This is a genomic window from Roseibium sp. RKSG952 (genome assembly GCF_009711355.1).
Genome location: NZ_SMMF01000927.1, coordinates 1 through 57,671, shown reverse-complemented (window position 1 = coordinate 57,671; position 57,671 = coordinate 1). Strand labels below are relative to the sequence as shown.

Here is a 57,671-nt window from a genome sequence, read left to right as displayed (position 1 = left end):
TGCGCGGCCGCATCCCCAGCATTGTAAAGCCGGCACGACTTCAGCGACAGACAGCCGCAGCCGATGCAGCTGTCCAGCTTGTCCCGAAGGCGGGTCATGCGGTCGATCCTGGCATCCAGATGCGTCCGGAACGTCTTGCTGATTCGCGTCCAGTCCGATTTGTCCGGCGCGCGTCCCTCCGGAAGCTGCGCCAGTTGCCCGGCGATTTCCGTGATTGTGAAGCCGAATTCCTGCGCGACCAGAACAAAGGACAAACGCCGGATATCGGCTCTCAGAAACCGGCGCTGTCCGCCCGAATTGCGAAACGGTGACACCAGCCCCTTGGATTCGTAGAACCGGATGGCCGACACCGACAGACCGGTCCGGTCGGCAAGTTCGCCGATCGACAACAAATCATTGCCTTTCCTGACCTGAAGATTTTTTTCGCGCACCATCTCTTGACCTCAACTTAGGTTGAGGAATTATATCCAGTGTCCCGAGGCAAAAAAGCCTTGTTTTTCAATTTCAAACGGAAAGGGACAGATCATGGCCAGCGCATTTCTCGAGCATGTCAACGTCACGGTAAAGGATCCGGAGGCAACCGCACAAAACTTTGTCGACTGGTTTGGCTGGCATGTCCGCTGGCACGGCCCGGCAAAGGACAACGGCGTGACTTTCCATGTCGGCAGCGATACCAGTTACATCGCACTCTACTCTAAGGGTGGAAACCACAAGGCTGATCACGCAACCTATGTCACGCAAGGCGGCCTGAACCATCTGGCAGTAGTGGTTGACGATCTGGATGCCACTGAAAAACGTGTTCTGGCATCGGGTTTCAAGACCCATAGCCATTCCGACTACGAACCCGGCAAGCGGTTCTACTTTTACGAGGAAAACGGCATCGAGGTTGAAGTTGTCAGCTACAGCCACTGACGATCAACCGGGGCGGTCATCGAAACCGCCCCTCTCTCCTATGGCTGAGACAGGATGCCTTCAGGCCGGTAGAAGGCGACCGCATTGTCATAAAGCGCCATCCGGCCCATGTTGTCACCGAGCGCGTCCCAGATCAGCTTGATATCGGCCGGCTTGAATGGCTGCTTGGCCCGTGTCGACGGCAAATCGCTGCCGAACATCAGCGACTCAGGGTTGACACTTGCAATCGCCTTCAGCGTTTTCGGAATATCCATGGAGCCAAGCCGTCCGAAACCGCTTGCCTTGATCCTCGCGCCCTGTTCCGCAAGCCGCTGAAGCACCGGCAACGCTTCGGGTCCCATTCCCAGATGATCGATCACCAGCTGCGGAACGTTTTCAAGCTCCTTTTCCATGTCGACGAGGGTCTTGGCCGATGCATAGACCTCAAGGCTCCATCCGGCTGTGTCCCATATACGCGACCCGAGGGCCGCCAGCGTTCCGGTGTCAGGCTTGCCTTCGCGAAAGATGTTGACCCGTGCCCCCTTCACCCCGGCCTTGTCCAGCTTGAGGATGTCCTGATCGGTCGCATCAGGGGCAAGCTGGATGACACCGACATAATTCGACCCAAGCTCGGCCAGCCCGTCGAGCATGTATTGCTGACGGTCACCCTGAAAGGAGGCTGCCACCAGCGCGCCGCCGGCGAAGTTCAAGCCCTCGATCTTGTTCTGGTAATCGGACACCGAAAAAGGCTGCGGCGTGAAGCCGTCATTTGCGCTGAGCGGATATTCCGGATCGAAGATATGAAAATGCGCATCGAAGATCGGTCCGTAATCACCGTCGGCAGCAGCAACACCAGGCTTGGCAATTGCGCTTGCAGTCAGCAGCGCGGCGGTTCCGATCAGAAGCTGGCGGCGGTTCGGGGAAGTCGGAGCGGTTCGGGTCATCTGCGGTCCCTGATCTAACTTCAAAAACGGAGCGGTTCGGCCCAAACGATGGACCAACTCCGCTCCGATTGGAAGTCTATATCCCGGACGCCGTCAATTCCTGACCCGCAGCCCCCACCATCCGCCGAAATAGTTGCAGGCTCGACCGGCAGACTGGACGACTGCCCGCACAGCCCGGATTTATCATAACCGGGGACAATTGAGCGCAAACAAAACCACGGGAACGGACAGGGCAACATAGAGCCAAAGATCGCGAAAATTGAACATGGAGTACTGCTGTTTTCGACCTTGCGACAAGGCCAGCATCGTTTCCCTGCCGGAACGCCGGTGCCAATCATATGCCTTCGGGCACCGGGAGTACTTGTTGCACTTCAACTGAAATAACGCGCAATACGGCGGCTACAGATCCAATACACCGCTCAACCGCTTGCCCCCACTGTCGAACCGTGACTGAGCCCAAAAAATTGAAATGATCAAGCCGTGTGAAGGGCGCAAAAACGGCACCAAACAAACTCACTCTACGTTAGATATTTCTTGACCATTGACCGTCCTGATGACTGAATTGCCTTCGGCATGTTGTTTCGATTTCGATGCTGAGAATACTACTTTTGAAAATGGGAGATGGAAGTGACAAACAAATTCGCTCGTCTTGCAATATTTTACCTGATGCTTGTTCCTGCATCGCTCGCCCATGCTGATACTTCCGCAACAAGCGCAGGATTTTATGACAAGAATTTCTACACCAAAATTCCGTGGACTGTGTCCCAAAAGGAGAAATTCGACGCGCTCCTGGAACACAACCTCAAAACACCGGACACGGAGTTGCACAGAGACAAAACGGCTCTTCTCGTAATTGATACACAAAACGACTGGGGAACTGCGAAAGGTTCCGCTCCGGAGACAGATATCGAGATTGTCGTGCCGAAAATCGCCGAGCAGGTAAAAACCTGGCGGGAAACCGGGTCGCTGATTGTCCATATTGTGCGCATGTATTACGCAGACGGCAGCGATGCGGACATGTCGCGCAAATGGCAGATGGAACAAGGTCAGTTTACCATGGCCGTGCCGGGAAGCTGGGGCTCCCAGCTTGTCGCCTCGACAACACCTGGCCCGGTGGAACTAGACTACAAGACGCTGCTGGACCTCGGAGTTCAGCAAATCGGTCCGAACGAATACGTGATCTACAAACCTCACTACAACGGCTTCGACCGCAGCAGCCTCAACGACTTCTTGAAGTCGAAAGACATCGATAGTGTGGTTTTCATCGGCATGACATTTCCGAACTGCGTGAGGGGTACGCAGTATGGCGCTACAGACCATCATTACCGGGTCGCAGCCGTTCCCGAAGCGATTACTCAAGTTTATCCTGGTGGCCTCGTGGCAATGCAACGGCAAGGTGTTCAACTGATGTCGATGGGCGACTTCAAAGAATTTGCCACCCAAATCTCCGACACTGCCGTGCCTCAGTAGCGGCAAGATCCATATGAATTGTTTCGACTGGCCAGACGGGGTGGGTTCATGAGCGAAGCGCAACACAATGTAAGTTGTTCAATCTGAAGCGCTTTTTCTGAGGGAAAGCCTCTCAAGGCATAACACGCCTTGAGAGGCTTTCTTGCGATCCAGGCGGAAAGGATTAAGTGTCAAGGGCCTGTAGGCCGTCAAGCGGTTTCCCGCCTCCTGACACGCATTCCCTTACGGCGAACCATACCGTTGCCTTGTTGCACTTCACGGCTGAATCCACAGCATGCCGGTTCAGCGCCGGAAGCCTGACAATCGATACGAGGCATCGTTCGATTAGCTCAAAGCGAACCGAACCGGCGGCAAATTGCAAGGCTGTCCGACCTGCCCGGTTACCTTGGCGCCATACGGATGGCGCCGTCGAGGCGGATCGTCTCGCCGTTCAGCATGTCGTTCTCGCAGATCGACTTGACCAGCTTGGCGTATTCAGCGGCTTTGCCGAGACGGGAGGGGAACGGAACCTGCTGGCCCAGCGAGGCCTGCACGTCCTCCGACAGCCCGAGCAGCATCGGCGTTTCAAAGATACCTGGCGCGATCGTCATCACGCGGATACCCGACTTGGCGAGATCCCGGGCAACCGGCAACGTCATCCCCGCAATCCCCGCCTTGGAAGCCGCATAGGCAACCTGTCCGACCTGGCCGTCAAAGGCCGCAACAGAGGCGGTCGAGACGATCACCCCGCGTGCGCCATCGCCATTGACCGGCTCCAGCTCAGCCATTGATGTGGAGGACAGGGTGACGCAGCGGAAGGAGCCGACAAGATTGACTGCAATCACCTTTTCGAACATGTCCATCGGGTGGTGGGCACCGCGCGATGTGGTCTTTGCGACCGGTGCGATCCCTGCACAATTGACCAGAATCCGTTCCGCGCCATGTACGGCACGGGCCGTCTCAAAGCCGGCTTCGACGCTTTCCTGCGACGTCACGTCGACTTGGACAAACAGGCCGCCGATTTCCTCCGCAACCTTCTGGCCTTCTTCAACACTCCGGTCGAACAAGGCGACCTTGACGCCTTCTGCGGCCAGCATGCGCGCCGTTGCCGCCCCAAGCCCGGACGCTCCGCCCGTCACCACAGCGGAGACCGTGTTGTCCAGCTGCATATACACCTCCTGATTTAGGCTTTAACCGTCTGTATTTTTATCTTTTTTGATCTCTTATTGACGAAAGCGTCAACGTGACGACGACACTATCGAAATGGTGGTGAAGATCAAGTGAGGATGAGGAAATATAGCGGTTTTTAGCTATAAAGACGCCCAATCGTCAGGTGCCGAGCCGTCTTCGGAAGGGGTAAACATCCGCCGGGTCCGGATCAGGCCAGTACCGCCAGATCCAGCGGCCGCCTGATCCCGGTGACCGGGCGTTGGGAGCGTATTTCGGCAGGTGTCCCGACATACCCCTGTTTGAGCGCCAGATCCCAGGTGCCGGCATCGGTAAGGCCACGGCAGGCTTCCGTCTTGTTGGCATCTTCAAGCTTGGCCGCCCGGTTGACCGCATCGCCGATCACCGTGAATTCCAGCCGGGTTCTGGACCCGACGACGCCGACAGTCACAGGCCCTGCGGCAACGGCCACCCCGACCCGGAAAGGCCCCGGCCACCCCGCGTCCGTCATGGCGCCGCTGTCACCCGCAAAGGTCTCGATCAGGCCGCGCGCGGCCCGAAGCGCATCGGCAGCAAAGGTTTCGGACGGTTCCACCGCGCCGAATGTCGCCAGCACCCCGTCACCCAGAAACTTGTCGACCCGCCCGCCATGGCTTTGCACCACCTCGACAGCCTGGTTCTGGTAGGCGGCCAGAACCGCCATGACCGCTTCCGGAGCCATTGTTGCGGAGGTTCTGGTAAAACCGCGCACGTCAATGAACAGGATCGCCGCATCGCGCACCGTTCCTTCGCCCGCTTCCAGCATTCGGTCTGCATCGGTGATCGATGCAGCCACTTCAGGCGCGAAGAACCGCCTGAGGTCACTTGCCGCCGCATTGTCACGGATCGAGGCAAACAGCATCGATCGCCCCCGATAAAGTGCTACCGACAGAATGACTGTCACGGTGAGGATCACGATGGTCTTGTCGAGCTCGGCCCCGACCAGAATGGTATTCCCGGTCAGATATTCGACATAGTTGCGCGTGACCCGCATCCGCTCCATGTCCGAAATCACCGCATAGGCGACCAGTCCGACCCAACCTGCAACGGCTACCAGACCAGTGGTCAGGACAAAACGCGGATCAAACCGGAGCGCCCGCAATCCGATGAAGATGAAGACATACATCAGCGTCGGCGCCTTGAGATAAAAGGTCGGGTGCTGATCATACTGAATGTGGAAGGAAAAGATCAGCCCGACCAGAAGCGCGATGTCGACCATGATCGAGATCAGCAGATACCATTCCGGCAACTCCGTGCGGTGGGACAGCACCAGCCGGGCCAGCGTGAAGAGGAAATACAGCCCGAGGGCGATCGGAACGAAATTGAAGCCTTCCGAGCCTTCGGCGCGTGGCGCGATCATGTAAAGCCCTGCGAAGAACAGCACAATCGCGAGCTGGATCCAGCTGATCAGGCGCTCCGACACGTTTTCGCGCCGGCGGATCTCGCTCAAAACCCGCGCCGGAATGCCGGTCTGCGGCGGCCCGCCCCGCAAGATGTACCGCACCGTCTCACCAATACCGGCCATGCACCACCTGACCCTCGCTCATTCGCCCCCCGAACTGCACAACGGCGCTGCCCGCCGGCACCCATGTCTTTGCCCCCTGCGCTAAGCTGGACAAAGCGGCTGCGGCTGGCAAGCCCCTCCCCGGCAATGTGAATTCCCGTGAAGACAGCCCATGGGCAAAGTCGGGCGTTGCAAAACGCTCAGGGACGCAGGATCATGCCCTCGCTGGCAACGAGGGTCCCGGGATGGAGTGACGCGGCGGCCATGCCGATTTCGTCGAGTTCATCATCGGACCGGCGCGGATCGTGGTGAAAAAGAACCGGGACCTTGACGCCACCCGCGACGGCCAGTTCCACGCCCTTTTGCCACGTGGAATGCCCCCACCCGCGGTAATTGGCGTATTCCTCGTCTGTAAACATGGCATCATAGATCATGATGTCTGCATTGCGCACGAAGTCCGGCAGTGCGGCGTCGGTCTCCGGATCGCCATGCTCGTGATCGGTGATGATGCAAATCACCTTGCCGTCGAATTCGAAGCGATAGCCGCAGGCCCCGCCCGGATGGTTGAGGCGCATGGTCCGGATCACGAGCCCGTCATCGCGCGGGATCACATCGCCCGTCTGAAATGTCTTGTAGGACAGGCTCTTGAGCGATTTGGCCGCCAGCGGAAAGATCGGTGGCGACATGATCCGGCTGACAATGTCGTCGAGATTGGTGCTGTCGTCCTGAAAGTGCCCGGCCCAGGCAGTGACCTCAAAGTCCGGATAAAACACAGGCTTGAAAAAGGGCAGCCCGCAAATGTGGTCCAGATGCGTGTGGGTGAACAGAAGGTCGAACTTGATCGGCTTGAACTTGCAGATTTCCATGCCGAAATTGCGCGCCCCGGACCCGCAGTCGATCATCACCAGCGCGTCACCGGCACGCAATTCAAAACAGGTCGTTTCGCCGCCATAGCGCAAGGTCGACGCCCCCGGCGTCGGTGTGGACCCGCGCGCGCCCCAAACGCGCATGTAGAACGGCTTCGCCACCATCTCTCCTTCAGCTCGCTCCATTGGCGGACCGGCTCGCGGCAAGTGCCTGGGTGGTTTTTTCCAACCTCAAGGCGAGCGTCCGCATGACTTCGAGCGACATGTCCGGGAATTCTTTCAAGAGCTTCAGGAAATCATCCTTGCGAACGGTCAGCACATCCAGGTCTCCGGCGGCAATCAGCGTTGCCGTACGCGGGACATCGCACAAAATTGCAATCTCGCCAACAATTGAATGCTCGCCGACCTCGGCGACCTTGCGCTCCCCTTCCGGCGCATGAACCAGAACATCCGCAACACCTTGCAGGATGATGAAAGCGCAGTCCCCTTCCTCGCCCTGACTGCACAACCGCTCGCCCTGCTTGTACTCCATCCGGTCGCTGATAAATGCCAGCAACCGAAGCTTGGTTTCGTCGATACCGTGAAACAGCGGGATCCGCCGCAGCACCTCGACTTCCGTTTCAAGCGACACTTAACCCTCCCATTTCGATCCTACCGGCCGTTTCCGCAAAAACCGCCTGACCGATGCCGTGCGCCGGAACAATTTCCCCATTTGTCCGGCTCAGGCATCCTGATGTCCTTCCGATGCGATCCGCCCTTGATCCAGGACGACTTGATGATCGAACTCCCCGGCAATGGCCTTGTTGGATGTTCCGAAGATAAAGGTCCTGCCGCCCAGAATTTCGCGAAGGGCCGTCCGTGCCTGTTTATCTTCATCCGTCAATCCGCCAGCGATATCATCCAGAATAGTCACCTTGGCATTTTTAAGTAATGCACGCACGACCGCAAGGCGTCTTCTTTGGCTGGCCGACAGTCGTGACCCGGCCACACCGACATGATAGCCGAACCCTGCAAAAATCACCGGCTCCCGCAAGCCCGTTTCCTCCACCACAGAGCGGATCACCGCATCAATGCCCTGACGCGCATCCCGCCGGTCGACCCTTGCACGGCCAAACAGAAGATTGTCCTCGATTGTGAGTGGCGGGAGATAGACATCCGGATCAATGGCGATGAACTCTTCGCTGCGATTCACGACTTTTTCGTGGAATTCATGCCGCGAGGCGACGATTTCCTCCTTGAGCTCGTCCGTCATGACGCCCAGGCGGTGTTTGGCCGGGACAAGTTTCAGCGCCAGCCCGATCAGCTTTGCCCTGTCGTTTTCACTCAAGGACGGTTTCTGGCCAGGCGATTTTGCAATTCGCACGATCCGGTCGAACTCCGGCAATTCATCCTGGGTGATGAAGGAATAGGTGCCAAGCAGGCCGCTGTCCCCGGAGATGTTGGCGAAGAGTTCCACCATCGTTTGGGCTATGCTGACCCCGATGTCCTTCAGCTTCTCGCCCGATCCGGTCTGCTTCAGGAAGGCGGACACGGCCGGCAAGTCGGCCACCTGATCCATGGTAATGGCAGGGTCGGAAGGCACCGCGAAAAACAGGTTTTCAGCGAGCGTGGCACTCGAATTGAACCGGCTTCGATCCCAAAGCTCGACCAGACCGGCCAGTTTCTCGTCCTCCGCGAGACGGACCGCGAGCTGGCGGCGGACACCCAAGATCCGCTCGGCAAAACCGTCATCCATCTTGGGATCAAACCGGGACTGCAGCCCCAACCGGTAAATGTCGGCATCCAGCCCAACAGCGGTCAGGAGTTTGAGCGCAGCACCATCAAGGTCTTTCGAGCTCTGGACACCCACGGCCTCGAAATCCTCCCACTCGGCTTCCAGATCATAAGTCGGATTCTGGGTTTCGGCCGCCTCCCGAAGGTTGCGCTCGTAGTCTTTGAGCCGGTTTCCACTCCGCTCGGGCAAAATGACGGGACGATGGCGCAAACCGTAAAACAGGTTGTCGCGGATCGTGCCGGTCCAGATATGCACCGCCCCCCCGACATAGGCGATTTCGCGGCCAAGCGTGGCCGCCGGGAGCTTGTCCAGATCCTGCCCGCCAATTTCCACCTTGCCGGTTTGCGCGCTGAGAAGCCCGGCCGCCAGCTGCAACACTTCCGTGCGCCCCGACCCGTCCGGACCGACTATGGCGCAGGTCTCGCCCTTCGCGATCGTCAGGGACACATCGAACACTTCCTGCCCGGCCGCCCCGCCGGAAAAACTGACATCCGAGAGCTTGAGATCGCCGTCAAGACCGGCCTTCTCGTCAGAGGTCAGGCGATCGACCGGATAAATGTCGGGCGGATCGAAGTTCTCGACCACTGTCTGGTACTTCACACCGACATCCGCCGTCATCTGATAGTAGGCCAGCAGCTCCTTCCACGGACCCGCCAGATCCTTGTAGGCGGCGATCACCGCAAGCAGCGCGCCGATGCTCAAATCCCCCTGAATGACCAGATACCCGCCGATCAGATAAAAGAAGAAAGGCGTCAACTGGTTCATGAAGTTGTTCAGGAACTTGATGAAATATTTCCAGTTGTAGATCTTGTAGCGGATCTTGAAATTTTCGTAGAGCCGGTCTGCCACATCGGCGGAGTGCCAGGCCGAGGTGTCATTGGCGTGGATTTCAGGAATGCCGTTGATGCTCTCCCCGACCTTGTCGGCAATCACCCGCACGTTCTTGACCCGCTTGCGCGACAAAATCACCACCTGCCGCTGCAGTTTGGGGATGATGTAGGCCTGCATCGGGTAAGAGCTGATTGCCGCCAGACCCAGCCACGGATCCTGCATGAAAATGAAGCCGAGCTGCACGACCAGCATCCCGCCCTGATAGGCAGGCAATGCAAACGCCTCACCGATAAACCCGCCGACATCCTCGACTTCCGAAGTGATCATCGGAATGATCTCGCCGGAACTGACTTTCCTGAAGTGGGGAAGACGGAACCGTAAAACCCGTTGGAACAGCTCGAACCGCAGACGGCGCAGCATGCGTTCACCCAGGCGGCCCTTGTAGATGTTAATGTAAAGCTTCAGGCCGTTTGAAACGACCACAAGCCCCAGAAACGACAAGCACAACACAAACAGATAGGCAATCTGATCAAATTCGAACCCCAAAAATGCGCGCGGGAAGCCTGACCCCTGAACGGCGTCGTTCACGATCAGTTTGGGCAGCTCCAGGAGGATATAGGTGATCGGGTAGGAAATGACCGTGATCATCAGGATGAAAATCTGCTGCCGGGCGCTGAATTTCCAGATGAATTTGAAAAGGCTTTTTTGCATTGGGATTCCGGATTGCCCCAGATGAACGGAAAATCATCAAAATGTGAGCATGCATATTAGCTTGTCAGATGCGATGTGCCAGAACGGAATGTCAAGCAATTGTGCAATACGTGCCAAGCCAACCGAAAATCGTATTAAATTTGCCACTATTCCCAAGGGGTGCACAGGCTAGTCGCATGTTGATGGGTGACAAGTGACGTTTTCTTGGGCCATAAAGCAGGTGAGGCCGACTGCGCAGTCACGGGGAAACATGCGTTCCACTTCACCGAAAATCCTGATCTACAGCCATGATTCATTCGGGCTGGGACACCTGAGACGTTGCAGAGCAATTGCGCATTCTCTCGTTGGAACCTTTGACACACTGTCGGTGATGATCCTCTCCGGGTCGCCGATTATCGGCAGTTTCGAATTCCGCTCGCGAGTCGACTTCGTCCGGATCCCCGGCGTGATCAAGTTGCGCGATGGTGAATACACGCCCCTCTCGCTGCATCTCAATATCGACCACACGCTGGAAATCCGAGCCTCGATCATCGAGCACACGGCCAAGGTTTTCGAGCCGGATGTGTTTATCGTCGACAAGGAACCGCTTGGCTTGCGCGGCGAAGTCCTGCAGACGCTGGAAGCGCTCAAGGAAACAGACACCCGCCTTGTGCTCGGCCTGCGTGACGTGATGGACGATCCGGACGTGCTGCGCGAGGAATGGGACCGTAAAAACGTCTATCCCGCCTTGCAGGAACTCTATGACGAGATCTGGGTCTACGGGCCGGAGGGAATCTGCGATCCTCTGGATGGCCTGGAACTGGGCGAAGGCGTTCGTGAAAAACTGCGTTACACGGGGTATTTGCGGCGCGACCTGCCGGACAATCTCAAACATCAGCCGTTTTCCAGCCCTTTCGGCGAAGAGCCCTACATCCTTGTCACGCCAGGAGGCGGTGGCGATGGCGTGGAAATGGTCGACTGGGTAATCCGCGCCTATGAAGCGCGTAACAGGCCGCTGTTCCCGGCGCTTGTGATCCTGGGGCCGTTCATGCCCGCGGCAGCGGTCCAGGACTTCACTGACCGGGCCGAGCACCTGCGCGACGTCGAAATCATCCGCTTCACGCCCCAGATCGAACCATATCTTGCCAATGCCACTGCCATTGTCGGCATGGGCGGATACAACACGTTTTGCGAGATCCTGTCCTTTGACAAGCCAACCTTGATGGTGCCGCGGATCATACCGCGCCGGGAACAGGCCATCCGGGCCGACCGGGCGGAAAAAAGCGGCTTGTTGCGGGTGCTTCCGATCGACAATTATCCCGACACCTCTCTCATGGCAAATGCGCTTGCGGAGCTGCCACAAATGCCGCGGCCGTCCGCTGCGGGGATCGAAAACCTTCTTGACGGGCTCGACACCATTGGAGCGCGGGTCGGCGAAATCTTCGAAGACCACCGCAGTGCCCGCCTTGCCGAAAAACTTGTGCCGCTCAATGGCCTTGCGGCGCGTGCCACTTCCGTGAATTGAGACTTGAACGCATGTCCCGCATTGCCGTTGTCGTGAAGGGCTACCCGCGCCTTTCAGAAACCTTTATTGCCCAGGAAATCCTTGGACTGGAAAAACGCGGCATCCCGATCCTGATCGTTGCCCTGCGCAAGCCCTATGATCCCTATATTCACGACCTGCACCGCCAGATTTCCGCGGAGGTCATGTATCTTCCCGAATATGTCAAGGACGATCCGGCGCGCGTTGCCCGTGCCAAACGCTGGGCGGAAAAACAACCCACCTATGAAGCGGCCAAAGCCCTGTTTGACACCGACTTTGCCCGCCAGTCCAATGCCGACCGGCAGCGGCGGTGGGCGCAAGGCTGTGTCTTTGCCCACGAGTTGCCTGAAGACATCAGCTGGATCCACACCCATTACCTGCACACACCGTGTTCCAGTGCTCGTTACGCAGCACATCTGTCCGGGCGTGGCTGGTCGTTCTCGGCCCACGCCAAAGACATCTGGACAAGCCCGGAATGGGATCTGCGCACAAAGCTCGACGACACGGCCTGGGGGGTGACCTGCACAGGCGTCAACGTCAGACACCTGAAGTCGCTTTGCAAGGACCCGGACAAGATCGAACTGGTCTATCACGGTCTGGATTTTAAGGGCTTTCCGGAACCGTCCGGCAAACCTGCAACACGCGACGGCAGCTCCGAGCCGGTACGGATCGTATCCGTCGGCCGGGCGGTCGAAAAAAAGGGCTACGACGATTTGCTCAAGGCATTGGCAAGCCTCCCGGAAGCGCTCAACTGGCATTTCACACATATTGGCGGCGGAGAATTGTCGGATGCGTTGAAAACGCAGGCCGAAGCCCTTGGCCTGACAGACAAGGTGACATGGCGCGGAGCGCAACCGCGCGAGGCCGTGATCGAGGCCTGCAAGCACTCGGACCTGTTCGTGCTGCCCTCGAAACTCGCCAAATCGGGTGACCGGGACGGGCTGCCGAATGTGCTGATGGAGGCCCAGTCCATGGGCTTGTGCTGCCTGTCGACCCGGGTCTCCGCCATTCCCGAGCTTATCCTGGACGGCGAGACCGGCCGCCTTGTACCGCCCGCAGATCCGGCGGCACTTGGCGAAGCTCTTGAGACCCTGATCCGTCAGCCGGAGCAAAGGGACCGCTTCGGTCATGCCGCCGCCAAACATGTGCGCGAAAACTTCTCGACCGATCCGGGGCTTGATCATCTGGCAGAGAAATTCCGTAAGCTGATCTGACAATCCCGGCAGGGCCGCAACCGTAAGCCGATCATGAAAATAGCCTTTACCGCACCGATGAAGCCCCTTGACCATCCCGTCCCCTCCGGAGACAGGACCATGGGACGGCTGATCGTGGCGGCGTTACAGTCAGCCGGGCACGACGTCTCGATCGCGTCCACATTCCGGGCATGGGCGGGGCAAGGCGGTGAAGAAATCCAGCGGGAGATCCGGGACGCGGCATGGACGGAAGCAGACCGCATTGCGGCCGCCTGGGAAGCCTCGGGTGACCGGCCGGATGTGTTCCTGACCTATCATCTCTATCACAAGGCGCCGGACTGGATCGGACCGCATCTGGCTGACCGCTTCGGCCTTCCCTACGCGATCATCGAGGCAAGCCGTGCCCCGAAACGCCAGTCCGGCCCCTGGGCTTTCGGCTTCCGGGAAGCTGACAAGGCGCTCAAGCGCGCCGACATGGTCGCGGCCCTTCACAATGCCGATGCCGGATGCCTGGCCCCGGTTCTCGGCCCGGATCACCTCACAGTCCTGCCGCCATTTATAGACACCACCGCCTTTGACCGCGCAGCAGCGCTTCCAAAACCGCTACCGGCCCCGCCCTTGAAACTGCTTGCGGTCGGCATGATGCGGACCGGCGACAAGACACGCTCCTATGAAGTTCTGGCCGGGGCGCTTGACCATGTCCGGGACCGGCCCTGGCGTCTGACCATTGTCGGCGACGGCGAGAACAGCTCCCATGTTCTGAGCCTGTTTCCAGCCGACAGGATCAACTGGCTGGGGGCCAGACCGCTGGAGGACCTTCCGGGGATCTATGCGGCCCACGACCTGCTGGTCTGGCCCGCCATTCGCGAGGCCTTCGGCTTGGCGTTTCTGGAGGCTCAGGCCGCAGGACTGGCCGCTGTTGGCGGCGCCACATTTGGTGTCCCCGACATCGTCAAACACGGCGAGACCGGATTGTTGTCGGCGGAAGGGGATGCCCTGGCGTTTTCCCAAAACCTCCTGCAGTTCCTCGAAAATCCGATGCTTGCCGAGACTTTCGGGCAGGCCGCAAGACGTCATATCGCACAAACCCATACCCTGCACGCGGGAGCACGGCGGCTGGTTGACTTTCTGCAATCTGCAGTCGCAAACTACACCAACCGCTAACGATCCGGGCACTTCATGGCAACTCACGCATTCATTCATGTGCAGCATCTGCTTGGAACCGGGCATGTGGTTCGCGCCGCCGCGATCGGGCGGGCCCTTGCGGATCGTGGCGTGGACGTGACCCTCGCCAGCGGCAACAGGATCCCGCCAACCCTTGATACAACCGGCCTGACGGTCGTTGAACTGCCGGCAGCACGCAGCCCCGACGCCGCGTTCAGCCGCCTCGTGACGCTTGAAGGTGACGACGTGGATGCGGACTGGAAAGAGCGCCGGATCACCGCGACCCTGGAGGCATTCGGCGCGCGGGACGCCGACCTGCTTTTGACAGAGACCTATCCCTTCGGGCGCAGACAGTTCGAGTTTGAAATGAGCCGGTTGCTACAGGCAGCAAAGGCACAAGCGCGCAAACCCGTCATCGCCACCTCGATCCGGGACATTCTGGTCCGCAAGCAGGACCTCTGGAAAGAGGAGTGGATGGCAGATCAGGCGCTTGCGCATTACGACCGCATTCTTGTCCATGCGGATCCCGGCTTCATTCAGCTTCAGGACAGTTTTCCCTTTGCCGGCCGGGTGGAGCCGCTGGTCCGCTACACAGGCTATGCCAACGGGACCGCGCGCCCGGCGCCGCCCGAAGGCGATGGTGAGGACGAGGTGATCGTCTCCTGCGGCGGCGGGGCTGTCGCCGAAGGGCTGCTCTCGGCAGCACTTGAAGCCCGTCCGCTGTCCCGCCGGGCCGAAGATGCGACATGGCGCATTCTGATCGGTCATGACGTTTCAGAAGAAGCTTTCCGGCTCTACCAGCGCAATGCCGCACCAGGCACTATCGTGGAACGGGCGCGCAGGGACTTTCCCGGACTTTTGCAAAATGCCCGGCTATCGGTGAGTCAGGCCGGGTACAACACGGTTCTGGACATTCTGATAGCCGGTGTCCCGGCTGTACTTGTCCCCTTCGCCCAAGCTTTGGAGACGGAACAAACCCAACGGGCCGAGGCGCTTGCCGCTCACCGGCGCGCAATTGTAGCCCCCGAAACCGGACTGACGCCCGAACGCCTGGCCGCAGCAATCGACGACGCCCTCGCCCTTCCCCGCTCCAAACACAAGGTTCTTCTTGGCGGAGCGGAAAAAAGTGCCGATATACTCCTCAGGGACCTAACGGAACGTGCATCCGCGTGACCGGTCCCGGCCTCGATTGTCCGGGAGTGAGACAGCCATGGGATCTGAATTTGGACTGAAAAACTTCACCGCGCTCGAAACCGTCGACGACATTGCCGATTACATCCATATGCTGGAAGCGTTTGACGGCATTCCGCAGCTTCGCGAACTCAAGATCCTCGCCCGGAGCAAGGGCGGCATCGGCCCGGGAAAGAGCGTTCTTGATGTCGGATGCGGGTTCGGCCTTGAAACCTTCCGCCTTGCGCGCGCCATTCAGCCCGGCGGACAGATCAGCGGCATCGACAGAAGCACCGACTTCATCACCGAAGCCAGAACGCGCGCTGCGGACCTGGGACTTCCAATAGACTTCCGGATCGGGGATGCACAGGCCCTCCCCTTTGACGACGATTCATTTGATTGCGTTCGGGCCGAACGGATCCTGATCTATCTGGACAACTACGGGAAGGCCGTGTCAGAGATGCACCGTGTGCTCAAACCGGGTGGTCATATTGCGCTGCTGGAACCTGACTTCACCACATTGAGCATCAATCTGGACCAGCAGCCAACCAGACAAAAAGTGCTCCAATTCGAGGCCGACACCGCCGTGCGGAGCAGCTGCCTTCCCGGACCTTTGTGGATCACTCTTCAAGAGATCGGGTTTGAGGCACGGAAAATGGACTCGCGGGTCCTTGTCCTGCCCCAGAAGCACGGCGGGGATTACATGAAGAGCAGCGCAGTCCATGCGGCAGATGCAGGTGTCATTTCCACGGCCGAGCTGGATGCATGGACCCGTGCCATTGATCACCTTGTTGAGCGCAAACAGCTTTTCGCGACAGTCGGATATTTCCTGTTCACTGCAAGACGTGAGCCGTAGGCCCACGTCAATTGACGCCCAGCCCACAGGCTTTCCCTGAAGATGGCCGCAGGCCTCTTGACGGCTGGCCTCCGTAAACCGAAAACCGGAAGATCGCAGGCCAAATGCCCACAGCATCTGGCCTACCCGCCTACCGGTCCGGTTCCCGGGCTACTCATTTTCGGATCCGTTCGTGAACACTGACATCAACGACCCAGGTCTTGACCGCTTTCGGCAAGACCTGATCAGCCATCTCGACTGGTTTGCCGACCGGGGCCGCAGGGTGCGGTTCTGGTGGCGGGACGATGATGCGATCGAACCGACAGACGATCTCGACCGCCTGCTCGGTCTCGCCAACATGCATAATGTCGATGTGGCGCTGGCCGTGATCCCGAAAAACGCAACCGAAGCGCTGGCGTCACGCCTTGAGAACGAGGCCCACGCCATTGTTCTGCAGCATGGCTGGCAGCACCGGAACTTTCAACGCAAGGACTTGGGGGAGAAAGCGGCCGAACTCGGCAGCCGCCGTGATCCTGACCAGCTGATGGCGGAGCTTGCAAGTGGCAAGGCGCGGCTTGAAACCCTGTTCGGGCCGGAGCGGTTCGTTCCGGCCATGGTGCCGCCATGGAACCGGATTACACCGGACATCTCCCGCCGGTTGCCGCAGATCGGCTTAACGGGCCTGTCCACTTTTACCTTTCATCATTTCCCGCGCGCGCAACAGGTCCAGAGTCACATCGATATCATCAAGTGGAAGAAGGACCGCCGGTTCATCGGCTGGGACAGCGCGCGCGCCCGGCTCGACCTGCAACTCTGCCGGCGCCGCACCAACCCGGACGAGCCGCTCGGCATCCTCTCGCATCATCTGGCCCATGACGAAGGCTGTTATGTTTTTCTGGATGCGTTTTTGAAGATTGCCGCGCATCATCCGGGCGCCTGCTGGCCCCGCGTACGGGACTTGTTTGCCTGTTCATCAGGTGTTTAATGCAGGTCGATGCGAATTGGGTCCCATTGTTGATGAAAACAGGCATGCCCGACCATCGTGTCCGCGATGCGCGATATGACAGATCTCAGCGGCACAAGCCGTTCTCATCATGACACGGTAGTCAACCTGTCAATATTCACAGTAAATATTTGAAACTGAAACAATAAAACAAATCGGAAATAAAGACAAAATCCATCCACTCAACTTAAAAGACAATAATATTAACGATATTATTAAATAGTATTAATCATAGGATATTTAATTTTTCATTTTCCGAAAACTACCTGATCCTTGGCACCACGGGGCGAAAAAGTCAGGAGTTCAGGAATGGCAACAGCAATTGAATATGCACTTCTCGCTGCACGTGTTTCGGTATCCAGCATTGGAAATGTTGTTAAGCTTGATAGCTCCACAGCGAGTATTTCCGACCGAATAGACACAAGTCCTGATGACTTTTCGGCGATCGAGAGCTTTAGCAATGCGTCGGTTGACGAAACCTCGCCGGAGGTGACAGACGCTGACACCGTGACAAGCCCCACCGAAGATGCCGCCGTGCTGTCGACCGCCTTGTTGGCCGATGACGCGTCGCTTGCGACAAGCACCGCCGGGCTGGAGATCCTTGCGGTTGAAGATACGGCGTTCGAACCCGACACGGTAACGACCATCGGCACCAGCGACGCGGAGCTGGTTTCCCTTTAATCCCGGGCCACTGCGAGAACCGTGGTACGGGCTCGTCACGTCTTTCCTTGCATTTGAGGATGGATTGCGACGCCCGGCACCGGCAAGCATTGGACTATCGATACAAGTTGAACCCACAAGCATGTCCGGATCCCGACCACCAAAAGGTCAGGCTCCGGTCATGTTGGGGGTATGCAACGGCTTCAAAATGGCTTTTTCACTCCGGTTGCCCGGGTGCCCGGCACAAATCTGATCCCTTGCCAGACACCCAATTCCGCCAAGGCAAATTCACCCGGCCTTGACATTTGCGTCAGCCCAATTGATGGTGCTGGCATGATCAAGATCTGCAACCTTACCATGGTAGTGACACATACCGTCGTCCCGGCAGGGACTGCGGGCGGATCACCATGGCCAGACAGCTTGACTTGATCCTTCCCGCAAACCCTGCCCCGAAAGAGCAGGGTTTCAAAGGAAAGGCCCTCTCTTCCCGGCACAAGATGATGAAGAGACGCCATGATTGCCGATTGCATTGCCCCTGCTGAAGAAAACCGCCCTCGACCAGACCGGCCCGAAGGTCTTGCGATTCGCCCGCCGGTTCCGGAGGATGCCGCCGGGATCACAACGCTTATCGGTCTGCCGGGCTTTCGCCGTGGCACGCTCCGCCTGCCCTATCCGCGACAGCAGGACGTTGAAGCACGCCTGATCAATGCCGGTTCAAACAGCGTGACACTTCTGGGCGTGCTCGATGAAATGGTTGTTGCAAGTGCCGGATTTACGAGGTGTGATGGCCGGCGCATGCATGCCGCCGGGCTCGGCATGGGGGTGCATGATGCCTATACCGGACGCGGGATCGGACGCGCGCTCATGCGCGAACTTCTTGATATTGCGGACAACTGGATGAACATCCGGCGGATGGAACTCACGGTTTACACCGACAACGCTGCCGCGATAAGGCTCTACAAGAGCTTCGGTTTCGAATGTGAAGGCACACAACGCGATTTCGCTTTTCGCGATGGCTCTTATGTGGATGCCTACATGATGGCCCGTCTCCGGCCATGACAACACCAAGGTCCCGGGCCGGCCACTGAGCGCTGCCCGGCCCCAACAAAAAATGAGTGGGTTGAGACATGCACAGCCAATCACCGCCGATCAGGACACTTCCGAAGGAACCTCTTCATATCCGCAGAGCGACACTTGATGATGCTCCCGCCATGGCCGCGATTGTCAATGACTGGATAGATGCGACCGGCTGGATGCAGCGCTTGCATACCCGGGATGAAGTTGCGGCCCTGTTTTCCAAGGCCTTTCCGGAGCGGGAAATCTGGGTTGCGGACGCCCCGGTCTCGGGATTTGTCTCGCTTACACCCGATGGCGCGGTCGTGCGTGCGCTCTATACCGCACGTCCCGGTCACGGGCTCGGCAAGGCCATGCTTGATCACGCCAAACAGGGCAAGAGCCGTCTCCAGCTGTGGACCCACGAGGCAAACACCCGGGCGCAAAAATTCTACCGGCGCGAAGGATTTTCCATCATCGACCGGAATCCGAAGGGCGACGACGGCATTCCCGAACTCCTTATGGAGTGGCGCAGATAGCCGGATCGGCCTTGGCCGGGTGGACGGACCCTACGGACGCCCTGCCACCCGGCCGTTGCACATCTTGCCGGACTATTGCACCCAAAGCCCTCTCAGTGCGGCTTTGAACCCGCTTCGTCCTGGGCGGTCTTTTCGGCTTGCGCCATAAGGTGTTTTTGCTCTTCCTGAATTTTCTTCAGCTTTCGCTCACGCTCTTCCTTGTTGGCTTCCAGTTGCTTGCGCACAGAAAGCGGCGTGATATCGGGCCAGGCCTTTTCGACATAATCGAGGCATTCCTGTTTGGAGCCAACCGGCCCAACCTGAGTCCACCCGCGCGGAATGTCCTTGAAAGTCGGCCACAGCGAATGCTGCTCCTCGTGGTTGATCAAGACCATCCATTCCCAACGCGGATCATCCCATTCATAGTCAGACATTCCAGTACTCCTGGTTTCGGAATTGCACCCAAGCCTGCGGAACTGCCCGGCACGAGCAAGCCCCGAAACAGCCGCAAATGACATCAGAAGAAACGAAGAAACCTCCACCCGCAGGATTTTGCGAAACAGAGACTTCGACAGATCCTAGATCTAATCACGATTATCCTGACATCAACCCCGCAGTTAAACAACACCGCAAACAAGAGCTAAACATAGTTTAATTTAGCAATACACGAAACTTCCGCACATTACGTAATTGTAATATTTCGCAAAACTCGGGCAATTGTTTATTGAACTTCACCCACCTTGGTCGCAGCGGCAACGACGTCCGGAAACCGGCAAATCCTGACCGCGTTTTTTGGCCGAACAGGGCTTTGTGATCTTCGTTGAGCAAATCGGGTCATTTTATTGTGCCCGCCGGCCGCTATCGGGGACAAGTGACCCAAAACGCAGTGCCCTGGTTGGCCGCTGATGACACTGGCCCGATATCAAACCGAGGCTCTGTATCAGCACCGGGCAGGCGGACAAACCTAGGATCGACTGCACTACGAAATCAATATCTGCAGTATATCCGAAGGCTCATGCGGAAGGCACGGCAAGTCAACAAGTGTCGTGCGGTCGGGCTGAAATCCAAAAAGCAAGGCGGCCCAAAGGCCGCCTTGCAAAATCACAATGCAAACATCTCTCAGCGGACCGGTTTGACCAGCCGCATCCGCCAGGTCACGCCCTTCTTGCCGGAGACCAGCCGGTAGTCGTCCAGGACTTCCCACGCGGTTTCATCGTCGGTCGCCTCCCAGAGTTTGGCAATCAGCTTGTTGGCCCCGCTTTCAGCCCGCTTGGGCGAATACATCGAGAGCGCGATCACGCCGCCGGCTTTCAGGAAAGGCACATAGCGCGCCACCAGAGCCCCCGGGTCATCGGCGAAATGAAGCACTTCGTTGAACACGATGGCCGAGAAAGTCTCCCCCTCCTGCGGCTCGAATGTATGCATGTCGCCTGCGCGCAGGGACGCAATGCCGGGATCGACATTGGCGATCTCAAGCGAGGCCGGGGACAGGTCGACACCGACATAGCGCTTCAGCCCCATGGGAGCGAGGCGCTCGTAAAGCAGCCCTTCACCGCAGCCGATATCGAGCACATCCGCATTGGAGCCGGTCAGGTTCAGCCACATGCCGATAATGCCATAGCGCCCGCTTTCGGGAAGCGATCTCAGGAAAGCCCAGCGGCCCGCTCCATATTCCTCGTCCCAACCTTCTGCAGTACTGGCATTTTTCGACATGGAGGCTCCGAAACCTGTTGTGTCCGCACAGGCCCGGTGCCGCGCAGACAAGAAAAGATCCAAATGGTTGAGCGATCACTTATAGGGATCGGCAGCATCACGCAAACCGTCGCCCAGAAAATTGAAAGCCAGAACCACGATGATGATGGGGATGACAGGTGCCATCAGCCAGGGATAGACCGTCACGACGGAAATGTTCTGCGCCTCGTTCAGAAGCACGCCCCAGGAAACAGCTGGCCGCCTGAGCCCCAGATTGAGGAAGGACAGCGCTGTTTCGCCCAGGATCATCGCAGGGATCGACAGGCTGGCGGAAGCAATGATGTGACTGGTAAAGCCCGGCAACAGGTGACGCGTGATGATCCGTTTCGGCTTTGCCCCCATCAGGACCGCTGCCTTGGCATATTCCTCCTCGCGCAGGGACAGGAGCTTGGACCTGACGGCCCGTGCCAGCCCCGGCCAGTCCAGCAGTCCGAGAATGACGGTCAGGCCGAAATAGATCCACACCGGGCTCCAGGTGACCGGCAGCGCGGCCGACAAGGCCATCCACAGAGGCAACTCGGGCAGCGATCGCATGATTTCGATCAGGCGCTGGATCGCGCTGTCGATCAGCCCGCCGAAATAGCCCGCAATGCCACCAAAGAACATGCCGAGCACGATCGAAATCGTCACACCGACAAGACCGACGGTCAGAGACAACCGCGCGCCGTAAATCAGGCCGGAAAGCTGATCCCGTCCAAGCCGGTCGGTCCCCAGTAGGAACACCGTCCCGCCCTCGGCCGGACAAAACAGATGAAAACGGGCATCGAACAGGCCCCAGAACTTGTAGGGCGCACCCTGACAGAAAAAGCGGATGGGTTCGACCTTGGTGCGGTCCGGTGTAAACACCCACTTCAGGTTGGTCATGTCGATTTCCGACGTCATGCCGTAAACGAACGGACCGACAAACTTGCCTTCATGAAACAGATGGACCGGTTGCGGGGGCGCATAAAGGTGCTGGCTGTCGCGTGTGTTGGGCGTGTAGGGCGCGATGACCTCGGCAAAGGGCACACAGAGGTAAAACAGGATCAGCACCACGCCGGACCAGAGCGCCAGCTTGTGGCGGCGGAACTTCCACCACATGATCTGCCACTGGGAGGCCTGGTAGAACCGTTCCTGTTCCGGGGTCAGTTCTTCGGTGGTCGCCGGATTGAAGGGCCGCGGATCGACATAATGCTCCGCCTGATGCTCATCGACCGGCTGTTTCGGGTTGATGTAATCGGTCATGACGCAGCCTTCCCGCCGAGGCGAATGCGCGGATCAAGGATCGCCAGAAGAATGTCGGATATCAACATGCCGAACAGGGTCAGCACGGCCACGAACAAAAGGATGAACCCGGCCAGAAACTGATCCTGGCTCTGCAGCGCGGACAGAAGGATCGGCCCGACCGTCGGCAGGTTGAGCACGACCGACACGATCACCGACCCCGACACCAGCGAGGGGATCAGGTTGCCGATATCGGCAATGAACGGGTTGAGCGCCATCCGCAACGGGTATTTGGTCAGCAATTTTTGTTCGCTCAGGCCCTTGGCCCGCCCGGTGGTGACATATTGCTTGTGCAGCTCGTCCAGCAGATTTGCCCGCAACCGCCTGATCATGGCGGCAGTCCCCGACGTTCCGATGACAATGGTCGGAACAATCAGATGGCCCAGGATCGACAGGAACTTGTCCAGACTGAACGGGGCGTCGATATATTCGGGCGCCATCAGCCCCCCGATCGACATGCCGAACCAGCGATTGAACAGGTAAAGCAGGATCAGGCCCAGCAGGAAGTTCGGGACCGCGAGGCCGAGATATCCCAAAAGTGTAAAGCCGTAGTCACCCCAGGAATATTGCCTTGTGGCGGAGTACATGCCGATCGGAAAGGACACGACATAGACGAACAGGATGGTCGCAAAATTCAGCACGACCGTCAGCATGAGTGTCGGCCCGATCACCTCCTCGACCGGCTTGTCGAATTCGAACGACCAGCCCCAGTTGCCTTGCAGCAATCCATCGAACCCGTGCGGGCCGGGCCAGGCTCCGATCCAGATCAGGTAGCGTTCGAAGAACGGCCGGTCGAGCGCAAATTCCTGGCGCAGAAACTCGAGTTTCGCAATCGAGGCCGATTCACCACTGGTTTTCAATGCCGCAATCTGATTGGAAATGTAGTCGCCGACCGGCAGCTCAATGATAAAGAAGGTCAGGAAGCTGATCACGATCAGCGTCGGTATCATCGTCAAGATCCGGCGCACCAGATAAAACAACATGTCGGACTTCGCGCCTTTCCTAAAGTCGGTTCATGACAGCTTGCACCCTAGCTTTCAGAGGTTAACGTCCGGCTCCTTGAGGACAAGGGTGACACCATCCGCAAAAGGTAACATGGAAATTGCAACGCGTTTGTCGGCCTTGAGCAAGCTGTTCAGGGCGCGGATGTCGATCACCGCCGGATCCTCGTCAAATCCCGGACGCACAACGTCACCGGACCGCAACATGTTATCGAAGATCATGATCCCGCCGGTGCGCAGGAGCCGAAGCGCAAGTTCATAATAGACAGTGTAGTTTTTCTTGTCGGCATCAATGAAGATCAGGTCGAATGTACCGGCATGGCCCTGCTCCAGCAGCGTTTCCATGAAGTCCTGGGCGCGCCCGACCCGAAAGTCGATCTTGTCACGCACCCGCGCCCGGCGCCAGAACTCCTCGCAAACCTCTTGCCACGCGTCGCGCTTGTCAAAGGCATAGACCTTGCCGTCGCGCGGCAAGGCCAGAGCCATCCACAAGGTGCTGTAGCCGGTGAACACTCCGAGCTCCATGACCTTGCGGGCGTTGATCGCCTTGATCATGAATTGCAGGAACTGCCCCTCTTCCACCGGAACCCGCATGTCCGAATGGGCCAGTTCCTCCGTCTTGCGCCTGAGTTCGGAAAGGACTGCCTCCTCGCGCGTCCCGTGGCTGCCGAGATAGTCAAGCAACTCGGCAGTCATCGGCAATCGGTCAGCCATGCAATCCCCCTTTGATGCAGGTCTCTCGTCAGTCGAGATAGAACTCGTCCATGCGATGGATACCGAACTGCGCCCCCGGATCCCAGCCGTAAATGCCGGTCAACGGAACATTGTGCAGACCGTTGACCACGACCGGCTGTGGCACCTCCGACACCAGACCGATCCGGATCGTTTCCTCCGCATTGATATCCAGCATTTCCTGCCAGATCTTCGTGCGCTCATCCGCTGACACGGATTGGGTCCATTGCTCGTAGAGTTCCATCAGACGGACGGCCGGTGCCCAATCAGGCTTTTCGCCGCCCTCGCCCTTGGTTTCATAGTAGTCGCCCCAATCGTGCCAGAGCAGCAGGTTGCCATTGACAGGCGCCAGATCCGAAGGCGGCATCTCGGAGGTTGCGACGCCGTTTTCCATGCCCCACCAGACCGACATCACCAGTTCGCCGGTGATCGCCCGCTCGCGCAGGATGTCACGCTGGCTCGGCTTGATATGCAGCTTGACGCCAATGTCCTTCCAGTTCTCGGCCACGAGTGCCAGCGCATCGCCCTCCAGTTGCCGCTCGCCGGCAGTCTCGACGATGATATCGAGCGGCCGGCCGTCCGGCATCCGCCTGATGCCGTCGCCATTGCGTTTGGTCAGGCCGATGTCGTCAAGAAGCTGGTTGGCCTTGTCCGGCTGGTAGGTCGCATGCAGGGTCCGGTATTCGGGTTTGTAAAGCGGGCTGGTGGCCAGAACCGTGTCGTTGCCCGCTTCTCCGAGGCCGAAGAACAGCACCCGGTCGACCATTTCCCGGTCGATGGCATAAGACAATGCATGACGGAACCGCTTGTCACGCAGGAGCTTGCGCCAGACGGGGTCGGCGACCGTCAGGTTCGGCTGGATCGAGATTTCGGATCCTTTGGACGTGGTCCACAAGACGGTCGCATAATCCTGAAGGTTCTCGCCCTGCTTCAGCACCGTGATGTCGGCAAAGCTCAGATTGCGTGCCTGCAGATCGCTTTCGCCCGCCTGGGTCTTGGCCGGGATCAATTTGCCATCCGCGACCGTCATGATCACTTCGCTGATATAGGGCAGCTGCTGACCGGCACTGTCCACGCGGTGATAATAGGGATTGCGCTTCAGGATGAAGCGGCGGTCACTGCCCTCGCCGGTCTGAATCCAGGGCTGCAAGGACGGCAGATCCGGATTACGCGCATCATACATGCCATCCATCTTGCCATGGAGCGATGCCCAATTGCGCGCCTTGACCTTTTCCGCCGCAGCAGAAATCGCCTCCGGCTTGCCGTATTTCTCGTGGAACTGCTTCAGATAATGTGCAGGCAAATAGATGAACGGTGGCCGTGCCTTGGCGAGCTCGGGCAGGAACAGCGGGTTCGGATCCTCCCATGTGTAACGAACGGTCGTATCGTCCACCACCTCGAATTTCGGCGGCTTGCCACCGGCGAGCATGAACGGCGGCAGGCCTGCCGGATTCAGCTTTTCATTGGTGGCAACATCTTCAAACCAGTAACGAAGGTCTTCGGCCCCGAAGGGCTGACCGTCGGACCACTTGTGGCCTTCCCGGGTTTTTAAGGTAAAGACCCGCCCGTTCTCCACCTGAACATCCGCCAGAATATCGGGAACGAGGTTCAGGTTGGCGTCATACCCCACCAGCCGTGCATAGCCCCAGACATTGATCAGGCGTACATCCTTTGCCCGTCCGATCAGCGTGTTCAGCTGACCACCCGGCTTGCCGGTCGTACGGCCATTCTCCTCCATGTCGACGATCAGAGGCTGCTTGGGCAGGCGCTCCTCGACTGGCGGGAGCGATGACGGAATATCGGGTGTTTCCTTCAGGTCCAGCGCAAAGGCCGGGACCAGCCCCGCGATGACCAGGGCCAGCGCAGCCAGCCCCCCGGTTTTCAAGATGCTCATGCGGCAGTTCCTTCAATGGCGGTCCGGGAACGTAGCCCGGGCGCGCAAACGAAATGGTTGGGTTCCATTTCAACAAGCGCCGGCGCCAGATCGTCCGTCAGACGGAACGGATCGGGCCAGGCGCCCGGATCGGAAGCGCGGTTGGCATCCAGCGCTTCGAAATCGAGTGGGGCATTGAGGTCCGGTTCGGGAACGGCGGACAACAAGGCTTTGGTATAAGGGTGCAAGGGGTTGGCAACCACCTCGCGGGTTTCGCCAACCTCGACGACACGGCCCCGGCACATGACGGCAACGCGGTCCGCGATATAGTCAACGACGGCCAGATTGTGGCTGACGAACAGGTAGGTCAGGTTCAGGTCGCGTTTGAGATCCTGCAACAGGTTCAGGATCTGCGCCTGGACCGAGACATCAAGTGCCGAGGTCGGCTCGTCGCACAGGATGAACTCCGGATTGAGCGCAAGCGCCCGGGCAATGCCGATCCGCTGGCGCTGGCCGCCGGAGAACGAATGCGGGTAGCGGCGCAGGAACCTGGGATCAAGACCGACAAGGTCCATCAATTCCCGGGCGCGTTGCATCCGCTCCGTTTGCGTGCCGATGCCGTGGATCTCGAACGGTTCGGTCAGGATATCGTTCACCGTCATGCGCGGATTGAGCGAAGAGAACGGATCCTGAAAGATCAGCTGAACCCTGCGGCGGTAGTCCAGCAACCCCTCCCCCCGCAAGTCCGAGATATCCTTGAGACCGTTGCCGTGATTGTAAAGGACCTCGCCACCCTCGATGTCGATGGCGCGCAGGACCGCCTTGGCCGCAGTGGTCTTGCCCGACCCGGATTCACCCACAAGGCCGAGACACTCGCCGCGCTTGATGGTCAGGTTGATGGTATCTAGCGCCCGGACACTCGACGCCTTCCGGCCGAACATGCCGCCCTTGCGCAAGGAAAACTCTTTCACGACATTGCGCATCTGAACCAGCGGTTCACCGGCCTTTACAGCAGACGGCTTGCGATCCTTCTTCAACCCATCGGCCTTGACCGCAATCGGCCGGATCGGCACCAGCCGTTCGTCCCGGTCCATGCCGAAATTCGGTACCGCTTTCAAAAGCGCCTTCAGGTAGTCGTGCTGCGGATTGGAAAAAAGCTGCCGCGCCGTGCCTTTTTCCATGATCCGTCCGTGATAGATCACCACCACTTCATCGGCCATGTTGGCAACCACACCAAAATCATGGGTGATCATCAGGACCGACATGTTCAGTTCGCCCTGCACGTCGCGGATCAGTTTCAGGATCTCGGCCTGGATCGTCACGTCGAGCGCGGTTGTCGGCTCGTCCGCAATCAGAAGCGCGGGATTGCAGATCATCGCCATGGCGATCATGGCCCGTTGACGCAACCCGCCGGACAGTTCGAACGGATAGGTGTCCAGCCCACGAGCGGGATCCGGATACTGCACCAGGCGCAGCATTTCCCGGGTCAGTTCGCGCGCTTCCGGCGCACTCGCCCCCCGGTGGAGCATGGCCGCTTCGCCGATCTGGTCGCCAATGGTATGCAGCGGCGACAAGGATGTCATCGGCTCCTGAAAGATGATCGCAACCCGGTTGCCACGCAGATGGCGCATCTTGGCGCCCTTGCGGTCAAGGGCCGCGATGTCGACCGGCGGCTCGCGGCCTTCCGGATCGGCCAGCACGACATTTCCCGCAGAGATTTCGGCAAACGGCGGCAGCAGGCCCATGATCGTCTGGGAGATCACGGTCTTTCCGGATCCGGATTCACCGACCAGCGCCACGGTCTTGTTCTGCGGGACGGAGAAGGAGACATCATCCACCGCCCGGATCTTCCCCTCAGCGGTGTTGAAATCGACAGTCAGACCATCGATCGACAGCACATTCACTGTCTTGCTCCTCCCATGCACATCGCAATTCTTCTTCAGCACCACTAAGCCCGCGCTTCAGCTAAAACACAACCACATTCGCCAAGCAGAAAGCAATGACGCGGATTGATCAGAATGATCATTGACCCAAATCACATGTCTTGATGACGCACCGAAGACGAAATCGACAGCCTTGCCGTGTGCCTGTCGGTCTTTCCTGAACGCAACGTCTTGATCGTTTGTTTGTGACGCGGGGTCCGCGCGCTGCCGCGCTTCGTCCGGTTTCATTTGTCCGCGCACCACGCACTCAGGCTTGGGCGACAATGAGGCGGCTATTTTTCTCGATCGATAGTTTTTGCAATGCAGTTGAAAAACTGTGCAAAATCCCGGCCTGCCCCAATTTTAGCCATCAAGTCAGACGGACCAAAGGCCGGCACCGGGTGCACTGCCAGGAGCGCACAGCAAGCCGGACCTCGCCGTCACTCGGCGGCGGTCATGCCGGGCCGGGTTGCCGTACTGGTTGTCTGTTGGAACGGATCGAGTTTCCAGACGCCAACTTCGCGCGACCGGCCACGCAAGCTGACCATGCCGACATGCTCCTTGGCCCGCTCCCCCGGAAGCTCCGCAACCGTATCGGCGCTTGCGAGGATGACGACCTCGTCCTCCCTGCCGACCTCGCGGCCAAGGGATTGAAGCCTCTCGGCCGTGTTCACGGTATCCCCGACCACCGTGTAGTTCCAGCGATCAAGCGCGCCGACATTGCCGACAACGGCAAAGCCGGTGTGAATGCCGATCCTCAGACGCAGAATGTCCCGGCCTTCGGCACGGGCCTGCTCATTGGCGTCATGGAGCGCGGCGGCGATGCGGCGCGCGGTCGTCACGGCAGCCTGCGCATGGTCCGGACGATCATCGGGAGCCCCCCAGAACGCCAGCATGCCATCGCCGATAAACTTGTCGACCGTTCCGCCATTGCTTTCGACCGCATCAACCAGCAGCGCAAAGTGATCATTCAGTTTGCGGGCCGTCTCCGAAGCGCTCATGTGCTCGGAAATGGCAGTGAAACCGACAATGTCGGTAAACAGGATCGTCAGCTCCGCTTCCCGGGCTTCTGCCGCGTTTTGCCCCCCGAGGCGCATCAGCTTGATGAACAAGGACCTCGGCACATAGGTGTTCATGGCCTTGAGGCCCTCGACCATGGCATTGAAGGCAATGGCCACCTGATCGAGTTCCTGAACGCGGCTGCGCGGCAAACGCTCAACCTCATCAAGAGACAGGGTGCCGACTTTCTCGGACTGTTTCGCAAGCTCCTTCAAGGGCCTTGCAACCCGGCGTCCCAGCCAGATCGCGACGATGACCGCCACGATCAGGGCAAAAAAGCCAACCATTGCCGATCCAGCGAGCCGTTCCATCTCGCGTGATACCGATGCGCTTTGAAAATACTGGCCAATGATCCATGGCTTGTTGCTGAAGCCCGGGATGACCGATCGCATCATGACAAATTCATCATTGCCCGCCTCGATGACGGACACCTCAATACCGGCTTTTGCCGCCCTTCGGAATTCCGGAAGGAGCTCTTCCGTTTCCATTGCAGCCAACACCGGATCACCGAAATCAAGACGTGATGCGGGAAGGTCCATGGCCGGCTGACCGCCGGTCTGCAGCCATGTCGTGTCGGAATGCATGATGACCTGATCATCATTGGCAATGATAAAAGTCGTCGCGTCCGCCCCCTCGTCGAGATTGGCGATCGCTCTGCTCAGATCGTCCAGAGAACTTGCTGCCGTCAGGGTTCCAAGCATTTTGCCATGACGCACGATCGGAACGGAGACATTCGCAAACTGGCCAAACTTGTTGTTGACCAACGGGCCCCAAGTGGGCGGGCTGTTCACATCCAACTGGGGAAGGTCATAGCTCTTGCCACCACTGTCTGGAACCTTGCCATCAAACGACTGGGGGGGCTGATGACCTTCCCGGTACGCTCCAAATCGCCGCCCGTCCGGTAATGTCACCATCAACACCGTGACTGTCGGATTGCCTGCCATGGCCAGGCGCATTTCCAGCTTCGCCAGTTCAGGATCATCGAGATTGATCATTCCGCTGTCGAAAAACGGCTTGAGCCCCTGGGCCGTAACCTGAACTGCACGGAAATGCTTGCGTAGCTGATTGTCCATGGCCTCCGTGATCAGGATCGCCTTGTCGTTCAGAAGCGAAAACGTGTTCTTGAAATTCGCCATGACCGACAAGGTAAGCACAAGCGCAATCGCCAGGGCCACAAAGGCCCCGAATCCGAGACCAATGATCCGGGTCAATGGCAATTTCAAGCGCTTGCTGTCTTTACCGAGTTCAGTCATGGGTCCCAAATTCATCAGCCCGGCAGCGGGCATTCCGGCGGCCTGCCTGAGGGCGGTGATCGCCCAAAAAGTGCATAAGCCGCCGGGCCAGTCTAGACCAGACCTTGACCCGGCGGGAGACTTTCAAATGTAACGGTTTGTGACAAAACAAAAAAGCTTGCACCTGGACCGGGGAACACCTTGTTCACCTGTTGTGTGTCCCGCCGAAATCCAGCTCCAGTTGCTGCAGCTCGCCAGCGATTTCGCCGCCATGCTCGCCAAGGCGTGGCGCGGCCTTGTCGAGCACCAGCGCGCTTCCCGAAAACCGGATCGGCGTGCGCACAGACGCAACTGCCCCGCCCTTTGCGCCGCTTGCCGGGAGATCGACCTTCATTTGCCGGTGCATCACCTGCGGATCGGCAAAGACATCGGCGACGGAATTGATCGGCCCCGCGGGCACCCCGACTTGCTCCAGACGCGCCAACAGGTCGTCTCGCGTGAACACCCGGATCCGGTCAGCCAACAGCGGCACAAGCGCATCCCGCTGTGCGACACGGGCCTGGTTGGTCGCAAAGCGCGCATCAGAGGCGAGGTCTTCGGTCCCGATCACGGCGCATAGTTTGCCGAACTGGGCATCATTGCCGACGGCGATGATCAAATGGCCGTCCAGCACGTCAAACACCTGATAGGGCACGATGTTGGGATGGGCATTGCCAAGGCGCTTGGGCGCATCCCCGGATACAAAATAGTTCAGCGCCTGATTGGCAAGCACACCCACCTGGGCATCCAGCAGAGCCAGATCCACCTGTTCTCCCAGTCCTGTCCGGTCACGCTTGCGCAGGGCTGCCAGAATGCCGACAACCCCGTAAAGGCCGGTAAAGATATCGGCAAAGGCGACACCGATCTTTTGCGGCTCCCCGTCCGGTTGTCCGGTCAGGTCCATGATGCCGCCCATGCCCTGGATCATGAAGTCGTAGCCGGCGCGATGGGCATAGGGGCCGTCCTGCCCGAATCCGGTTACGGATGCATAGACCAGCCGCGGGTTGATCCTGTGCAGGCTCGCGTAATCGAGCCCGAACTTGGCCAGTCCGCCAACCTTGAAATTCTCGACCAGAACATCGGCTTGCGCGGCAAGCTTCCGGGCCGTTTCCCGGCCCTCTTCCGTCTTGAAATCGACGACGATCGAGCGCTTGCCCCGATTGCAGGCGTGGAAATAGGCCGCATCCAGCTGATTGCCGTTGTCGTCCTTGACAAACGGGGGGCCCCATGCGCGGGTATCGTCCCCGGCAGGGCTTTCCACCTTGATGACATCGGCGCCCAGATCGGCAAGGGTCTGCCCGATCCACGGGCCGGCAAGAATGCGTGCGAATTCCACGACCTTTATACCGGCCAGCGGAGCACTCGTGTCAGGATATCTCATCGGGTCAGGCGTAATTCCGGTACAAGTGATAACGCCCGGGACGGATGCCATCGGGCAAGTCCTGGGCTTCATAGTGAGGCAGGTCGAGCTTTAGACCGGAAAGCACGAAACCGCCAGCCTTTGTATGCAAATCCACCAAGGGTGACAGCCATGCGGAGGTGGCCAGATCGGTGGTCGGATCCCCCGACCCCAGATCACAATGGATCAGCGCCACCTGCTCGCCAACCCTTGGACCGCAAAACGCCAGGGTTTCACGGATTTCGCCGAAAATCATGTGATCGCCGTCCGGCATGCAACTGGGATGACAATAAATCCCCCGGTCAAACGCAAAGATTTCGCGATCCGGAAAGAGTTCGCGCAGATGATCATATGTCCGTCCGTTGCCAAGACCGAGTTCGAGAACCGGACCTTCAACATCCGTGAGGCGATCTGCGGCATATTCCAAAAGGGTTTTTTGTGCAGTCAATCGGCGTATAAAACTGTCGAGGCGGCTCATAAAAACTCCCCTAGCGTCAAAATGCATTTATTGCTTACCCCGCCGGATGCATCGCCGTCAAAGACCGCGTGAGATTTGAGGCTTGTGGACCGTGCCGGCTTTCTGCTTCCTTGGAAAAAACATCGGGAGGGACATGTGGACGTGCCGGAACGTATCGATCTCGAAGCGGAGTACAACAACCGGGCCCGGGTTCCCGAACACCCGGAAATATTGGAGAGCTGGATGAATGATGCCTCCAGCTTCCGCAGCATCTGGCCGCATGAAGCTGATCTTGCCTACTCCGATGCGCCCCGGACCACCTATGACCTGTTTCATGCCGCCCCCGGAGCCACCTCCAAGCCGCGCACGGCCCTGTTTATCCATGGCGGATACTGGCAATCGCTCGACAAGTCCCGGTTCTCGCATGTCGCTCGCGGGCTGTGCCTGCGCGGATATGATGTCGCGCTCGCAAATTATACCTTATGCCCTCAGACGACACTGTCCGGCATCTGCACGGAGATGCGGCTGCTTGCAGCGCATCTGGTGCGCAGTTGGGGCAAACCGTTGCTGGTTTACGGCCACTCCGCCGGAGGACACCTCACAGCCAACCTGATGACAACGGACTGGACGGGCCTTGGGCTTCCGGGGGGCATTGCGGACCGCGGCATGCCGATCTCGGGGCTTTTCGACTTGAGGCCGCTGCTGGAGACGTCGGTCAATGGAAAGCTGAACCTTGACCGCAACGAAGCCGCGCAACTCTCCCCGATACTCCGTGAAGCTCCCGCCAGCGGACGGATGGTTGCCGTGGTTGGCGGAGCCGAGAGCGCGGAATACATTCGGCAAAGCCGGGACTTTGCCGGTCATTGGCGCGATCACGGATTGAAGGCATCCCTCAACATTCAGGAGGGAAAAAACCACTTCACCGTCATAGCACCTCTTGCCGAACCCGACAGCAGCTTGATAACTCAGCTGGATGCACTTGGGTGTGAAAACCTGTAGACCCCGAGACCTTCCCCTGCGGGACCCGGAATTGACTTTAAGGAGACTTTGATGCGTTCGGATACGGCAGTTGCCATTCGTCTGGAAGACTACGCGCCCGCCCCGTACCGGATTCCGGAAACCCATCTGGATGTCAGTCTCGCGCCCGGGGCCACGCTGGTCACGGCTATGCTGAAAATCGAACGCGCCGAAAACATTGCCGCCGGCACGCCACTGGAGCTGGATGGCGACGAGCTCGCGCTCGACACTCTCCTGATTGACGGTCAGCCCGTCGATGCGGGCAACTTCACCGCCACCCCGGACAAACTGGTCCTGCACACGCCTCCCGCCGGTCCGTTCGAACTGACCCTGCGCACGAAGATCAATCCGGATACCAACACCCAGCTCATGGGCCTTTACCGGTCCTCCGGCACCTATTGCACCCAGTGCGAGGCGGAGGGCTTCCGCCGGATCACCTATTTTCTCGACCGCCCCGATGTGCTGTCGGTCTACACGACCCGCATCGAAGCCCAAAAGGCCGATGTGCCGGTTCTGCTGGGCAACGGCAATCCTGTCGAGAGCGGCTACATTGAAGGCACAGACCGGCATTACGCTGTCTGGCACGACCCGTTCCCGAAACCCTCCTATCTGTTCGCTCTCGTTGGCGGCGATCTCGGCGTGGTCCGCGACACATTCACAACGGCGTCTGGACGCAAGGTGGACCTGGCGATCTATGTCGAACATGGCCGGGAGGGCTGGTGCGACTGGGCGATGGATTCACTGAAACGTTCCATGCGCTGGGATGAGGAAGTGTTCGGCCTCGAGTATGATCTCGACGTCTTCAACATCGTCGCCGTGTCCTACTTCAACATGGGCGCGATGGAGAACAAGGGCCTCAACATCTTCAATGACAAGTATGTTCTGGCCGACCCCCAGACCGCGACCGATCAGGACTACGCCAATATCGAGGCGGTGATCGCGCATGAGTATTTTCACAACTGGACAGGCAACCGGATCACCTGCCGCGACTGGTTCCAGCTCTGCCTGAAGGAAGGCCTGACCGTGTTTCGCGATCAGGAGTTTTCATCCGACATGCGTTCGCGCGCCGTCAAACGGATTGCCGACGTCCGGCTGCTCAAGGCTCACCAGTTTCCCGAGGACGCCGGTCCGCTCGCCCATCCGGTGCGCCCGAGGACCTACCGCGAAATCAACAATTTCTATACCGCGACCGTCTACGAGAAAGGCGCCGAAGTGGTCCGGATGCTCAAGACGCTGCTCGGCGCAGACGGCTTTCGGAAAGGCATGGACCTTTATTTCAAGCGTCATGACGGCGAAGCGACCACCATTGAAGCGTTTCTGGCCTGCTTCAGCGAAGCGGCGGAAACCGATCTTGGCCAATTCGCACTCTGGTACGAGCAGGCGGGCACGCCGGTGGTCAAGGTCGAAAGCAGCTACGATGCCGATGCACGGGAATTGACGCTGACCCTGTCCCAGTCGATCCCTCCGCTTCCGGGCCAACCCTCCGCCGAGCCGCAAGTCATTCCCGTCCGTTTCGGCCTGATCGGCGAGGACGGCAAGGATATCGAGCCCGGTCATTCGAGCAGCACCCGGCAAGTTGACGGCCCATCCGGCGACGTCCTGATACTCGACGAGGCCTCCACGAGCATTACCTTTTCAGGTATTTCAAAGCGCCCTGTCCTGTCCCTGTTGCGCGGTTTCTCAGCGCCTGTCCGGCTGGATTTCGATCAAATTGCGGAGGACCTCCTTTTTCTCGCGCGCCATGACAGCGATGCCTTCAACCGCTGGCAGGCGAGCCAAACCCTCGTTACCCGCGAACTGGTCCGCCTGACCGGGTTGGCCAATCACGGGACCAAGCTTGAGCCCGACGCGGCCCTGCTTGATATGCTGGCAGGGATCTTGAGCGACGAAACACTGGATGCTGCCCTTCGCGCACAGGCGCTGGATTTGCCCGGGGTCGGTGACCTTGCCCGCGACATCGCGAAGGATGTCAATCCGCAAGCGATCCACACGGCCAGGCAGACGTTCCGCAGTGCTTTTGCGGCCCGGCATCACACAGCCCTGACCGATGCCAGCCAAATGTCGCAGGACAAGCCGTTTTCGCCGGATGCAGAGGCGGCCGGGATCCGCGCGCTGGCGAACCGGGCCCTCTCGTTCCTCGGGCTGTCGGACAAACCCGGCACCTCGGACCTCGTGCGTCAGCGCTACGACACCGCCACCAACATGACCGACCGGATCGCGGCACTCACAACACTGGTCCATGGTCAGCATGCCGGCATGGATGACGCACTTGCCGCCTATCTGGACCGCTACAGGGACACGTCGCTCGCACTCGACAAGTGGTTCATGGTCCAGGCAACCGCTCCCGCTGACGAGGCATTCGACCGGATCATGGCCCTGACCAAGCACTCCCTGTTCGACCGCACGAACCCGAACCGGTTGCGGGCTCTGGTCCAGTCCTTTGCCAGCGCCAATCTGGTGCAGTTTGCACATGAAAGCGGGCGCGGTTTCCGGTTTGTCGCCGACACGGTTTTGGAAACCGACAAGAACAACCCGCAGATTGCATCGCGACTTTTGACAAGCTTCCGCTCGTGGAGAATTTTTGAATCCGGACTTGCAGCATTGGCCAATCAAGAACTTTTGAGAATTTCTTCAGAAGCTCAACTGTCAAGAGATACGAGAGATATCGTCGACCGCTGCCTACAATAGTTGAAAATACTGGAGAAGGTTAACACGAAAACAGAGAAGTGCTTGATCTGTTAACCATTTTTTTCTCTCCGCGCTCTGGACAAAATCGGCCTCGTGGACTCAAATGAAACTGATTCGGGCACCATCGCCCGGTGGGGACATTGAAACGGGGCACAGGATCAATGGCGCGGGCATTTGCCGGCAGCGCGTCGTCACGGCGCGGCAAACGGCGTAAAGTCAAGAAATCCGGCGAGAGCACCCTGACTGGCCATTTGCGGCTATTGGCCGAACCGACCTATCAACGCCTGTTGCGATCCGAACCGCTGATGCGCCGGATCATCCCTGCCCTGTGCCTGGTTTTCGTGGCAAGCCTTGCCGTCTTTCGCGTGATCGACCTCTCCTACGAGCGAGACACTCTGGAGCGGCAGGTGCGCAACGAAATTGACCTGTCCGCATCCCTGATTGCCGCGCAACTGTCGTCAGAAGCCGACGAATTGCCGGAACTTGGCTTTCGATCCGCCCTGCAGCGGGCGCTCGCAAACAGCCTGCCGTCGGGTGCAACCAATCATGGCCGGATTGTCCTGATCAGCGATCCCTCGGGCAAGATCATTGCCAGCGCGCCCGCCAGACCCGATCTCGACAACCGCACGCTCGACGGCCTTCTCGGCCCCACCCAGCCGCTCACCGTCTTTGGCGCGCGCGCAGGCGTCATGCTGGTCAAGGCCGACTTCACACCGGGCCAGGAACCGGTCGACTCCTTTGCCGCCGCCCGGCATCTGTCCGCCGACAGTCTCGGCATGGTCGCAATCGTCCAGCCGCAATCAGACGCGTTTGAAGTCTGGCGCTCCGATGTCTCGGCAAACGTCACGCTGTTCGTCGGCACGGCGACGGTGCTTCTTGTGCTGGTCTATGCCTTTTTTGCACAGGCCACGCGCGCCGAACAGGCGGACGAGATGTATGTCGCGACCCGCGCCCGCATAGACACCGCCCTCAATCACGGGCGCTGCGGCCTGTTTGACTGGGATCTGTCGCGCGGCCGGATCTTCTGGTCATCCTCGCTCTACGAGATGCTGGGCCATACGCCGCAGGACGACATCCTGAGCTTTTCGGAAGTGTCGGGCATGACCCATCCGGAAGATGTTGACCTGTTCGGGCTCGCCGAGGACTTGCTCGACAGCGGCAAGGGCACGGTCGACAAGATGTTCCGGATGCGCCATGCGGACGGGCACTGGGTCTGGCTGAGAGCACGCGGTGAACTCCAGTCCGAACCCGGGCGCAGCGAGCCCCACCTGATCGGGATCTGCATCGACATCACCGAACAGCACGAACTTGCCGAACAAAGCCGAACGGCGGATCTGCGCCTGCGTGACGCGATCGAGACCATCTCCGAGGCCTTCGTCTTGTGGAATGTCCGCAACGAGCTGGTGATCTGCAATTCCAACTATCAGGCGCTTCACAACCTGCCGCCCCATGCCGTCAAACCCGGAACACCCTACAAGGAGGTCATGGCAGCAGCGACCAACACGGAACTTGCCCCCAATCCGATCAAGATCAGCCAGCGCGGCGAGCATCCGGACGGCAGCTACGAGGCGCAACTGGAAGATGGCCGCTGGCTGCAAATTTCGGAGAGGCGGACCAAGGATGGCGGCTTCGTGTCGGTCGGCACCGACATCACCGCCCTCAAGCAGCATGAAGAACGTCTGATGGACAGCGAGCAGCGGCTCAAGGCCACGGTCACCGATCTGGAGCAGTCGCGCGAGACGCTCGAGATGCAGGCCCAGCAGCTGATCGAACTGGCCCACAAATACGGAAAGGAAAAGACCAACGCGGAAAACGCCAACCGCGCAAAGTCCGAATTCCTCGCCAACATCTCGCATGAACTGCGCACGCCGCTCAACGCGATCATCGGCTTTTCCGATATCATGAACCAGGAGATGTTCGGACCGATGGGTACCGAGCGTTATGCAGAATACAGCAAGGACATCTACAACAGCGGCAACCATCTCCTCAACGTGATCAACGACATTCTCGACATGTCGAAGATCGAGGCCGGCCGCCTGTCGATCGATCCGGAAGAAATCACCGTCGACGAGGCCGCGCGCGACGCGGCCCGGATCATCACGACAGCCGCCACCGAGAAGAAGATCACCATCACCAACGAGGTCGAGGACAATCTGACGGTCCTGGCCGACCGGCGCTCGCTCAAGCAGGTTCTGCTCAACCTTCTGGCCAATGCGGTCAAGTTCACGCCCGAAGATGGTGTTGTTGCGCTTACTGCGGCAGCTGATGGCGATCACGTCCGGTTTTGCATCACCGACACGGGGATCGGCATTGCCGCTGCCGACATCAAACGCCTCGCCCAGCCTTTTGTGCAAGTGGAAAACCAGTTCACGAAGACCCACAAGGGCTCCGGTCTGGGGCTTGCGATAGCTCGATCCCTGATCGAATTGCATGGCGGGACGCTCGACATCGAATCAGAGATCGGCAGCGGCACAAGGGTCAGCTTCAGCCTCCCGGCCAATCCGAACGCCAGCAAGGCGGAAGCCGAGCTGGTATAGGCGCGGCAATCATCCTATTGATCCCGCCTGCGCAACGCTTTCCAGGATTTCCCCCGCGTGGGTCCAGAGCAAGGCGCTGCCCGAACCCGGTATCAGATTGTGTGTGGCGCGGGGCAATCGCCGTGCCAAAGCTGCACCGAAATCAGGTGAGTGAACCGGACTTGTGTCTTCGGCACCATACCAGAGTGTGACCGGGCACTGGATCTGTTCCAGCCGGAACGGCCAGGGACGAAATGCCGCCAGGGTGTCGCGCGCATAGCCCTTCGGACCTTGCGCAAATCCCTCGCGCAACGCTTGCCTGTAGGCAGCTGCGAAGCCCTTCTCCCCGTAGATGGCGCGATCCGTTTCGGACGACATGGCGAGGATCATCTCGAAAAACCCGTCGGGCTTCGCAAAGCCCTCAACTGCGTCCAGAAACCCTTTCGGATCTCTTTCTGCCTGCAATACCATTTGCCGGACCTCATCCGGTAGCAGTGCCACTGCGTCCGGGTGGCTCAATTCGTCCTGCCCCGACACGATCGCCAAGAATGAAGCATATCCCTGTGATGCGAAAGCCAAAGCAAACGGAGCGCCTTGCGAGAACGCCACCACGGGAAGTTTTGAGAAGCCGAGTGTCATGGACAGTTCAGCAAGGTCCCGGGATACCGAGAGAAGGGTTTTCGAAGGATCCATGTCCGACCGCCCAAGGCTTGCGCGGTCCGGCACAACAAGACGCAAACCATGCTGTTCAAGGACATCGAACCCAAAGCCGAAAAACCCGGACATTCCGGCCCCCGTTACAAAAAGGACCGGCGTGCCTTCGGGTGCGCCCCACTCCGACCAGGCGAGACGTCGGCCATCTTTCAAGTGCATATCACACAATCGATCCGCAACACGGACAGCACCGGAGGACAAACAGGACATGGCAAACTCGTGATGCATCGAGAAAGGGGAACTGGAGACAAAGAACTCAAATGGCTGTCAATTCAAAGGGTCCATTGCGCGCCCTACTTGCCCGGCTCCACCGCTTCCACCGGCCCAACCAGCCGCACGAAAGCCTTGCGGATCACGGCCTGGGTCTCGGCCAGTTCCAGTTCCAGATGCTGGAAATTCGGTACACCGGCTGCCTGCGTCAACAGATCGAGAACACCCCGTGGCGCGTCTTCGGGCTTGAAGGGACCGGACAGCGCCATGCGCAGAACCTGTGTCAACCGTTGGTACAATCCGAGTGCCTTCAGAAGCAGATCGGCATCACCGCTGGCCAGGAACCCGGCGTCTCTGAGCTTTTCAAGTGCCGTTTCCGTCGATTGGTTCAATACGCCGTGCGCCTCATTGGCATGGGCGAGTTGAAAGAACTGGGCGATAAACTCGATATCGATCAGCCCTCCGGCAACCTGCTTGAGGTCCCAGATTTCTTTCGTGCCCTTTTCCTTTTCGATGCGCGCCCGCATCGAGCGGACGTCATCGGCAAGCGGCCCGGACTTGCGTGGAGCAGACAGAATGTCCGCCATCATGGCCGCAATCCGGTTCTTGAACTCTGTCGAAGTGGACGCGATGACCCGTGCCCGTGTGAGCGCCATATGCTCCCAGACCCAGGCCGACGAGCACTGATAGGCTTCAAACCCGGCAATGTTGGTCGCAAGCGGTCCTGCATTTCCCGAGGGCCGCAATCTGAAATCGACCTCATAGAGACACCCTTCCGCAGTTGGCGCCGACAAGGCCGCCACGAGCCGCTGGGTCAACCGCGTGAAATACTGGCTGACAGCAAGCGGCCGGCGTCCATCGCTTTCCTTGACTTCGGTCGGGGCTTCATAAAGTAGGATCAGGTCGAGGTCGGAAGCTGCGGTCATTTCGCGCCCGCCCAGCTTTCCCATGGCGAGCACGGCCACTTCCCCGCCCGGGACAAACCCGTGTGTCTCACCAACGTGATCGATCACGCGGGTCAGAATGCGGTCGACAACCACTTCGGCAAGGCGTGCCAGGGCAAAGCCAACCTTGTCCGCACTGAGCGTGTCGGAGATCAGCCGGAGCCCGATCAGGAATTGCTGCTCCTGGGTAAAGATCCGGGCGCGATCGAGAGCATCTTCATAAAAGCGGGCTTCGCCCAGTGTCCGGTCCAACCCCTGCCTGAATTCTCCGACACTTGGCATTGCCCCGAAAAACGCCGGATCCAGAACGCTGTCGAGCACATGAACGCGACGCGACACGGTGTCGGCCATGCGCGGAGCCGACCCCATGACAGTCGCCAGAAGATTGAGCAACTGGGGATTGGACCGCAGCAGCGTGAACAGCTGTACTCCCGCTGGCAGTTTGGCAAGGAAACTGTCAAAGCTGCGCAGTGCGGCATCAGCGTTGTCTGTTGCGGCAAGCGCGCCGACCAGCACCGGATGCAATTCGGTCAGACACTCGCGCGATCGGGCCGTGCGTACCGACGCGTAGCGTCCATAGTGCCAGGACTTGATAATGCCCGCCGCCTCCGAAGGTTGCTTGTAACCAAGCCGCGCCAGCGTTTCCAGAGTGTCCGGATCGTGGTCATCACCGGTAAAGACCAGATTGCCCAACTCCGAAGACAGGCCCGGCTCGTCCTCGAACAATTCGCCGTAGTGGCGCTGAACCAGTTTCAGATGATGAACCAGCGCTTCCTCGAATGGCGCAAGACCGTCAAATCCCAACAGGTAGGCAACCCTGAGCAGCCCCTTCTCGTCCTTGGGAAGAAGCTGGGTCTGCTCATCGTTCAGCATCTGGATCCGATGCTCGACATTGCGCAGGAAGACATAGGCTTGACGGAGGTCGTCCCGCACGCGCTGGGTGATCCAGCCGTGGTCGAGAAGCACGTCCAGCATGTCCAGCGTGCGCCGCCCGCGCAGCTCCGGGTTGCGCCCGCCGGCGATCAGTTGCTGGGTCTGGACGAAGAACTCCACTTCGCGGATGCCGCCCCGGCCAAGCTTCACGTTGTGCCCGGCAACCGCGATCTTGCCGTGCCCTTTGTGCATATGGATCTGGCGCTTGATCGACTGCACATCGGCAATGGCTGCAAAGTCCAGATACTTGCGCCAAATGAAGGGTGCGATTTCCTTCAGGAAGGCCCGGCCTGCGGGGATATCGCCTGCGCAGGGACGCGCCTTGATCAGCGCCGCGCGCTCCCAGTTCTGTCCAAGCGACTCATAGTAGGACAGCGCGGCTGGCACGGACATGGCCAGAGGCGTTGCGCCCGGATCTGGACGCAGCCGCAAATCGGTCCGGAAGATGTATCCGTCGGCGGTGCGTTCCTGCATGATCTTGACCAGCCGCCGGGTCATGCGCACAAACTCAACCGGCGCTTCGGCCGAGCCCGTGACCGGGGTAATTGCCGGATCGTAGAGGATGATGAGATCGATATCGGACGAGTAATTCAGTTCCCGTGCGCCGTGCTTGCCCATCGCCAGAACAATGAACCCTGAATTCAGTTCCGGGCACTCCGGGTTATCGGGTGCAAATTTTCCCCATGAGGCAAGTTCAGACAGACAAAACCGAATCGCTGCCGTCAGGGCCGCATCGGCAAAATCGGCCAGAGACTTGGTGATACAGTCGAGGTCGATCGCACCGGCAATATCGGCAAGGCCAAGGGTCAATGCCAGATCCTGCTTGAGCAAGCGCAGATCACGCATCAGCTCGGCTTCAGATGGCGCCCGCGTTTCCCGTGCGGTCTCAATCACTCTCTGCAGCCGGGTTTCCGGTGCGTCGGTCAGGATGTCGAACAAGCGCTCACGGCTGCCAAGCGCCAGGTCACGCAAATAAGGAGTATCGCTGAAAACGCCGGTGAGAAACGGCTTGAGAGCCGGCACCTGCGCACACAAGTCCGCAAGCCTTCCGCTTGCCCCGACCGGGTCTTCTTCAAAAAGATCGGAAAGAAACAGAGCACCACGATCCGGGTCGACCGCCTTCGGCAGGACGTCGAGGCGGCTTGCCAGCATGTCGACAGCCAAGCCTTGCCGTCCCTCAGGTACGTGGTGTTTTAGGCTCTGGCTGTCCCCCATTTTCACGCCCCTCTCCTGCAGGCTGCTCGTCCGGCGCCTTTTTCAGATCGATCCGGGCACACAGCCCGGGCGCCGCATCCTGAAGCAGAAGATGGCCCCCATGCAAGCGTACAACCGCGCTCACCAGACTTAATCCAAGGCCATATCCGGGTTCACTCCGGCTGGCATCCAGACGAACGAACTTGCCGGTCACCCGCTCCGTTTGTGCTTTCGGAATGCCCTGCCCATTGTCCGCGACGCTCAGATAGACCCGGTCGCCTTCAATTGCAGCCTTTAGGGTGATTTGAAGAGCCCCGTCTTTTGGACGCCCGTATTTCAGGGCGTTTTCAATCAGATTGACCAAAGTCTGGGTAATCAGATCGCCATTGCACACCGCCCTGACATTCGGGCCGACGTCCCGTTTCAAAACGCCGCCTTCATCTTCCAGAACCGGCTCATACAGCTCTGCCACCTGCTCGATCAGGTTCGACAGATCAACCGGACCCATTCCGGCATCCGGCGCCATTGCCTCGACCCTGGCGATCCGCAACAAGGCATCAAATATCCTGAGCAGATTGTCGGATTCCTCAAGCGTCGTCTCCAGCGCCGCACGCAACTCCGCTTCGTTGCGGCCGTCGTGCAAGGCGGTTTCAACACGTGTGCGCATGCGCGTCAGCGGCGTTTTCAGGTCATGGGCAATATTGTCCGTAACATCCTTCATGCCATGCATGAGCAATTCAATGCGCTCCAGCATGTCATTCAGATTGTTCGCCAAGCGGTCAAACTCGTCATTGTTTCCCGCAACAGGAAGCCGCCCGGACAGGTCGCCATGCATGATCGTCTGGCTGGTATCGGCAATCCCGTCAATGCGCTTCATCACCCGGCGGTTGACAAAGACCCAGGTCACCCCCCCCATGAGGACCACAACAACAAGCCACAGCCGCATGGCACTGCCAAGCAGCTGTGCAAACTGGGTCTCGTCGCCCAGATCACGGCCAACAAGCAGCCGAAACCCGCCACGCAGCTCGAAGGTGCGAACAAGCGCTTCGCGCTCCTGTGAGCCGTCCGGTCCCAGCCGCGAATATTTCACCCGCCGGATGCCGTTTTCGCTTTCGTCGAGAATCTGGGTGGGAAAGCCCGCGATGTTGCCGGCAAAGGCGGTGCCGGCAAAATCAGTCAGAAGATAGAGGCTGGAATCTGGATGACGGGTGCGCCGGTCGATCGTTTCCACAAGCGCACGAATGCCTCCCCGCACATATTCGTCAGACAGCCCCGCGATTTCCGCGTCGACTGTCTGCGTAATTTGCGAGGACATCAGCTGTTCCGTGTTCTGATAGATATACGCCAGCAGGAACGCGGAAAAGACCGTAAAGACGGAGATGTAAAGCACGGACAGCTTGAAGGCCGTCGTGCGTGAAACCCTAGTGAGCCGGTTCACGTATTGTATATCCCGCGCCGCGGATCGTGTGCAGAAGCGGCGCTTCGAACCCTTTGTCGATCTTCCCGCGCAAGCGCGAGATGTGAACGTCGATCACGTTCGTCTGAGGATCGAAATGATACTCCCATACGTTCTCCAGAAGCATGGTGCGCGTCACCACCCGGCCGGAGTGCTGCATCAGATACTCCAGCAGCCGGAACTCACGTGGTTGCAACGGAATTTCGGTTTCCCCGCGTTTGCAGCTATGGGCCAAACGGTCAAGGGTCAGGTCACCGACCTTATAGGTGGTTTCGACCTCGCCACCGGTCTTGGGCCGACGCGCAAGGGCCTCGATCCGGGCCTGAAGCTCGGTAAACGCATAGGGTTTCGGAAGATAATCATCACCGCCGGATTTCAGTCCCTTGACCCGGTCATCAACCTGCCCCAATGCCGACAGGATCAAAACCGGTGTGTGATCGCCCGATTTGCGCAAGGTCTCGATCACAGACAGACCATCCCGCTTCGGAAGCATCCGATCCACGATCAATACATCATAGGAACTCGCTTGGGCGAGTTCGAGACCGTGCTCACCATCCGCCGCCTGGTCGGCAACATGGCCGAGTTCGGTCAATCCCTTGGCCATATAGGCAGCCGCGCTGGCATCGTCTTCAATAATGAGAATTCTTAGCATGACTATAATATCCGTTACATGAGTTATCTATTACCAATAATTTTCCTCGAAATAAACGCTGCTGACGGTGAACGCTAGGATAGGCAGGTTCACCGCCAGCAGTCGCGACAGGACCGAGGTACGGGGGGCAGAGGGTTCCCGGTCCTGTAGGGTCGGGTGGATGAGGCCCGGGCGTTAACCGATATTCATCGGCAATGCGACAAAGCGCGTGTTCTGATTGCTTTCAACCCGGAACAGCACGGCCTTGCGGCCTTCTTTTTCTGCCTTGGCAATTGCGTCCACCACATCTGCTGGCGTCTTGACCTGTTGACCTGCGACCTCAAGGATCCGGTCTCCAGGGTTCAAGCTCTTTTCCCCGGCGGCGCTGTCCGGATCCACTTCCGTGATCACCACGCCTTCGCCCTCGACGCCGGCCTGCTTGGCCGTGGTCATGGCGAGACCGAGATCTTTCAACGTCGTTTCACCGGATTGCGTTTCGCCCGCTGCTGCAACCTGGCCCTCGCCAGGAAGCTTGCCGAGAGTCACCTCGACTTCTTCTTCCTTACCGTCGCGCCAAACGGTTAGATCCACCTCCGTGTCCGGGCTGTAGGCCGCGATCATCCGCGACAGGTCACGCGGACCGTCAATGGCATTGCCGTCCACTTTCAGGATCGTGTCGCCGGACTTCAGGCCCGCCTTTTCGGCCGGGCTGCCTTCCTGCGGCTCGGCAACGATTGCACCCGCGGCGTCTTCCAGACCGATGCTTTCGGCAATATCCTCTGTCACCGGCTGAATCTGCACGCCGAGCCAGCCGCGCACGACCTGACCGCCGTCCTTCAGCTTCATGATCACGTCGCTGGCAGTCGACGAGGGAATTGCAAAGGCAATGCCCACGTTGCCACCTGACGGCGAGAAAATGGCCGCGTTCACGCCAATCACTTCGCCATGCATATTGAAGGCTGGACCACCCGAATTTCCGCGGTTCACCGGCGCATCGATCTGGATAAAGTCATCATAAGGCCCTGCGCCGATATCACGGCCACGGGCTGACACTATTCCGGCGGTGACGCTGCCGCCAAGGCCAAACGGATTGCCAATGGCAACGACCCATTGGCCAACATCCGGCGCATCATCCGCGAACTTCACATAGGTGAATTCCTCGTCCGCATCGACCTTGAGCAAAGCAAGATCGGTCCGTTGGTCAGCGCCTATCAGTTTGGCGTCGTATTCTTCGCCATCATCGGTGACGACGGTGAATTCGGTTCCCTTGTCGATGACGTGATGGTTGGTGACCACATAACCGTCATCTGTGATAAAGAAGCCCGACCCTTGGGACATGCCGTAACGGCGCGGCTGCTGTTTCGGCGCCTGCTGCTTTCCTTGCCCCTCTTCGCCGAACTGGCGGAAGAAACGCTCCAGCGGATGGCCTTCCGGCAGATCGCCAAAGAAGCCATCCAGACCACCGCCCTGTTTGCCGCCATAATTCATCATGCGCGGCTGCACTTCCTGCTTCACGCGCACGGACACGACAGCCGGCTGGACGGACTTTACCACATCGGAGAAATCAGCCGGCGCCTGAGCATCAACCCGGACCGGATCTGCCAAGGCTTCCTGGTTCGGTACCAAGGTCTGTGTACTCAGTGCACCAGCCAGGCCGAGAGCCATCACGCCAGCCAGAAGGCCTGCCTTCCTGCGTCCCGATGTTTTTTTCGCCGCCGACTGAGATTGAAGATCTTGCATCCCGTTTTCCTTAGTATATCCATTCTTATGTTAAGGAGCGGATCTGTTTATTGCAGATGTCCGCTTTCTTTAAGGAAGTTAAGGATTCGCGCCTTACAGGCTTCTATCCGAACCATTAATATTTTGTAATAAAAACCCCTACGTCACCCTTGAAAATCAGGGGCACATCCCCGGCGCTCCATTTCCTGTATTTTGACATCACGCTAAGGAATGCATCTGAGCCTTCAAACGCCGCCAGCCAGCGTTTCAGAGGGGACCAGGATTGCGCGTCGAACCAATCCCTGTCGGTGTTGGCAAACTGCCGCACGAAGGGCAGGATCGCGTAGTCCGCAATCGAGGCCCGGGCTCCGAACAACCACGGCCGGCCGTCGAGTTTTTGGTCGAGCTTGCGCAAATATTCAGAGGCGGCGGCACGCTCATCGGTCCGCACCGCGCCTTCGAACCGCGTATCATATTTATAGCGGTCGAGATGGCACTTGAACGGGCCATCGTTGGCACGGATAAGGTCCTGCACCTCTTGCAAATTCCCCTGCTCCGGCACAAGCCATAATTGTGGGTCGGCTTGTTCCAGGGCCCACAGCATAATGTCGATGCTCTCGTCAATGACGTGCCCGCTTTCCTTTACGAGACACGGAACAGTTGCAGTCGGAGATGCAACCAGAAAGGCCGGAGCCTTGTCTTTCAAAACCACCTCGCGCAATTCCACCTCGATACCCGTCACGAGAATGGCAAGCCTGGCGCGCATGGCATAGGGACAGCGGCGAAACGAATACAAAATCGGATAGTCGGTCATGATAAAAGGCGGGCTTTGTTTGGAACGGCACTACGGGCACTTCAAAACCTCCGATTTATTGGATCGTGAAGCCTCGCTGCACCCAGTTTCATGCAAAGGCCAAGACGGGATTTTTAACAAGGCCTCAATGATCAGGTAATGTGGAAAGCTCTATCCTGCAATGCTGGCCGGGAGCGTTTGAACGAGCCCGGCCGCCTCCCGCCGCCAACAGCCCGGCCAAGGGAAGTGCGTGCTGCCGCATTCATTTTTCCAACACTTTGGTCACGACCGCAGCACCGGCCTCCAGTGTCCGATGAACCGGACACTTGTCCGCGATCTCCAGCATCCGCGCCCGCGTCACTTGGTCCAAGTCGCCATCGAGCGTGATCAGCCGCTCGAACCGATCGACCTTGCCGCTGCGCGCCTGCATCTGCGCACTGCAGTCCTCACAGTCGGCGGCATGCACCTTGCCGTGAAGAACGCGCGTCTTGATCCGGTCAACAGTGACACCCTTTCGATCCGCATACATGCGCAGTGTCATAACGGTGCAGGCCGCCAGTGCCGCCGACAAATAGTCATAGGGTGACGGGCCGCTGTCAAAACCGCCGTAGCTCGCGGGTTCATCGGCAATCAACCGGTGATGGCCCACCGCAACCATGGACTGAAACTTGCCCAGTCCGGTTTCCGCAACCTCGACGCCATCGGCCACTTCTGTTGTTTCCAGCTGCCGGCTCTCGACCAGATAGCCGCTTGCCCAGGCAGCGATCACCCGTGCGGCATAGGCAGCATCTTCCTCACGCGTCAGAAGATGATCGGCCTTGTCCAGCGAGATGAAACTCTTCGGGTGCCTTGCAGCGAGGAAGATATCGGTCGCGTTTTCAACCCCAACGGTTTCATCGAGTGGTGCATGCAGCACAAGCAATGCCCGCTTCATCTCCGCGACCTTACGCCGGACGGTTTGCGCCTCCAGATCGTCGACGAATTCCTTGCGAATGGTGAAACTGCGCCCGCCGAGGTCAACCTTGCTCTCACCCGCCTCCCGGATCTCGTCCAGTGACCCATGGAAATTATGGATGACATGGCCGGCGTCCGACGGCGCCCCGATCGTGGCGACAGCGCGCACTTCCGGAATGTCTCCGGCAACCGCCAATACTGCGGCTCCGCCCAGCGAGTGTCCGATCAGAAGCTGTGGAGCCTCGAAGTTCTGGCGCAGATAATCGGCGGCAAGCTTCAGGTCTTCCACGTTGGAGGAGAAATTGGTCGAAGCAAAATCGCCGCCGCTGCCCCCAAGGCCGGTGAAGTCGAAGCGCAGAACCGCAATGCCCTCCCGGCTGAGAGCCCCGGCGACATGCCGCGCGGCGGCAATGTCCTTGGAACAGGTAAAGCAATGGGCGAACAGGGCAAATGCCCGGACCGGCCCGGCAGGCAGATCAAGCCTTGCCGCAAGATGCGCGCCACGCGCGCCTTCAAACTCCAGCTTCAGCGGACGTGTTGCCATCAGAAATCTCCCTGCCTTTCTCATAACCCGAATGACAGAGATAAGCCTCAGAAGATGTCATGCAAATCACGCCGGACTGTAGACCGCGTGAACACACCGTTTAACGGGTGTCGGATTTCTCCGAGAGCAAAATGTCAAGACGGTCCTGCTCGTCTTTTGTCAGAGGCACCGTTCCGGGAGCCACCCCGGCTCCGGATGCATTCCGGCGGCGCAAGGCAAAGAAAATCGCGGTGATACCCGCAATCAACGCCAACGGAGCGGCCGCCCAAAGGAGAAGCGTGTGGGCCCCGAACCGGGGCTTCAGCAAGACGAACTCGCCATAACGCGACACCAGGTAATCGATCACCTGCTGATTGGTATCGCCTTCCAGAAGCCGCTCGCGCACGAGTACGCGCAGATCCTTGGCAAGCGGCGCGTCACTGTCGTCAATCGACTGGTTTTGACACACCATGCAGCGCAGTTCTGCGGACAGGTCGCGGGCGCGTTGTTCGAGGGCCGGATCGTCCAGCACCTCATCCGGCGCAATGGCGAGGGCTGGCGCTGAGAGGGTAGACAGGACCAGCAAGCAGGCAACCACAAGACGCTTGATCATCACACTACTCCGCAGCCGGAACCTGGGTCGGCGCCTTGCGCCGGGCCGACGGTTTCGGTGCACCGACCCGCAACCGCCGGTCCGCCATCGAGAACACCGCGCCGAGCGCCATGATCACGCAGCCGATCCAGATCAGTGTGATCAATGGCTTGAAATAGACCCGCACATCAATGGAACCATCCGAGTGCCCCTCACCCATCGACAGGTAGATCTGCGAGAACCCGATCGTGTGGATGCCCGCTTCGGTGGTCGGCATCTGCCGGGCCGTGTAGAGCCGCTTGGAGGGCTCCATCTCGGCAATCACGACACCGCCCTGGCGCACCGTGAAATGGCCGACATCCTCGATATAGTTCGGCCCCTGACGCGGTGCGGCACCATCAAAAGTGACCGCATAACCCGAGACATTGACCGTGTCGCCCGGCTTCATGGTCTTGATGTGCTCCACCTGAAAGGCGGAGGCCGTCACAATCCCGAGCACCGTCACGCCGACGCCGAAATGCGCAACCGCCGTGCCCCAGGCCGATCCGGGCAATCCGGCAAGGCGCGACAGGGCGCGCCGGAGACCAATCTCGCGTGGCCGGACCCGGGTCCAGATTTCGCAGATCGACCCGGCCATGACCCAGATCGCAAGGCCGACACCAAGCGGCGCCATAACCCGGTCCATGCCCCAAAGCCAGAAGGTGAACAACGCTGCCAGAATGGCAAAGCCGAACGCAGCATAAAGCCGCTGGCTCGCCGCCAGAAGGTCACCGCGTTTCCATGCCAGCACCGGTCCGAACGGAACCGCCATCAACAGCGGCACCATCAATGGCCCGAAGGTGAGGTTGAAGAAGGGAGCTCCGACGGAAATCTTCTCACCCGTGACGGCATCAAGTGCCAGCGGGTAAAGCGTGCCTACCAGAACCGCGGCCGTCGCAGCAGACAGGAACAGGTTGTTGAGAACCAACGCCCCCTCCCGGCTGATCGGGGCAAATAAACCGCCCTGCTTGAGCAGTGGCGCGCGCCAGGCATAAAGCGACAACGACCCGCCAATAAACAGGCACAGAAGCACAAGAATGAACACACCACGCGCCGGATCGGTCGCGAAGGCATGAACACTGGTCAGGACACCGGAGCGTACGAGGAACGTGCCGAGCAGCGACAACGAGAAGGTGAAGATCGCCAGAAGCACGGTCCAGACCTTCAGCGCATCACGCTTTTCCATGACGATCGCGGAATGCAGCAACGCGGTCCCGGCCAGCCACGGCATGAAGGAGGCGTTTTCGACCGGGTCCCAGAACCACCAGCCGCCCCAGCCGAGTTCGTAATAGGCCCAATAGGAGCCCATGGCGATGCCGAGTGTCAGGAAGGCCCAGGCGAGCAGCGTCCAGGGCCGCACCCAGCGGGCCCAGGCCGCATCGATCCGCCCGAGGATCAACGCCGCAACGGCAAAGGAGAAGGTGATCGAAAACCCGACATAGCCGACATAAAGCAATGGCGGATGGATCGCGAGGCCGATGTCCTGAAGGATCGGATTGAGATCATTGCCCTCGATCGGGGCGTTGAGGATGCGATTGAACGGGTTCGAGGTCGCCAGCATGAACAGCAGGAAACCGGCACTGATCCAGCCCTGAACAGCGAGTGTCGCCGCACGCAGGGAGGCCGGCATGTTCGAGCCGAAGGCCGCCACAAGGGCAGCAAAAAACACGAGAATCAGAACCCAGAGCAGCAGCGACCCTTCATGATTGCCCCAGACGCCGGTGATCTTGAACAGGAGCGGCTTGGCCGAGTGTGAATTCTCCCAGACGTTCTGAACCGAAAAATCGGAGGTCACATAGGCAATTGTCAGCGCGGTGAAGGACAGCAGCACCAACAAGAACATGGACATGGCCACCGGAGAGGCGACCGCCATCAGCCGCTGATCCTCCTTGATCGCGCCCCAAAGCGGTATGGTCGACTGCACAAGTGCCAGCGCGAAGGCCAGGACGAGCGCAAAATGTCCAAGTTCAACGATCATGCCGGTGTTCCGTTTCCTCTCCCACCACGTTTTTTGCCCTGAGCACCGGGACGGGTATCCAGCCATGCCGGCCCGCATCCAAATCCGTCAGGACATGCTCAACGCGTCAGTCTTCGCCCTGCCAGTGGCCCTGTTGTTTCAGGGCTTCGGCGACTTCCTTGGGCACGTAGTTTTCGTCATGCTTCGCAAGCACCGAATCAGCCACGAAAACGCCGTCCGGTCCGACGATCCCTTCCGTGACAACCCCCTGCCCCTCGCGGAACAGGTCCGGCAAGATACCGATATAGGTCACCGGAATCGCATTGACCGTATCCGTTACCTTGAAAAACACCTCGGCATTGCCGGAGCGTACCACTGTGCCTTCCTCGACAAGCCCGCCGAGCCGGATCCTTTGCCCGGCCGGAACGCCCTTTTCGGTGATGTCGGTGGGGCTTTGGAAAAACACGATCTGGTCGTTCAGGGCAAACAGAATGAGCCCCAGAGCAACCGCGAGCACGGCTCCAGCCGAGCCGATCAGTGTCAATCGCCTTTGTTTTCGCGTCATCTTGCGCGTCCGTCCCTCACGTCACGGGCCTCAGCCCGTTTGTACACTAGCGTAAATCACGATCTTAGTTTGGCGCAATAACGCCATTTTGCCGCGCAGCGTCATTGATGGCGGTCAGGGCCCCGCTATCGCCCTCGAAAGCTGCCTGCGCCATGGCAAGAGCCTGTGCGGCCTTGTCGTCCTGCCCCAGAACCATGTAGGCGCGCATCAACTGCGCCCATTCCTGAACGCTGCCGCCCTCCGTTTCCAGCCGCTCGGCCAGTCCGGAAACCATGCCCGCTATCATCTGCTGGCGGTCATCCGCCTGCATTTGGGAGGCTGCGGCAACCTGGTCCTGATCTGGCCCGCGCGGCGCTTCCGCCAGCTCCGGCACCTCACCACCAAGCCGCTCCAGTGACGCAATGGCCGAGGGAACCCAGGCTTCCTGGGGATTGGCGCCTTTCAACAGGTCCTGCCAAGCCGCAATGGCCTCGCCGGTCTTGCCTTCCTGACCATAGGCCAGCGCAAGGAAATAGCGCGGCTTGACGGCATCCGGGGCAAGTTTCACCGCTCTTTCAAAGGCTTCGCGCGCGGACGCACTGACGATCCCGTCATTGGCGATCGTCAAAGCCTCGCCCAGATCGGTTTCCCATTGCGGGGTGGCGCCAAGGAGCCGGATCGCATTGGCATAGGCTTGGGCTGCCTGCTGCGGTTTGCCGATTTGCATGTAAACCGGCGCAACCACTGCCCAGCCCTGCCCGTCCTGCGGGTTTTCGGCCAGATGTTTTTCGACACGGGCAACCAGCACGTCCACCGACTGGTCTTCTGCCGGCACTGTCATCCGGGCGGCCAAGGGTTGATCGGGCAAGTCAGGCGCGCCCAGATAAAGATATGTCCCAAGTGCGAATACCGGCAGCGCCACCATCGCCGTCACCTGCGCCGCACGCATGCCAAATGGCGAACGGGTTCCGGTCGATCCCGTATCGGCCCGGTCATGGGCTGCCAGGAGCCGCCGGGCAATTTCGGTTCGCGCCGCTTCCGCTGCAGACGCCTCGATCAAGCCCCGGTCCAGATCCCGCTCGATTTCCTCAAGCTGCTGGCGGTAAACCGCTTCATCGGCTGCACCCGGCGCGGTTTCATCCACAGCAGGCTTCGTTTTCGCGAGCGGAACAAGCACGCAAAGAGCGGCGGCCGCCGTCATGGCAGCTATCAAAATCCACAGTATCATGGGAGCACTATAGACAGTGGTCGAACGTCAATTGCAAGCAGAGCCTGATGTGACCTGCCGTCGCGCCAAACACATGCTTAACCCTTGTCCACAACCGCATGCCACCGGGCGGGCAAAAACACACTCGACAAGCACCCTCAAGCCATTGTGTCCGGCCCGCCGGCCTTGCCGCGGGGCGGTGCGGCCCGAAGCGCATCCTTCGAGGCCTTCTCGCCTCCGTCCTCTGGTTTCGAGGCCAGGGCGCTCTGGCGGCGGCGCTTGAGCTGCGCCCCGTAGTCTTTCCCGTAGTAGATCGTGCAAAGCGTGATCGCGACATCGACCGCGGCGAGCTGCGCGCGCTGTTGATCCCCTGTGACTTTTGCCAGGTTTGCAAACAGCGACTGGGTCATGAATTCCAGCGTCTGTTCAACCGTCTGGCGGGTACGCGCCCCGATATCATTGACCGCAAGAGTTTCAGTCGCGCGGCGCGCAAGCGAGACAACCCGCACGGCACGCACGGCTTCTTCGATACTGGCCTGATCCTGTTGCAGAGCGCCATCCGGGCCCGGTTTCGGCACCTGCAACGCCCGGCGCACCGCCCCGTGGGCATAATGCAATTCACGCTCCAGCACTTCCGAAACCGCGCGTTTGGTCGCCGACAGACGCTTGCGCCAGCGGGCGGTCATCGTCAGATCAAGCTCGCGCTCCACCCCTTGAACCAGCCGCTGATAATCGGCGACAGCCTGAGAAAAGACGACCGGGTCCGGGTTGCCCGTCCGGTGCTGTACGGCCACCGCATTGAGACGTTCGGCTTCACTCAGGACAACGTCGACAAACGGCGCGTATTTCGATCCCTCGATCACTTTCGGATCATCACTTTCGGCAAGCCGGGCCGCAAAGCTGCACATCGAGGACTTGACCTCGGCCCGGTCCAGAAAGGCTGCCGCCATGACCGGTACGTGCCCCGGAAACACACCGCCAACCTTGCGGACCAGCTTCAGGACCGCCGGATCACGGCGAAACTGATTGTCATCAAGTTGCAGCGGAACCCGGCTCAGAAATGGTGCCAGCCACTGTTCGGCCTCGAACACCCGATGAACATCGCGCAACTCGGCAAGCCCGCGTTCGCCGCCCATTTCAAGGGAAAGACGGCGCCGGTCACGGCCCGCGTCGCGGGCATTGTGAAGCGCTGCGCCCATCACGCCAACACTGCGCCGCCGCAACGATCCGGCAAGATCGGCAACCCGGCCGTCATTTGCACCGCGCTGCGCTTCCGCAATCCCTCGTGCGATGCCGTCCGCCAGGTCTCCACGTTCCAGCCAGATCCAGATCCGGTCCAATGTGGGCCGGAAGATCCGTCCTTCCTGTTTGTTCGGCAATTCCTCATCAATCAGAAAGCCGTCAAGCGGGGCAAAAAAGGCTCGCTTTAACCTCTCGGTCCAACCCCGGGCATCCAGTCCGCCGGCCTTCCCGTGTCCCGACTTGCGCAGGAGGTCTGTTGCAATCGCCAATATGACTTCAGCATTTGCGTCCGGCGCTCCAGGGGCCTTTGCCCCGCCGAGATTCCGGACGAGCGTTTCCAGCGCCTGCGGGCTCAGGTCTTGCAAATATGCCCGGATCTTCTGGAAAACCAAGTCTGTCGTAGCCATAGGCGCTTCGGCTTCAATAGGGTCAGTCCGGCAAAACTAGCCTTGAGGCTTTAACAAATATTGAGAGTGGAGGAAGCGCAAGGGACAAATACGGCGAATAATGTGGGAAAGACCAATGAACCGCCCCGGAAACACCGGAACGGCCCCGGCGGAGCGCGCCTTGTAGCCAGCTCATTGGAGACCAGACGAACAGTCAGCTGATCGTTTGCCAGGTTCCGTTGACTTCCCGGCACGCAGTTCCGCGTGACGTCAAGACACGGCCGTTGAGGACCATCTCGTGGGTGAACTCACGGCAGGCTGTGTCGTTGACCTGATAGAGCGGCCCCGGCCTGACCTGTCCGCTACGGCCGGTCTGACCGTTCTGCCAGGCAACGGACGCACCCGTCCCGCGCGCGCGCAAGGCACGCTTTTGAGCTTCAGCAGCCGCTTTCCGGTCACTGGGATCCAGCGCCTGGCCGAATTCGTTTGTGACCAAAACCGCAATGGCAGTGCTCGCCTCGTCATCAGCGACCGTGGCGCGCGAGGCGCCAAAAGACGTATCCCAGCTGTTGCCCGTCCCCTGAGACGCACTCAAGGCACCGCATCCGGAAAGACCGGTAGCAAGCAAAATCGCGGATACGGCAGCGCGCAATGTCATTCAAATCCCCGTAACGCTTGCCGATTCCCAATCGAATCAGCACCCATATTTCGACTACAGGCACTTTATGGCCGAACTGCGCCAAAAATCGGACAACTCCGGCATCCGAAACGCCGAACCCAACCTGTCCCTAGGGTAGTTTTAATCGCTTTTGCGAAGCTTACTCCAGTGGAAATGATGCTGTATTCACAAAAGCGGCAACACCAGCCGGGCCTTTAGTCCTCCGAGCTTCGACCGCCCCAGTGTCAGATCGCCACCGTAAAGGGCTGCCAGATCGGCAACGATGGACAGTCCCAGCCCGGTGCCGGGCACGGTCTCGTCCAGCCGGCGCCCCCGCTTGACCGCCTCCTTGCATTCGTCTTCGCTGAGGCCCGGACCGTCATCCTCAACGATCAACTCGAACATCGCCCGCGCAGGGGCTGCCTCCGCGACCGGGCGCACTGTGACAGCCACCCGTGATCCGGCCCACTTGCAGGCATTGTCGAGCAGGTTCCCCGCCATTTCTTCAAGGTCCTGCTTTTCGCCGCGAAACTTCAACCCTTCGGCATATGTCGAGGTCATGCTTTCAAGACGGCGCCCATGGATCTTGACCATCGCCCGTTCCAGGCGGTCCAGCGCAGGCTCAACCTCTGTTGCAACCCCGATCACCCGGCGCTGCGCGGCCATGCGGGCGCGCTCCAGATGATGCTGGATTTGTGTGGACATGATTTTGGCCTGTTCGGCCACCTTGTCGGCAAACGGTCCCTTGGAGGATGCCGCCTCGTTTGCAATCACGCTGAGCGGAGTTTTCAGGCCATGCGCCAGATTGCCGACATGGGTGCGGGCCCGCTCGACGATCTCGTGATTGGAGACGATCAGGGCATTGAGTTCGATTGCCAGAGGTGCGATTTCGCTCGGGAGGTCCTCGTCAATCCGGTCGGCCTTGCCTTCGCGCACAGCCGACAGCGATTCACGCAACCGCACCAAAGGTCTCAACCCCACCTTGACCTGAAGGAAAATCGCTCCGACCAGCGCAATGCCGATGATCAGCAGCGTCAGGGCGACGGAGCGGGCAAATTCGTTGACGCCCTTGCGGAAATCGGAAGCCGCCGCCGCGACTGCGATGATATAGGTATGGCCGTCATACTCGATCCGCCGCTGCAACACCCGGATTTCGCGCCCGCCCGGACCGGTCGCATAAGATGCCCTGGAAATCGCGGTGCCGAGTTCGGGCACATTCAGGGGATCGCCGACCAGCGAGGGCGAGGAAAACAGCACGTCATCGTCACCCGCCTTGCGGACCGTCCAGTACCATCCGGACAGCGGCAACGAGAACCGGGGTTCTCCCAGGCTGCGGGGCGGCTTGATCTCCGGCGCCTTGTTGCGCAGCTGGACCACCGCATCGGGCAGCATTTCCGCCAGGATTGACTTCAGATGCACATCAAGCTGGGCGTCAAATGCGCGTTCACCCGCCGCATTGTGCAGAGACACCACAAACACGCCGCCGATTGCGAGCGCAAGGGCCGACCAGACCGCCGCCACCAGCACGAGCCGTCCGGCAAGCGAGCGCTGACGTTTCGGCTTGCGCCGCCTGCCTGCCAGTGTTTCGATTGCTTCACTCGCCACCGGGGGCTCCCAAACGGTAGCCGAGCCCACGGATGGTCTCGATCAGGCTGGACCCGATCTTCTTGCGCAGCCGGCCGACAAACACTTCGACCGTATTGGAATCGCGGTCGAAATCCTGATCATACAGGTGCTCGGTCAGTTCCGTGCGCGAAATCACCTTGCCCTGATGGTGCATCAGATAGGACAGAAGCCGGTACTCGTGCGAGGTCAGCTTGATCGACGCGCCGTCAACCGTGACGCGTCCGGACCGCAAGTCCAGACGGACCGGACCACATGTGAGTTCGTTGGAGGCGTGACCCGCGGCGCGGCGCACCAGCGCCCGCACCCGCGCCAGAACCTCTTCCATGTGAAACGGCTTTGCAACATAGTCGTCAGCGCCCGCATCAATGCCAGCAACCTTGTCCGACCAGCGGTCGCGCGCCGTCAGAATAAGCACCGGCATGGTGCGCCCGTCGCGGCGCCAGTTTTCCAGAACCGACAACCCGTCGAGCGAGGGCAGCCCGAGGTCGAGCACCACCGCGTCATAGGGTTCGGTGTCGCCCAGAAAGTGGCCTTCCTCGCCATCGGTGGCGCTGTCGACCGCATAACCGGCCTCGGTCAGCGCGCTCACCAGCTGACGGTTCAGATCGGCATCATCTTCAACAACAAGAATGCGCATGGCTCCCCTCCCCGGTCAGCGGCTGGCGTTGACGACCTTGGTCGTCACCTTGCCGCCTTGCAGAACCTGCAGACGATAGACATAGCGCCCGCCTTCGCGGCAAAGCTGCGCCTTGACAATCTCTCCGCCCGCCTGCCGCTGCACCGAGCCGAGGGATCTGGCCTGCCCGCTGGCCACTGCCTGGCGCGCCTCGGATTGCGACAAACAGGCCGCATTCGCCGGTGCGGTCAACAACAGGGCAATGACAAGCGAGGGTATCAACTGTTTCACGAGGCTCTTCCCGACGGGTGTTTTCAACTTGGACGACAGGTAACAGCCAGTCGCTGAACGAAACATGAATACCCCCGCAAGAACAGGTTCAGATGCGCTTCCGTTTTTCTTGTACCACGCAACAGAAGGCAAGAATGGGACGGCCAACAAGCCGCCTCAAGGCCCGCCACAGTGAATTCAAGCGCGAAGTGCAACACA

Annotated in this window: 47 protein-coding genes (1 of these 47 running past the window's edge); 14 read left to right on the top strand and 33 right to left on the bottom strand. The window is 59.4% G+C overall.

The annotated features are described in order from the left end of the window. Positions 1 to 434 carry the 5' portion of a redox-sensitive transcriptional activator SoxR gene (gene soxR, locus E1297_RS23525; RefSeq protein WP_155142852.1) on the bottom strand. Its footprint begins 85 nt before the window's first position, so the window shows 434 of its 519 coding nt (coding positions 1-434); the start codon lies at positions 432 to 434; the stop codon falls past the left edge of the window. Between the two features lie 91 nt (positions 435 to 525). Here soxR and E1297_RS23520 point away from each other — a divergent pair, with 91 nt between their 5' ends. After that, entirely contained in the window at positions 526 to 912 is a 387-nt protein-coding gene (locus tag E1297_RS23520) for a VOC family protein (protein ID WP_155142850.1), read from the top strand. Positions 913 to 950: 38 nt separating this feature from the next. Here E1297_RS23520 and E1297_RS23515 read toward each other — a convergent pair whose 3' ends face one another. Next, the gene (locus E1297_RS23515; RefSeq protein WP_155142848.1) at positions 951 to 1,835 is read right to left on the bottom strand and encodes an amidohydrolase; all 885 of its coding nucleotides are present in this window, start codon (positions 1,833 to 1,835) and stop codon (positions 951 to 953) included. A gap of 627 nt (positions 1,836 to 2,462) precedes the next feature. Here E1297_RS23515 and E1297_RS23510 point away from each other — a divergent pair. Then, positions 2,463 to 3,305: an isochorismatase family cysteine hydrolase gene (locus E1297_RS23510; protein WP_196223390.1), complete on the top strand. Its 843-nt coding sequence runs from the start codon at positions 2,463 to 2,465 to the stop codon at positions 3,303 to 3,305. A gap of 380 nt (positions 3,306 to 3,685) precedes the next feature. On the opposite strand, the gene E1297_RS23505 is transcribed toward E1297_RS23510, so the two are convergent. From E1297_RS23505 to E1297_RS23485, 5 genes are all read right to left on the bottom strand, one after another. Continuing rightward, positions 3,686 to 4,453 (bottom strand): SDR family NAD(P)-dependent oxidoreductase, encoded by a 768-nt coding sequence (locus E1297_RS23505; protein ID WP_155142839.1) that lies wholly within the window; start codon positions 4,451 to 4,453, stop codon positions 3,686 to 3,688. 209 nt (positions 4,454 to 4,662) lie between these two features. Continuing rightward, positions 4,663 to 6,015, bottom strand: coding sequence for an adenylate/guanylate cyclase domain-containing protein (locus E1297_RS23500; RefSeq protein ID WP_155142837.1), 1,353 nt, complete (start codon positions 6,013 to 6,015; stop codon positions 4,663 to 4,665). Positions 6,016 to 6,194: 179 nt separating this feature from the next. Beyond that, positions 6,195 to 7,046 (bottom strand): MBL fold metallo-hydrolase, encoded by an 852-nt coding sequence (locus E1297_RS23495; protein WP_244327866.1) that lies wholly within the window; start codon positions 7,044 to 7,046, stop codon positions 6,195 to 6,197. Continuing rightward, positions 7,033 to 7,491, bottom strand: coding sequence for a cyclic nucleotide-binding domain-containing protein (locus E1297_RS23490; protein WP_368669658.1), 459 nt, complete (start codon positions 7,489 to 7,491; stop codon positions 7,033 to 7,035). The genes E1297_RS23495 and E1297_RS23490 overlap by 14 nt, the downstream gene beginning before the upstream one ends. A gap of 90 nt (positions 7,492 to 7,581) precedes the next feature. Then, the gene (locus E1297_RS23485; protein WP_155142835.1) at positions 7,582 to 10,176 is read right to left on the bottom strand and encodes an ABC transporter ATP-binding protein; all 2,595 of its coding nucleotides are present in this window, start codon (positions 10,174 to 10,176) and stop codon (positions 7,582 to 7,584) included. Between the two features lie 250 nt (positions 10,177 to 10,426). On the opposite strand from E1297_RS23485, the gene E1297_RS23480 reads away from it, so the two are divergent. From E1297_RS23480 to E1297_RS23440, 9 genes are all read left to right on the top strand, one after another. Further along, positions 10,427 to 11,680, top strand: coding sequence for a glycosyltransferase family protein (locus tag E1297_RS23480; protein WP_155142833.1), 1,254 nt, complete (start codon positions 10,427 to 10,429; stop codon positions 11,678 to 11,680). Positions 11,681 to 11,691: 11 nt separating this feature from the next. Further along, entirely contained in the window at positions 11,692 to 12,912 is a 1,221-nt protein-coding gene (locus tag E1297_RS23475) for a glycosyltransferase family 4 protein (protein ID WP_155142831.1), read from the top strand. A gap of 33 nt (positions 12,913 to 12,945) precedes the next feature. Then, positions 12,946 to 14,055, top strand: coding sequence for a glycosyltransferase family 4 protein (locus tag E1297_RS23470; RefSeq protein ID WP_155142829.1), 1,110 nt, complete (start codon positions 12,946 to 12,948; stop codon positions 14,053 to 14,055). 15 nt (positions 14,056 to 14,070) lie between these two features. Then, on the top strand, positions 14,071 to 15,228 hold the full coding sequence (locus E1297_RS23465; protein ID WP_155142828.1) for a glycosyltransferase family protein: 1,158 nt from the start codon (positions 14,071 to 14,073) through the stop codon (positions 15,226 to 15,228). Between the two features lie 37 nt (positions 15,229 to 15,265). Beyond that, entirely contained in the window at positions 15,266 to 16,081 is an 816-nt protein-coding gene (locus tag E1297_RS23460) for a methyltransferase domain-containing protein (protein ID WP_155142826.1), read from the top strand. A gap of 172 nt (positions 16,082 to 16,253) precedes the next feature. Beyond that, the gene (locus E1297_RS23455) at positions 16,254 to 17,045 is read left to right on the top strand and encodes a polysaccharide deacetylase family protein (RefSeq protein WP_209015954.1); all 792 of its coding nucleotides are present in this window, start codon (positions 16,254 to 16,256) and stop codon (positions 17,043 to 17,045) included. Positions 17,046 to 17,372: 327 nt separating this feature from the next. Further along, positions 17,373 to 17,744, top strand: coding sequence for a hypothetical protein (locus E1297_RS23450; RefSeq protein ID WP_155142824.1), 372 nt, complete (start codon positions 17,373 to 17,375; stop codon positions 17,742 to 17,744). Between the two features lie 492 nt (positions 17,745 to 18,236). Beyond that, positions 18,237 to 18,782, top strand: a complete 546-nt coding sequence (locus tag E1297_RS23445) for a GNAT family N-acetyltransferase (protein ID WP_155142822.1) — start codon at positions 18,237 to 18,239, stop codon at positions 18,780 to 18,782. Positions 18,783 to 18,850: 68 nt separating this feature from the next. Beyond that, positions 18,851 to 19,315, top strand: coding sequence for a GNAT family N-acetyltransferase (locus tag E1297_RS23440; protein ID WP_155142820.1), 465 nt, complete (start codon positions 18,851 to 18,853; stop codon positions 19,313 to 19,315). A 92-nt stretch (positions 19,316 to 19,407) separates the two neighbouring features. On the opposite strand, the gene E1297_RS51330 is transcribed toward E1297_RS23440, so the two are convergent. The 10 genes from E1297_RS51330 to E1297_RS23390 form a co-directional block, all read right to left on the bottom strand. Next, entirely contained in the window at positions 19,408 to 19,728 is a 321-nt protein-coding gene (locus E1297_RS51330; protein ID WP_155142818.1) for an MbtH family NRPS accessory protein, read from the bottom strand. A gap of 685 nt (positions 19,729 to 20,413) precedes the next feature. Then, entirely contained in the window at positions 20,414 to 21,007 is a 594-nt protein-coding gene (locus tag E1297_RS23430) for a trans-aconitate 2-methyltransferase (RefSeq protein ID WP_155142816.1), read from the bottom strand. 75 nt (positions 21,008 to 21,082) lie between these two features. Continuing rightward, positions 21,083 to 22,270 (bottom strand): ABC transporter permease, encoded by a 1,188-nt coding sequence (locus E1297_RS23425; RefSeq protein WP_155142815.1) that lies wholly within the window; start codon positions 22,268 to 22,270, stop codon positions 21,083 to 21,085. Further along, positions 22,267 to 23,292 (bottom strand): ABC transporter permease, encoded by a 1,026-nt coding sequence (locus E1297_RS23420; RefSeq protein ID WP_155142813.1) that lies wholly within the window; start codon positions 23,290 to 23,292, stop codon positions 22,267 to 22,269. Before E1297_RS23420 ends, E1297_RS23425 begins: the two co-directional genes overlap by 4 nt. A gap of 54 nt (positions 23,293 to 23,346) precedes the next feature. Further along, a complete protein-coding gene (locus E1297_RS23415; RefSeq protein WP_155142811.1) occupies positions 23,347 to 24,024 on the bottom strand; it encodes an O-methyltransferase in 678 nt (225 codons plus the stop codon). A 28-nt stretch (positions 24,025 to 24,052) separates the two neighbouring features. Then, positions 24,053 to 25,936, bottom strand: a complete 1,884-nt coding sequence (locus tag E1297_RS23410; RefSeq protein WP_155142809.1) for an ABC transporter substrate-binding protein — start codon at positions 25,934 to 25,936, stop codon at positions 24,053 to 24,055. Further along, entirely contained in the window at positions 25,933 to 27,819 is a 1,887-nt protein-coding gene (locus tag E1297_RS23405; protein ID WP_368669657.1) for a dipeptide ABC transporter ATP-binding protein, read from the bottom strand. Before E1297_RS23405 ends, E1297_RS23410 begins: the two co-directional genes overlap by 4 nt. A 458-nt stretch (positions 27,820 to 28,277) precedes the next feature. After that, positions 28,278 to 30,149 carry an adenylate/guanylate cyclase domain-containing protein gene (locus E1297_RS23400; RefSeq protein WP_155142807.1) on the bottom strand — a complete coding sequence of 624 codons (1,872 nt, stop codon included), beginning with the start codon at positions 30,147 to 30,149 and terminating at the stop codon, positions 28,278 to 28,280. 184 nt (positions 30,150 to 30,333) lie between these two features. Then, on the bottom strand, positions 30,334 to 31,548 hold the full coding sequence (locus E1297_RS23395) for a CaiB/BaiF CoA-transferase family protein (protein WP_155142878.1): 1,215 nt from the start codon (positions 31,546 to 31,548) through the stop codon (positions 30,334 to 30,336). Between the two features lie 4 nt (positions 31,549 to 31,552). Further along, positions 31,553 to 32,044 carry a class I SAM-dependent methyltransferase gene (locus E1297_RS23390; protein WP_155142805.1) on the bottom strand — a complete coding sequence of 164 codons (492 nt, stop codon included), beginning with the start codon at positions 32,042 to 32,044 and terminating at the stop codon, positions 31,553 to 31,555. A gap of 135 nt (positions 32,045 to 32,179) precedes the next feature. Here E1297_RS23390 and E1297_RS23385 point away from each other — a divergent pair, with 135 nt between their 5' ends. From E1297_RS23385 to E1297_RS23375, 3 genes are all read left to right on the top strand, one after another. After that, positions 32,180 to 33,022, top strand: a complete 843-nt coding sequence (locus E1297_RS23385; RefSeq protein WP_155142804.1) for an alpha/beta hydrolase — start codon at positions 32,180 to 32,182, stop codon at positions 33,020 to 33,022. Between the two features lie 51 nt (positions 33,023 to 33,073). Continuing rightward, the gene (gene pepN, locus E1297_RS23380; protein ID WP_155142802.1) at positions 33,074 to 35,728 is read left to right on the top strand and encodes an aminopeptidase N; all 2,655 of its coding nucleotides are present in this window, start codon (positions 33,074 to 33,076) and stop codon (positions 35,726 to 35,728) included. Between the two features lie 161 nt (positions 35,729 to 35,889). Further along, a complete protein-coding gene (locus tag E1297_RS23375; RefSeq protein WP_155142876.1) occupies positions 35,890 to 38,265 on the top strand; it encodes an ATP-binding protein in 2,376 nt (791 codons plus the stop codon). Between the two features lie 9 nt (positions 38,266 to 38,274). Here E1297_RS23375 and E1297_RS23370 read toward each other — a convergent pair whose 3' ends face one another. From E1297_RS23370 to E1297_RS23295, 16 genes are all read right to left on the bottom strand, one after another. Beyond that, positions 38,275 to 39,168: an alpha/beta fold hydrolase gene (locus tag E1297_RS23370; RefSeq protein WP_155142799.1), complete on the bottom strand. Its 894-nt coding sequence runs from the start codon at positions 39,166 to 39,168 to the stop codon at positions 38,275 to 38,277. A gap of 83 nt (positions 39,169 to 39,251) precedes the next feature. Next, entirely contained in the window at positions 39,252 to 42,260 is a 3,009-nt protein-coding gene (locus E1297_RS23365; RefSeq protein ID WP_155142874.1) for a bifunctional [glutamine synthetase] adenylyltransferase/[glutamine synthetase]-adenylyl-L-tyrosine phosphorylase, read from the bottom strand. Continuing rightward, complete coding sequence (locus tag E1297_RS23360) at positions 42,223 to 43,677, bottom strand: HAMP domain-containing sensor histidine kinase (RefSeq protein WP_209015953.1); 1,455 nt, start codon at positions 43,675 to 43,677, stop codon at positions 42,223 to 42,225. Before E1297_RS23360 ends, E1297_RS23365 begins: the two co-directional genes overlap by 38 nt. Then, entirely contained in the window at positions 43,661 to 44,347 is a 687-nt protein-coding gene (locus E1297_RS23355) for a response regulator transcription factor (RefSeq protein ID WP_155142798.1), read from the bottom strand. The genes E1297_RS23360 and E1297_RS23355 overlap by 17 nt, the downstream gene beginning before the upstream one ends. A 174-nt stretch (positions 44,348 to 44,521) precedes the next feature. Beyond that, complete coding sequence (locus E1297_RS23350) at positions 44,522 to 46,066, bottom strand: Do family serine endopeptidase (protein WP_155142796.1); 1,545 nt, start codon at positions 46,064 to 46,066, stop codon at positions 44,522 to 44,524. Positions 46,067 to 46,181: 115 nt separating this feature from the next. Further along, positions 46,182 to 46,859 carry a glutathione S-transferase gene (locus E1297_RS23345; RefSeq protein WP_155142794.1) on the bottom strand — a complete coding sequence of 226 codons (678 nt, stop codon included), beginning with the start codon at positions 46,857 to 46,859 and terminating at the stop codon, positions 46,182 to 46,184. Positions 46,860 to 47,100: 241 nt separating this feature from the next. Continuing rightward, on the bottom strand, positions 47,101 to 48,336 hold the full coding sequence (locus E1297_RS23340; RefSeq protein ID WP_155142792.1) for an alpha/beta fold hydrolase: 1,236 nt from the start codon (positions 48,334 to 48,336) through the stop codon (positions 47,101 to 47,103). Positions 48,337 to 48,436: 100 nt separating this feature from the next. Continuing rightward, positions 48,437 to 48,928, bottom strand: coding sequence for a cytochrome c-type biogenesis protein (locus tag E1297_RS23335; RefSeq protein WP_155142790.1), 492 nt, complete (start codon positions 48,926 to 48,928; stop codon positions 48,437 to 48,439). Positions 48,929 to 48,932: 4 nt separating this feature from the next. Beyond that, positions 48,933 to 50,924 (bottom strand): heme lyase CcmF/NrfE family subunit, encoded by a 1,992-nt coding sequence (locus E1297_RS23330; protein ID WP_155142788.1) that lies wholly within the window; start codon positions 50,922 to 50,924, stop codon positions 48,933 to 48,935. Between the two features lie 106 nt (positions 50,925 to 51,030). After that, a complete protein-coding gene (ccmE, locus tag E1297_RS23325; protein ID WP_155142786.1) occupies positions 51,031 to 51,468 on the bottom strand; it encodes a cytochrome c maturation protein CcmE in 438 nt (145 codons plus the stop codon). A 64-nt stretch (positions 51,469 to 51,532) separates the two neighbouring features. Continuing rightward, positions 51,533 to 52,675, bottom strand: coding sequence for a c-type cytochrome biogenesis protein CcmI (gene ccmI, locus E1297_RS23320; RefSeq protein ID WP_155142784.1), 1,143 nt, complete (start codon positions 52,673 to 52,675; stop codon positions 51,533 to 51,535). Positions 52,676 to 52,812: 137 nt separating this feature from the next. After that, a complete protein-coding gene (locus tag E1297_RS23315) occupies positions 52,813 to 54,303 on the bottom strand; it encodes a hypothetical protein (RefSeq protein ID WP_155142782.1) in 1,491 nt (496 codons plus the stop codon). 193 nt (positions 54,304 to 54,496) lie between these two features. Then, positions 54,497 to 54,940, bottom strand: a complete 444-nt coding sequence (locus tag E1297_RS23310; RefSeq protein ID WP_155142779.1) for an RT0821/Lpp0805 family surface protein — start codon at positions 54,938 to 54,940, stop codon at positions 54,497 to 54,499. Between the two features lie 186 nt (positions 54,941 to 55,126). Then, positions 55,127 to 56,545, bottom strand: coding sequence for an ATP-binding protein (locus E1297_RS23305; protein ID WP_368669656.1), 1,419 nt, complete (start codon positions 56,543 to 56,545; stop codon positions 55,127 to 55,129). Next, a complete protein-coding gene (locus tag E1297_RS23300; RefSeq protein ID WP_155142777.1) occupies positions 56,535 to 57,203 on the bottom strand; it encodes a response regulator transcription factor in 669 nt (222 codons plus the stop codon). The genes E1297_RS23305 and E1297_RS23300 overlap by 11 nt, the downstream gene beginning before the upstream one ends. 15 nt (positions 57,204 to 57,218) lie before the next feature. Then, entirely contained in the window at positions 57,219 to 57,473 is a 255-nt protein-coding gene (locus E1297_RS23295) for a hypothetical protein (RefSeq protein WP_209015951.1), read from the bottom strand. Between the last annotated feature and the right edge of the window lie 198 nt (positions 57,474 to 57,671).

Bases quoted from the DNA above. Each gene is read 5' to 3' on its own strand.
- E1297_RS23355 (WP_155142798.1), bottom strand. From the start codon at position 44,347: ATGCTAAGAATTCTCATTATTGAAGACGATGCCAGCGCGGCTGCCTAT.
- E1297_RS23415 (WP_155142811.1), bottom strand. From the start codon at position 24,024: ATGGCTGACCGATTGCCGATGACTGCCGAGTTGCTTGACTATCTCGGC.
- E1297_RS23365 (WP_155142874.1), bottom strand. From the start codon at position 42,260: ATGGGGGACAGCCAGAGCCTAAAACACCACGTACCTGAGGGACGGCAA.
- E1297_RS23450 (WP_155142824.1), top strand. From the start codon at position 17,373: ATGGCAACAGCAATTGAATATGCACTTCTCGCTGCACGTGTTTCGGTA.
- E1297_RS23500 (WP_155142837.1), bottom strand. From the start codon at position 6,015: ATGGCCGGTATTGGTGAGACGGTGCGGTACATCTTGCGGGGCGGGCCG.
- E1297_RS23425 (WP_155142815.1), bottom strand. From the start codon at position 22,270: ATGACCGATTACATCAACCCGAAACAGCCGGTCGATGAGCATCAGGCG.
- ccmI (WP_155142784.1), bottom strand. From the start codon at position 52,675: ATGATACTGTGGATTTTGATAGCTGCCATGACGGCGGCCGCCGCTCTT.
- E1297_RS23470 (WP_155142829.1), top strand. From the start codon at position 12,946: ATGAAAATAGCCTTTACCGCACCGATGAAGCCCCTTGACCATCCCGTC.
- E1297_RS23520 (WP_155142850.1), top strand. From the start codon at position 526: ATGGCCAGCGCATTTCTCGAGCATGTCAACGTCACGGTAAAGGATCCG.
- E1297_RS23345 (WP_155142794.1), bottom strand. From the start codon at position 46,859: ATGACCGACTATCCGATTTTGTATTCGTTTCGCCGCTGTCCCTATGCC.
- E1297_RS23485 (WP_155142835.1), bottom strand. From the start codon at position 10,176: ATGCAAAAAAGCCTTTTCAAATTCATCTGGAAATTCAGCGCCCGGCAG.
- E1297_RS23370 (WP_155142799.1), bottom strand. From the start codon at position 39,168: ATGTCCTGTTTGTCCTCCGGTGCTGTCCGTGTTGCGGATCGATTGTGT.
- E1297_RS23375 (WP_155142876.1), top strand. From the start codon at position 35,890: ATGGCGCGGGCATTTGCCGGCAGCGCGTCGTCACGGCGCGGCAAACGG.
- E1297_RS51330 (WP_155142818.1), bottom strand. From the start codon at position 19,728: ATGTCTGACTATGAATGGGATGATCCGCGTTGGGAATGGATGGTCTTG.
- E1297_RS23440 (WP_155142820.1), top strand. From the start codon at position 18,851: ATGCACAGCCAATCACCGCCGATCAGGACACTTCCGAAGGAACCTCTT.
- E1297_RS23310 (WP_155142779.1), bottom strand. From the start codon at position 54,940: ATGACATTGCGCGCTGCCGTATCCGCGATTTTGCTTGCTACCGGTCTT.
- E1297_RS23350 (WP_155142796.1), bottom strand. From the start codon at position 46,066: ATGCAAGATCTTCAATCTCAGTCGGCGGCGAAAAAAACATCGGGACGC.
- E1297_RS23495 (WP_244327866.1), bottom strand. From the start codon at position 7,046: ATGGAGCGAGCTGAAGGAGAGATGGTGGCGAAGCCGTTCTACATGCGC.
- E1297_RS23315 (WP_155142782.1), bottom strand. From the start codon at position 54,303: ATGGCTACGACAGACTTGGTTTTCCAGAAGATCCGGGCATATTTGCAA.
- E1297_RS23340 (WP_155142792.1), bottom strand. From the start codon at position 48,336: ATGGCAACACGTCCGCTGAAGCTGGAGTTTGAAGGCGCGCGTGGCGCG.
- E1297_RS23335 (WP_155142790.1), bottom strand. From the start codon at position 48,928: ATGATCAAGCGTCTTGTGGTTGCCTGCTTGCTGGTCCTGTCTACCCTC.
- E1297_RS23515 (WP_155142848.1), bottom strand. From the start codon at position 1,835: ATGACCCGAACCGCTCCGACTTCCCCGAACCGCCGCCAGCTTCTGATC.
- E1297_RS23445 (WP_155142822.1), top strand. From the start codon at position 18,237: ATGATTGCCGATTGCATTGCCCCTGCTGAAGAAAACCGCCCTCGACCA.
- E1297_RS23430 (WP_155142816.1), bottom strand. From the start codon at position 21,007: ATGTCGAAAAATGCCAGTACTGCAGAAGGTTGGGACGAGGAATATGGA.
- pepN (WP_155142802.1), top strand. From the start codon at position 33,074: ATGCGTTCGGATACGGCAGTTGCCATTCGTCTGGAAGACTACGCGCCC.
- E1297_RS23390 (WP_155142805.1), bottom strand. From the start codon at position 32,044: ATGAGCCGCCTCGACAGTTTTATACGCCGATTGACTGCACAAAAAACC.
- E1297_RS23420 (WP_155142813.1), bottom strand. From the start codon at position 23,292: ATGTTGTTTTATCTGGTGCGCCGGATCTTGACGATGATACCGACGCTG.
- E1297_RS23400 (WP_155142807.1), bottom strand. From the start codon at position 30,149: ATGACTGAACTCGGTAAAGACAGCAAGCGCTTGAAATTGCCATTGACC.
- E1297_RS23460 (WP_155142826.1), top strand. From the start codon at position 15,266: ATGGGATCTGAATTTGGACTGAAAAACTTCACCGCGCTCGAAACCGTC.
- E1297_RS23465 (WP_155142828.1), top strand. From the start codon at position 14,071: ATGGCAACTCACGCATTCATTCATGTGCAGCATCTGCTTGGAACCGGG.
- ccmE (WP_155142786.1), bottom strand. From the start codon at position 51,468: ATGACGCGAAAACAAAGGCGATTGACACTGATCGGCTCGGCTGGAGCC.
- E1297_RS23330 (WP_155142788.1), bottom strand. From the start codon at position 50,924: ATGATCGTTGAACTTGGACATTTTGCGCTCGTCCTGGCCTTCGCGCTG.
- E1297_RS23300 (WP_155142777.1), bottom strand. From the start codon at position 57,203: ATGCGCATTCTTGTTGTTGAAGATGATGCCGATCTGAACCGTCAGCTG.
- E1297_RS23475 (WP_155142831.1), top strand. From the start codon at position 11,692: ATGTCCCGCATTGCCGTTGTCGTGAAGGGCTACCCGCGCCTTTCAGAA.
- E1297_RS23505 (WP_155142839.1), bottom strand. From the start codon at position 4,453: ATGCAGCTGGACAACACGGTCTCCGCTGTGGTGACGGGCGGAGCGTCC.
- E1297_RS23410 (WP_155142809.1), bottom strand. From the start codon at position 25,936: ATGAGCATCTTGAAAACCGGGGGGCTGGCTGCGCTGGCCCTGGTCATC.
- E1297_RS23480 (WP_155142833.1), top strand. From the start codon at position 10,427: ATGCGTTCCACTTCACCGAAAATCCTGATCTACAGCCATGATTCATTC.
- E1297_RS23395 (WP_155142878.1), bottom strand. From the start codon at position 31,548: ATGAGATATCCTGACACGAGTGCTCCGCTGGCCGGTATAAAGGTCGTG.